Annotated in this window: 43 protein-coding genes and 2 tRNA genes; 33 read left to right on the forward strand and 12 right to left on the reverse strand. The window is 47.4% G+C overall.

Features of this window, described 5'->3' with window-relative positions; translation table 11 throughout:
* Positions 1 to 646: 646 nt before the first annotated feature.
* The 3 genes from RWY97_RS07030 to RWY97_RS07040 all read right to left on the reverse strand — a co-directional run bounded on the left by RWY97_RS07030 (position 647) and on the right by RWY97_RS07040 (position 5,358).
* On the reverse strand, positions 647 to 1,456 hold the full coding sequence (locus RWY97_RS07030) for a DUF3108 domain-containing protein (protein ID WP_315566322.1): 810 nt from the start codon (positions 1,454 to 1,456) through the stop codon (positions 647 to 649).
* A gap of 252 nt (positions 1,457 to 1,708) precedes the next feature.
* On the reverse strand, positions 1,709 to 3,619 hold the full coding sequence (locus RWY97_RS07035) for an Ig-like domain-containing protein (RefSeq protein ID WP_315566391.1): 1,911 nt from the start codon (positions 3,617 to 3,619) through the stop codon (positions 1,709 to 1,711).
* 185 nt (positions 3,620 to 3,804) lie between these two features.
* On the reverse strand, positions 3,805 to 5,358 hold the full coding sequence (locus tag RWY97_RS07040; protein WP_315566324.1) for a GH3 auxin-responsive promoter family protein: 1,554 nt from the start codon (positions 5,356 to 5,358) through the stop codon (positions 3,805 to 3,807).
* Between the two features lie 308 nt (positions 5,359 to 5,666).
* Between RWY97_RS07040 and RWY97_RS07045 the strand changes: the two genes are divergently transcribed.
* Positions 5,667 to 7,334, forward strand: coding sequence for a formate--tetrahydrofolate ligase (locus RWY97_RS07045; protein WP_021584128.1), 1,668 nt, complete (start codon positions 5,667 to 5,669; stop codon positions 7,332 to 7,334).
* 306 nt (positions 7,335 to 7,640) lie between these two features.
* Here RWY97_RS07045 and dusB read toward each other — a convergent pair whose 3' ends face one another.
* Positions 7,641 to 8,621 carry a tRNA dihydrouridine synthase DusB gene (dusB, locus tag RWY97_RS07050; protein ID WP_021584195.1) on the reverse strand — a complete coding sequence of 327 codons (981 nt, stop codon included), beginning with the start codon at positions 8,619 to 8,621 and terminating at the stop codon, positions 7,641 to 7,643.
* A 485-nt stretch (positions 8,622 to 9,106) separates the two neighbouring features.
* On the opposite strand from dusB, the gene RWY97_RS07055 reads away from it, so the two are divergent.
* The 19 genes from RWY97_RS07055 (at position 9,107) to RWY97_RS07145 (ending at position 26,051) form a co-directional block, all read left to right on the forward strand.
* Positions 9,107 to 9,601, forward strand: coding sequence for a sigma-70 family RNA polymerase sigma factor (locus tag RWY97_RS07055; RefSeq protein ID WP_315566327.1), 495 nt, complete (start codon positions 9,107 to 9,109; stop codon positions 9,599 to 9,601).
* A complete protein-coding gene (locus RWY97_RS07060; RefSeq protein WP_315566328.1) occupies positions 9,591 to 10,283 on the forward strand; it encodes a DUF4974 domain-containing protein in 693 nt (230 codons plus the stop codon). The genes RWY97_RS07055 and RWY97_RS07060 overlap by 11 nt, the downstream gene beginning before the upstream one ends.
* A gap of 15 nt (positions 10,284 to 10,298) precedes the next feature.
* Positions 10,299 to 12,860 (forward strand): TonB-dependent receptor domain-containing protein, encoded by a 2,562-nt coding sequence (locus tag RWY97_RS07065; protein WP_315566329.1) that lies wholly within the window; start codon positions 10,299 to 10,301, stop codon positions 12,858 to 12,860.
* 165 nt (positions 12,861 to 13,025) lie between these two features.
* Positions 13,026 to 13,877, forward strand: a complete 852-nt coding sequence (prmC, locus tag RWY97_RS07070) for a peptide chain release factor N(5)-glutamine methyltransferase (RefSeq protein ID WP_315566330.1) — start codon at positions 13,026 to 13,028, stop codon at positions 13,875 to 13,877.
* Positions 13,878 to 13,885: 8 nt separating this feature from the next.
* Positions 13,886 to 14,353: a regulatory protein RecX gene (locus RWY97_RS07075; protein WP_024991462.1), complete on the forward strand. Its 468-nt coding sequence runs from the start codon at positions 13,886 to 13,888 to the stop codon at positions 14,351 to 14,353.
* Positions 14,346 to 15,041, forward strand: a complete 696-nt coding sequence (locus RWY97_RS07080) for a ComF family protein (RefSeq protein ID WP_315566331.1) — start codon at positions 14,346 to 14,348, stop codon at positions 15,039 to 15,041. The genes RWY97_RS07075 and RWY97_RS07080 overlap by 8 nt, the downstream gene beginning before the upstream one ends.
* A gap of 85 nt (positions 15,042 to 15,126) precedes the next feature.
* Entirely contained in the window at positions 15,127 to 15,759 is a 633-nt protein-coding gene (pyrE, locus tag RWY97_RS07085; protein ID WP_273175864.1) for an orotate phosphoribosyltransferase, read from the forward strand.
* A gap of 109 nt (positions 15,760 to 15,868) precedes the next feature.
* Complete coding sequence (locus RWY97_RS07090) at positions 15,869 to 16,285, forward strand: hypothetical protein (protein WP_021584123.1); 417 nt, start codon at positions 15,869 to 15,871, stop codon at positions 16,283 to 16,285.
* Complete coding sequence (locus RWY97_RS07095) at positions 16,278 to 16,874, forward strand: hypothetical protein (protein ID WP_315566334.1); 597 nt, start codon at positions 16,278 to 16,280, stop codon at positions 16,872 to 16,874. Before RWY97_RS07090 ends, RWY97_RS07095 begins: the two co-directional genes overlap by 8 nt.
* Positions 16,875 to 16,943: 69 nt before the next feature.
* Positions 16,944 to 17,016, forward strand: a tRNA-Gly gene (locus RWY97_RS07100).
* 21 nt (positions 17,017 to 17,037) lie between these two features.
* Positions 17,038 to 17,123 (forward strand) — tRNA-Leu (locus tag RWY97_RS07105).
* A gap of 22 nt (positions 17,124 to 17,145) precedes the next feature.
* Entirely contained in the window at positions 17,146 to 18,828 is a 1,683-nt protein-coding gene (locus tag RWY97_RS07110) for a tetratricopeptide repeat protein (RefSeq protein WP_315566336.1), read from the forward strand.
* Positions 18,821 to 19,828, forward strand: a complete 1,008-nt coding sequence (locus RWY97_RS07115) for a DUF4369 domain-containing protein (RefSeq protein ID WP_315566337.1) — start codon at positions 18,821 to 18,823, stop codon at positions 19,826 to 19,828. Before RWY97_RS07110 ends, RWY97_RS07115 begins: the two co-directional genes overlap by 8 nt.
* A gap of 148 nt (positions 19,829 to 19,976) precedes the next feature.
* Positions 19,977 to 21,524: a YifB family Mg chelatase-like AAA ATPase gene (locus RWY97_RS07120; protein WP_024991468.1), complete on the forward strand. Its 1,548-nt coding sequence runs from the start codon at positions 19,977 to 19,979 to the stop codon at positions 21,522 to 21,524.
* 149 nt (positions 21,525 to 21,673) lie between these two features.
* Positions 21,674 to 22,507 (forward strand): LicD family protein, encoded by an 834-nt coding sequence (locus RWY97_RS07125; RefSeq protein ID WP_273175856.1) that lies wholly within the window; start codon positions 21,674 to 21,676, stop codon positions 22,505 to 22,507.
* A gap of 19 nt (positions 22,508 to 22,526) precedes the next feature.
* Complete coding sequence (locus tag RWY97_RS07130; RefSeq protein ID WP_039876578.1) at positions 22,527 to 23,246, forward strand: IspD/TarI family cytidylyltransferase; 720 nt, start codon at positions 22,527 to 22,529, stop codon at positions 23,244 to 23,246.
* A gap of 1 nt (position 23,247) precedes the next feature.
* Positions 23,248 to 24,315: an NAD-dependent epimerase/dehydratase family protein gene (locus RWY97_RS07135; RefSeq protein ID WP_315566340.1), complete on the forward strand. Its 1,068-nt coding sequence runs from the start codon at positions 23,248 to 23,250 to the stop codon at positions 24,313 to 24,315.
* Positions 24,287 to 25,183: a hypothetical protein gene (locus tag RWY97_RS07140; protein WP_024991472.1), complete on the forward strand. Its 897-nt coding sequence runs from the start codon at positions 24,287 to 24,289 to the stop codon at positions 25,181 to 25,183. The genes RWY97_RS07135 and RWY97_RS07140 overlap by 29 nt, the downstream gene beginning before the upstream one ends.
* Before the next feature lie 4 nt (positions 25,184 to 25,187).
* Entirely contained in the window at positions 25,188 to 26,051 is an 864-nt protein-coding gene (locus RWY97_RS07145) for an alpha-1,2-fucosyltransferase (RefSeq protein ID WP_315566343.1), read from the forward strand.
* 2 nt (positions 26,052 to 26,053) lie between these two features.
* Here RWY97_RS07145 and RWY97_RS07150 read toward each other — a convergent pair whose 3' ends face one another.
* Both RWY97_RS07150 and RWY97_RS07155 read right to left on the reverse strand, forming a co-directional pair.
* Positions 26,054 to 27,100 (reverse strand): ribonucleotide-diphosphate reductase subunit beta, encoded by a 1,047-nt coding sequence (locus RWY97_RS07150; RefSeq protein ID WP_024991474.1) that lies wholly within the window; start codon positions 27,098 to 27,100, stop codon positions 26,054 to 26,056.
* A 28-nt stretch (positions 27,101 to 27,128) separates the two neighbouring features.
* Positions 27,129 to 29,648, reverse strand: a complete 2,520-nt coding sequence (locus RWY97_RS07155) for a ribonucleoside-diphosphate reductase subunit alpha (protein WP_315566345.1) — start codon at positions 29,646 to 29,648, stop codon at positions 27,129 to 27,131.
* 534 nt (positions 29,649 to 30,182) lie between these two features.
* Between RWY97_RS07155 and RWY97_RS07160 the strand changes: the two genes are divergently transcribed.
* The 5 genes from RWY97_RS07160 (at position 30,183) to RWY97_RS07180 (ending at position 38,054) form a co-directional block, all read left to right on the forward strand.
* Positions 30,183 to 31,343, forward strand: a complete 1,161-nt coding sequence (locus RWY97_RS07160) for a PCMD domain-containing protein (protein ID WP_021584103.1) — start codon at positions 30,183 to 30,185, stop codon at positions 31,341 to 31,343.
* Positions 31,333 to 32,088: a porin family protein gene (locus RWY97_RS07165; RefSeq protein WP_315566347.1), complete on the forward strand. Its 756-nt coding sequence runs from the start codon at positions 31,333 to 31,335 to the stop codon at positions 32,086 to 32,088. The genes RWY97_RS07160 and RWY97_RS07165 overlap by 11 nt, the downstream gene beginning before the upstream one ends.
* A 115-nt stretch (positions 32,089 to 32,203) precedes the next feature.
* On the forward strand, positions 32,204 to 32,518 hold the full coding sequence (locus RWY97_RS07170; protein ID WP_390883277.1) for a GNAT family N-acetyltransferase: 315 nt from the start codon (positions 32,204 to 32,206) through the stop codon (positions 32,516 to 32,518).
* 585 nt (positions 32,519 to 33,103) lie between these two features.
* Positions 33,104 to 36,373, forward strand: a complete 3,270-nt coding sequence (locus RWY97_RS07175) for a SusC/RagA family TonB-linked outer membrane protein (protein ID WP_315566348.1) — start codon at positions 33,104 to 33,106, stop codon at positions 36,371 to 36,373.
* Between the two features lie 55 nt (positions 36,374 to 36,428).
* Positions 36,429 to 38,054, forward strand: coding sequence for a RagB/SusD family nutrient uptake outer membrane protein (locus tag RWY97_RS07180; RefSeq protein ID WP_315566350.1), 1,626 nt, complete (start codon positions 36,429 to 36,431; stop codon positions 38,052 to 38,054).
* An 851-nt stretch (positions 38,055 to 38,905) separates the two neighbouring features.
* On the opposite strand, the gene metG is transcribed toward RWY97_RS07180, so the two are convergent.
* Complete coding sequence (metG, locus tag RWY97_RS07185) at positions 38,906 to 40,951, reverse strand: methionine--tRNA ligase (RefSeq protein ID WP_315566351.1); 2,046 nt, start codon at positions 40,949 to 40,951, stop codon at positions 38,906 to 38,908.
* Between the two features lie 681 nt (positions 40,952 to 41,632).
* Between metG and RWY97_RS07190 the strand changes: the two genes are divergently transcribed.
* A complete protein-coding gene (locus RWY97_RS07190; protein WP_315566352.1) occupies positions 41,633 to 43,294 on the forward strand; it encodes a putative transporter in 1,662 nt (553 codons plus the stop codon).
* 8 nt (positions 43,295 to 43,302) lie between these two features.
* Complete coding sequence (locus RWY97_RS07195) at positions 43,303 to 43,797, forward strand: pyridoxamine 5'-phosphate oxidase family protein (RefSeq protein ID WP_021584155.1); 495 nt, start codon at positions 43,303 to 43,305, stop codon at positions 43,795 to 43,797.
* 88 nt (positions 43,798 to 43,885) lie between these two features.
* Here the strand turns inward: RWY97_RS07195 and RWY97_RS07200 are convergent, their stop codons facing one another.
* Together RWY97_RS07200 and RWY97_RS07205 are read right to left on the reverse strand one after the other, a co-directional pair.
* On the reverse strand, positions 43,886 to 45,496 hold the full coding sequence (locus tag RWY97_RS07200) for a pseudouridine synthase (RefSeq protein WP_315566354.1): 1,611 nt from the start codon (positions 45,494 to 45,496) through the stop codon (positions 43,886 to 43,888).
* Between the two features lie 90 nt (positions 45,497 to 45,586).
* Positions 45,587 to 45,991: a hypothetical protein gene (locus RWY97_RS07205; protein ID WP_315566356.1), complete on the reverse strand. Its 405-nt coding sequence runs from the start codon at positions 45,989 to 45,991 to the stop codon at positions 45,587 to 45,589.
* Positions 45,992 to 46,100: 109 nt separating this feature from the next.
* On the opposite strand from RWY97_RS07205, the gene RWY97_RS07210 reads away from it, so the two are divergent.
* Positions 46,101 to 46,913, forward strand: a complete 813-nt coding sequence (locus RWY97_RS07210; protein WP_315566358.1) for an ABC transporter ATP-binding protein — start codon at positions 46,101 to 46,103, stop codon at positions 46,911 to 46,913.
* Here the strand turns inward: RWY97_RS07210 and RWY97_RS07215 are convergent.
* Both RWY97_RS07215 and RWY97_RS07220 read right to left on the reverse strand, forming a co-directional pair.
* A complete protein-coding gene (locus tag RWY97_RS07215; protein ID WP_315566359.1) occupies positions 46,906 to 47,775 on the reverse strand; it encodes a PfkB family carbohydrate kinase in 870 nt (289 codons plus the stop codon). The two genes, RWY97_RS07210 and RWY97_RS07215, sit on opposite strands and share 8 nt — an antisense overlap.
* Before the next feature lie 68 nt (positions 47,776 to 47,843).
* Positions 47,844 to 49,031, reverse strand: a complete 1,188-nt coding sequence (locus RWY97_RS07220; protein WP_315566360.1) for an acyloxyacyl hydrolase — start codon at positions 49,029 to 49,031, stop codon at positions 47,844 to 47,846.
* 608 nt (positions 49,032 to 49,639) lie between these two features.
* Between RWY97_RS07220 and RWY97_RS07225 the strand changes: the two genes are divergently transcribed.
* The 5 genes from RWY97_RS07225 to RWY97_RS07245 all read left to right on the forward strand — a co-directional run bounded on the left by RWY97_RS07225 (position 49,640) and on the right by RWY97_RS07245 (position 57,000).
* The gene (locus RWY97_RS07225) at positions 49,640 to 50,242 is read left to right on the forward strand and encodes an HU family DNA-binding protein (RefSeq protein WP_315566362.1); all 603 of its coding nucleotides are present in this window, start codon (positions 49,640 to 49,642) and stop codon (positions 50,240 to 50,242) included.
* A 113-nt stretch (positions 50,243 to 50,355) separates the two neighbouring features.
* Positions 50,356 to 51,642, forward strand: a complete 1,287-nt coding sequence (locus RWY97_RS07230; protein ID WP_315566364.1) for a histidine-type phosphatase — start codon at positions 50,356 to 50,358, stop codon at positions 51,640 to 51,642.
* A gap of 2 nt (positions 51,643 to 51,644) precedes the next feature.
* Positions 51,645 to 54,260, forward strand: a complete 2,616-nt coding sequence (gene mutS, locus RWY97_RS07235) for a DNA mismatch repair protein MutS (protein ID WP_315566365.1) — start codon at positions 51,645 to 51,647, stop codon at positions 54,258 to 54,260.
* Between the two features lie 14 nt (positions 54,261 to 54,274).
* Complete coding sequence (locus RWY97_RS07240; RefSeq protein ID WP_315566367.1) at positions 54,275 to 55,210, forward strand: PCMD domain-containing protein; 936 nt, start codon at positions 54,275 to 54,277, stop codon at positions 55,208 to 55,210.
* Entirely contained in the window at positions 55,207 to 57,000 is a 1,794-nt protein-coding gene (locus RWY97_RS07245) for a phosphoethanolamine transferase family protein (protein WP_315566369.1), read from the forward strand. The genes RWY97_RS07240 and RWY97_RS07245 overlap by 4 nt, the downstream gene beginning before the upstream one ends.
* Before the next feature lie 20 nt (positions 57,001 to 57,020).
* Here RWY97_RS07245 and RWY97_RS07250 read toward each other — a convergent pair whose 3' ends face one another.
* Positions 57,021 to 57,671 (reverse strand): hypothetical protein, encoded by a 651-nt coding sequence (locus tag RWY97_RS07250; RefSeq protein ID WP_315566370.1) that lies wholly within the window; start codon positions 57,669 to 57,671, stop codon positions 57,021 to 57,023.

The raw sequence follows: 57,671 nt of genomic DNA on the forward strand, positions 1-57,671 counted from the left end.
GATAGTTCTGCCATCAGGCAATTGAACTGTTTTCGTAATTACGTTCATCTAAAAATCTAAAATCTTATTGTTTTGACTAACATCTAAAAATAATTCGGACAAAGGTAGTGAATTTCGGGTGAACGAAAGAAGGAAAACGGGATTATTTTATAAAATTAAATGTTTGATTGTAAAAATCAAATTGCGAGGGGAGAAGCCCTCAAAAAAGAGTCGTTTCTCTACTTTCGTCAACTTATCGAAATGAGTCCATATATCCACTCACGATTAGCCGCTTTGTGATTTGCCGTTAATCGGCGTGCAATTAACCGTTAATCATCGCGCGTTTAACCGTTAGTTACACAGCGATTAACCGTTAAATGGAAGCAAATCGATGTCTATTTATAATTAATTGATAATCAATTTGTTTGCAAATCAACAGCTACAATGATTTGATTGTATGATAAACCTTTTCGATGAAAGTCGGATAATCGTTCAGGATGACAGAAAAGCCGAAATCTCCTGACCGCTTTTGGGATAGGGAAATATCGAGATGCAATCTATAAAAAGAGTTAGATTGGCTTGCATTTTCAGTGTTCGTACATAAAAATACCATTATTTCAGAAAATCATTTCGTAAAAATGAAGATTCCGGGAGAGGTCAATGGGCCTCACTTTACGATGGAAGTAACTTTGTTGCGAATCCCTTTCATTCCGATGAGGAAGGCTTTGGCAGAGCCGAACTTCAAAAACATATCGAGCCGAATGGGGATGTGGTTGGTATCATCAGTAACGAAAAAGCGTACGATTTCTTTGTATTGGCCGTCGTTGAGCTCTAAATAAGAGAGTTGCAGACAGCGATACTTGATGCCATTGTCGGCTTTAACGGTGGTTTTTCCACGATATTTGAGTTGTGCAGGAGTACGGCCTTTACCGTCGGCAATAGGAAACGGCACTACGTGTCCGTTCTTCCAGCTTTCGGGATTGAATGAACGGGCACGCAAAAAAATGTTCATCATATCGAAGATGCAATCCGGATAGGTGTGCTCTTGCCATTGATGAGTGCCGTCATTGTGTTGGCGATGCTGTCGAACGTGGCAATTCCCGTTAGGATAGGTATAAAATATCTCGTCGACTGTGTATCGTCTGCCTTCGTGTGCGCCTTTGCGGTAATACAACGGAGCCATATCTAACGAGGAATAACATAGGAGTGTGTCGCGGAGTACGAAAAGATTGTCTACCTGCCTACTGCCGCGCGTGGTAAGACTGGCGCAGTATGCAGGCTTGCCTCCATAGCGACTTTGCACCGTGTACATTGTTGCCGAACCGGCTTTTACCCATACAAACTTCCAGTTATAATAGAGATTGTAAGACAAGAATTCGCCCGACTGAAAGGCATCATTACGGAATGTACATTGTGCCTGTACCGAACCGGAAGCCCACAAAAGTGCGAATAATATGTAAAGTTTTGCTAAGTGCATTGCTGTTATAAGTTTTTTGGGTGATATATTTATATGTTTCTGAATTCTGTTTCAAGTCTGTCGACAGACGCTTGAATGTTGTCGGGAAGCTCACGTTATCTTATTGAGAATGAGACTCTTGCTAATAGCATTTTGATTAGATGCTTTTCGCACTGCAATTAACGGTTAAATGCACGACGTTTAACGGCTTTTCGCACGGTAATTAACGGTTAGTCGCAATGCCCTTTCATTCTTCCGCTTTTTGCCTTTGCATCACTGTTTCAACATTTCGATACCCAACTGTCGGGCACGCTCAGCATTTCGGTGCCGGATTGTCTTCTGTTTGTCGGCCTTTTGCTTGATGAGTTTATCCGGTTTTTGGTGAGCTACACTGCGAGCTGTGGGATTCCACGTCTGCGTTACATCCCATTTGGCTTTACATTCGATGGCTTCGGGATAGTAATATACCGCTTCCGGCTGTCGATCTTGTGCGAAGTTGCCGGTGTCCCAGATGCCGTTATCATTGCCGTCGACGAACATTCGGAGGTAATAACTGCCCGGCTTGATATAGAAAAATTCGACAGTTCCCGTGCCGGTCGCTACCTCCTTGATTACTTTATCATCTCCGTTGAGGAGCTGGGCAATGATGTGCTGCCCTGTAAAATCCGGTATTTTGACGAGCAACGAACTGTAATCGTCGGTGGAATGTACTTTGAAACCTTTTTTGAACAGAGTCGAAGCACGACCGTAAATATCGATGAATGCGGCACTGTCTATCTCTAAACTGTATTCGATGTTGGGTCTCCACTCGCCTATGAGTTCGTATTTGAGCCGCTGAATGAGTGTCGTATCGGTCGTGACCGTACTGTCTTTGTCGCGCGATCGGGGCAAATGTAACAGGAAAGGAGAGCGATACCACAAGGTGTCGTGCTTGGAATAGAGGTGTATCTTACCGGTATCGACTACGGCAGAAGGTGCCGGTAGCGAAATGAAAATGTTTTTATCGGGATCCAATTCAGATGAAGCCTCAATCTTGACAGCCAGCGGTTTCACGGGCATTTGCGTCTCATAGGGTTCTCCTTTCTTCTTGGCTTTTTCCTGTTTTTTTGTCCATTCTTCTATGGCTTTCTGTTGCTGCTTGCGTCGCCATTCATAAGTTTGTTTGGAAAGAATGTCAAGTGTGTCGGTTTGCAGTTGTAAGACACCGTTGCTGTCAGTCTTTTCGTATTGCAATTGCACACGAAGCGTGTCTTGATTGATTAGCGACGAGTCGCGGAGCCAGTAGTTTACGGTGTCTCGCCGGGCATTGCTTTCGGTGATAAAAGCATTGTCTGCGTTGAAATTCAGCCCTCGGATACGGGGTAATTGCGGATTTCCGTAACTGAAAAAGAGCGTGAAATGATTGGCTTCGGTGCGCTCTGTTTTGAGTAGGTAGCGGTCGGTGATCAGTTCATTGAATGCTCGCAGCACGACATCATCGGGCAAGTAGTGCGTGTAATGCACCAAACTGATGGAGTCGATGCGCAGAGAGTCGCGCCAAATGGTGTCTTGCCGTGTGTCAGGTTTGACCGAAGGAATGATGATATCGCGATTGAACGCGATCTTTTCACTCTTTTGTTTGAAGGTATAATCACCATCGGCGTCTTGCAAGGCATAGATTCTGTAACGGCCGGGGGCCACTCCTTTGATGACGAAACGGCCGCGGCTGTCGGTTCGGGCCACGCGAAGCATTGGCTGTTTCGTGAATGCCGAGTCGGCAAGATTACTGTAAAGTCCCACTAAAATGCCTTTAACCGGCTCTAAGTCGGCTGCTTCGACTACGTTACCGGCCACTTCCATCGTGTCGATCTGTGGTCCGGTGGAGAAACTGTAAGTGTAATTTCCCAGCGGATTACCCTCGTTGTTATCGGTAATTGCATCCGAGAAATCTACCGTGTAGGTTGTATTCGCTTTCAGGGAGTCTCTCAATGTCACTTGAATATGCTTGCCCATTCCTTTGATTTCGGCTGCTTCGAGTTGCGGCGGAGATACAATGACGTTCTCGGTAGCATTGTCTATCTTGATGAACTCATTGAAATAGATGTTCACTCGCTTGCTTTTCACGTCTGTTCCCTTGTCTTTCGGGTGCGTGGCAATCACTCTTGGCGGTGTCTCATCATACCATCCGCCGTCGGGATGACCCATTCGGGCGCAGGAAACAACGAGAGTCGAAGCGAGAAAGAGCAGGATTCCCCCTCCGACTCCCCCTTGAAGGGGGAGAGTATAATGGCGATATTTTAGGGATACAGCCGTAAAGTGGCGCCTGATGATCCTGTATATGTAATCTAATGTCATATTGTTCATATAAACAGTCATATCTAAAAATGTCCTCATTCGGCCTTGAGCCCTTCCCCTTCGGGGGTGAATTGGAGGGGGGCCTTATTGAGTTCTATCAGCTCTTCGATGTTCTTTCGACTGTTGCTAAGTCTCGGCACCTTGTGTTGTCCGCCTAACTTGCCTTTTTGTTTGAGCCAATCGTCGAACAGACCGGCGCGTGCCGGCACCACTTCTAACGGTTGCAACGTAATGTCTTTATATCGTTTGGCCTCATAATCGCTGTTAATCTCTTGCAATCGGAGGTCTAACAGTTGGGCAAACGCAGTTAAATCGGCTGGTGTTTGTGCAAACTCGATGAGCCACTGATGCCTGCACTGCGCACGTTCGTCCATAAATACGGGGGCGGCTGTATATTCTTTGACCACGGCTCCGGTCTTTTCGCAAGCGTAAGCAAGTCCCTTTTCGGCGTTGTCCATAATGAGTTCTTCGCCAAAAGCATTGATAAAATACTTCGTTCTTCCCGTTATTACGAACTTATAAGGTGTCTTCGACGTGAACGAAACGGTGTCGCCGATGATGTAACGCCATAGTCCGCACGAGGTGGAAATCACCATAGCATAATTGCGTCCGACCTCAACACCGCTCAGCGGAACCACTTCCGGCGATTCGTTGCCATACTGATCCATTGGGATAAACTCGTAAAATACGCCGTAATCCACCATCAGCAGCATCGCCGGATCAGCCGGATCGCTTTGTATTCCGAAGAATCCCTCGCTGGCGTTATAGGTCTCCACGTAGTGCATCTCAGGCGAAGTGATGAGCTGTTGAAAGCGTTTGCGATATGGACCGAAAGCAATTCCGCCGTGAAAAAATACCTCTAAGTCGGGCCAAACTTCTTCGATGTGCGTCTTACCGCTCAATTCCAGCACGCGCACCAGCACCGAGAGCATCCACGAAGGTACACCCGAGAGGTTAGTAACGTGCTGTTTCAGCGTTTCGCGTGCAATGCGGTCGCGTTTCACCTCGAAGTCACTCAGCAGCGCCGTAGCCTTTTTCGGTACGCGAACAAGGTTTGCCAATGGGTTGATATTCTCAATAAGAATGGCGCTTAAGTCGCCGACGATGCTCCCAAGAATGTCGTAATTAGGCGAGTGCGAGCCTCCGAGAATCAAGCCTTTACCGTCGAACATCCGGCTCTTCGGGTTGTTTTGCAGGTAGAGAGCTACCACATCTTTGCCTCCCCGATAGTGGGTGTCTTGTAGTCCTTCGGTTGTGATGGGAATGAATTTACTCTTGTCGTTGGTTGTCCCTGACGATTTGGCAAACCATTTCACTGTTCCCGGCCAGAGGACATCGCTCTCACCGTGGCGCATTCGATCTATATCACTCTTCAACTCTTCGTAAGTGTTGAGCGGAACGTTCCTTGCGAAATCCTCATAACTACTTGTATGCTTGAGCAAATGGTTGCGACCGTATTCGGTGTGGGTTCCTTCGGCTATGAGATATTCCATCACCTGCTGCTGCAAAGCCTCTGCATTCTCGGCGTAATGCTCGATCTTGCGTTGCCGCGGGGTGAAAAATCGGTCTATGATTTTCGTTAAACTCATTTGCGTTTCTGTCTCGTTTTAAATTACAAAGATACCGCAAACTTCTCTGACAACAATATAATTCACGATTTTTAATAATCAATAGTCTGTTCTGACAGTTCGAAGCAATCAGAGGAAGTTATTATTCGATTCGTGAAAAGCAGCTGATCGCCTCGCAAATAGCTATTTTCTGATCTTGAAATAGCATTTTTTAAGACTTAATAGTTTGTTGATAACGGGTGAATTGGTATTTTTGCAAAATATAAGATACGTGTGTCTGCCTTGCAAGGAAGATACATCAGTCAAACAAACCTAATTCTTTCTATTAAATGAAAACAGACATTGAAATCGCTCACAGCACTTCGTTAGAGTCTATTTCACGAATTGCCGAGAAAGTAAACATCCCCGTTGATTCACTCGAACCATACGGGAAGTACATTGCCAAAGTACCTTACAGACTCATAGATGAGGAAAAGGTGAAGCAATCTAAGCTCATTTTGGTTACCGCCATATCGCCGGTGAAAGCCGGAATAGGCAAGACCACTGTCAGCATCGGCCTCGGATTGGGGCTGAATCACATCGGAAAAAAAGCCGTTGTGGCGTTGCGCGAACCCAGTATGGGCCCGTGTTTTGGAATGAAAGGCGGTGCCGCAGGGGGTGGTTATGCACAAGTGTTGCCGATGGAGAATATCAATCTCCATTTCACAGGCGACTTCCACGCCATCACTTCGGCCAATAATATGATTTCAGCATTGCTGGATAACTACGTTTATCAGCATCAAGACGAGGGCTTCGGATTGAAAGAGGTCTTTTGGAGACGTGTTCTCGACGTGAATGATCGCTCTCTTCGCGATGTCATTACAGGTGTCGGAGGCCGCACGAACGGTATCGTGGCCGAGAATGGATTTGATATCACACCCGCATCAGAGATTATGGCCATCTTCTGTTTGGCCAAAGACGAAGACGACTTGCGGCATCGCATTGAGAATATCCTGCTCGGAACCACCCTCGATGGTAAGCCATTCCGTGTGAAAGATATGGGAGTGGCGGGTGCTATTACCACGATTCTGCGCGACAGTATCAATCCGAATCTCGTCCAAACCACTGAAAACACGGCGGCATTCATCCACGGTGGACCTTTCGCTAACATCGCCCACGGGTGTAATAGTGTGATAGCTACGAAAGCGGCAATGACATTCGGCGATTACGCTATTACCGAGGCAGGCTTCGGTGCGGATTTAGGTGCAGAGAAATTCTTTGATATCAAGTGTCGCAGAGCAGGCTTACAACCCAAGCTATCCGTACTTGTGGCAACGGTACAAGCCCTGAAAATGCATGGTGGAATCGACCTTAAAGAACTCGCTAAGCCCAATGAAGAAGGCTTGATAAAAGGTTTCGGCAATCTGGATAAGCACATTGAGAATCTTCAAAGCTTTGGTCAGACGGTCATAGTCTGTCTCAATCGCTTCGGAACCGATACGCAGGCCGAGCTTGATTTGGTGCGTGTTCATTGCGAAAAGATGGGTATCGGCTTTGCCATCAATACTGCTTTCACCGACGGAGGAGTAGGAGCCGAGAAGTTGGCACAGCTTGTTGTGAAGACGATTGACGAAAATCCGTCGAAACCCTTGCGCTTTATCTACGACGAAAACGATAGTATTCAGGATAAGGTAACCAAGATTGCGACGAAGATTTACGGTGCCGATCGTGTTGTTATCAAGCCGGCGGCAATGCGAAAACTCAAAAATATTGAGGCTGGAGACTATCACAAGTTTCCTGTTTGTATTGCAAAGACACAGTATTCGTTATCCGAAGACCCGAAGTGGTACGGTGTTCCGAAAGGCTTCGAGATAACGATTCGTGACTTTGTAGTGAGTGCCGGCGCCGAAATGATTGTCGCTATAGCCGGCGAAATAATGCGTATGCCAGGGCTTCCGAAGAGTCCTCAGGCCGAGCGTATCGACATTGTGAACGGCGAAATCACAGGTTTGTCGTAACAAAAGGTTTCTTGTGGGTTGAGGATTATAAATAATCCGAATGCTGCAAATCTCTTAATTGTTGCGAATTTTTCACTTACAGACGAGTTCTCAGACCGTTAAGTTTTGGTCTCGTCTGCTGTAATGGAAAGACAAGCGTGCTGATATAATAAAGATCGGCACGCTTGTTGAGATTTATATTCTTTATATCCAGCGAACCGACAGACTTATTATTGATATATAGAGCGGTGTTTTTACGGTCGTCGCCGCCGACATTATTAATAATAAAAGGAATTGTTTCCCGGTGTATATCTACATTCGTGAGCCCTAAGCAAGTCGTTTCCGACAGGTTTCCAAGATATCGATGAGTTCAGAAGCAGCGGTCGTTCGCAGCATTGCAATACGTGTTTGACGAAAATCGGGAATACCTTTAAAAATCGGACTTGCAGCTAAGTGGCGACGTGTGTGGAGTATACCGCGATACTCGTCGATACGACTGATGTTGATGCGGAGTTGTTCTTCGAGGATATCTATTTTCCGATTAATATCCAAAGAGGTGTCAGCAGGGCGGCCGTCGAGCCGATCCCGAATCTCTTTGAATATCCACGGCCGGCCGAAAGTGCCCCTTCCTATCATTATAGCATCTACTCCGTAACGTTCAAAAACCGTCTGTGCCTGCTCGGTCGACGTAATATCGCCATTCCCGATAATGGGAATGCGGATGCGGGGATTGCTTTTCACTGCACCGATCAGCGTCCAGTCAGCTTCGCCTGTGTACATTTGGCTGCGCGTCCGACCGTGAATAGTGAGCGCCTGAATGCCGCAGTCTTGCAGCTTTTCAGCCAAATCGCCGATAATCAGATTGTTTTGATCCCATCCCAAACGTGTTTTCACCGTGACGGGAGTCTTAACCGCCCGAACAACTTCGCGTGTGATATCGAGCATCAGCGGCACATTGCGCAACATTCCGGCACCGGCGCCCTTCCCGGCAACCTTTTTCACAGGACAGCCGAAGTTGAGATCGATAAGGTCGGGATGTGCTTCCTCTACAATTTTGGCGGCTTCTACCATCGACACGACATCTCGCCCGTAGATCTGAATGCCCACAGGCCGCTCCTCATTGCTGATAGTCAGCTTGTTCACTGTTGATTTAATGGAACGCACTAAAGCCTCGGCGCTGACAAATTCGGTATATACCATCGAGGCTCCGAACCGCTTGCAGAGCAGTCGAAAGCCGATATCCGTTACGTCTTCCATCGGTGCCAGGAAGACGGGTTGCGGTCCGAACTCAATGTTTCCAATCTTCATTTCGGGTGCAAAGGTAATGATTTATTTTCAAAGCAAGAATATATCGCCGTTTCAAAATCCGACGGCGACTATTAGGCTCGTATCCTTTTGAGAATCAGGTATATATAAATCCAATTACAACTAACGGTTAAATGCCGTGCAACTAATCGTTAATCACACGCCGTTTAACGGCTTTTCGCGATGTGTTTAACGGCAAATGAAAATCCGTCTCATATTATCTCTTTTTCGAAGGAGAAAAGAGTATAATTTTCATTGATGTTCTCTGCTTCTGTCTTGATATATTTATTACTCTTTTTTCTGAGGTCAATTCTCTCTCTATTTACCGTTTTCAGCCCTCTGATTCCAAGTAATCAGGGTGCTGTACAAGTTTGTTTTTCAAAGGAAAACATTAAATTTGTATTTTGAAAAAGTAAAAAATCCGCGTCAAAGGGGGTTAGGAAATCCGTGCGGAAATCGTCATTTCGATAAAAGCCAAGCAAAAACAGATGCTCAAAAACGATGAAATCGAATACCTCTACGGGCTGTATCACGACAGAGTACGACGATTAGCTGTGTCTATTCTGCACGATACGGAGGAGGCAAAAGATGTTGCCGGCGATATCTTCGCACGCATAACGGATGGGCGGCTACGTCTTCCCGAAACGAAAGAGGAGGCTTATCTGCTGACGACAGTCAGAAACCTGTGTCTCGATAAGATTGCACACCTGCGTGTAAAAGAGCGAATGATGCGTCGACTGACACTCGAAACGGAGCCGACAACAATTTCCGAAGACGATCGCGAGCGCCGAATCGCACAGTTGTGGGCGTATGCCGACACGGCATTTACACCGCAAACGCGTCGGGTTTTTATGCTACGCTTCACGCAATACAAGTCTTATCGCGACATTGCCGAGACGTTGGGAATCAGTGAAACGGCCGTTTACAAGCATCTGGCACAGGCTTTGGTGAAACTAAAAACATTTGCCGACAATGATGAATGAGCAGAAAATGGAACGGCTCTTGCGAATGGCGGAACATCCGGAGCTGTACGATGACAGGGAGTTAGAAGAACTGATGTGCGACGAAGAGTGCAGAGAAGCGTATGAGTTGATGGTTGAACTGGGGGCCTCCCGAGGGCCTTCCAAAGAAAAAGAGATGCAGAGCTCCTCTCAATCTCTCCAAGGGAGAGGAACTCTTGGCAGTAAACGGCTTGACAAAAGCTCGTTTTTACAAGAGTGGGAGGATGTTAGGCCCGAAAGACTTGCAGGTAAACGGGCGATGAAAATAAGGTGGAAGATGGCAGCAATGTTCGTCGGTGTGGTGATGATGGCAGGTTTTGTATTTGCTGCCATACATCTCGCCACCCGTCATCGGCAGTCGGATGTGCGTCAAATGGTAGTTATTCAACAAGTGAAAAAGCGTAATCAGGCCTCCCATAGACAAGATTTTGTCAAGTCCTCTTCCCCGGAAAGGAGGCCGGGAGAGGTCGCTTTGCCCGATCTTTTGTCTGCTATCGCCGCTCACTATCACCTCACCGTGGCGTATAAAAACGAGCGGGTGCGACAGTTGCGACTGTTCTTCAAATGGGATAAAACGCGGAGTATTGAGGAGATTGTGGCCGATTTGAACCATTTTGAACATATTCACCTGACCTTGGAAGGGCAAAAACTGACGGTCGAATAATACTGCTTGAAGAATATGAAGAAACGAATCGCAATAGGAATCATTGTCTTGCTGTGCGGATTCTGCGGTGCTTTGTCGGCCCAGAAGATCAACCGCAGTTATCGGACGACATCGCTTTCCCGGGTGTTGGAAGACCTCGGGCAGGCCTCCGAACAGTATATCATCAGCTTTATCTACAATGATCTGGAAGACTTTACTGTCACAACCGATCTCCGAAACTGCTCGATTCCCGACGCGGTAAGGGCCGTTTGCGCGCTCTACCCGATGAAAATAACTTTCGACGGCAATCAAATCTATGTCGAATGCACGCAAAAGACCGCCCGAAAGGTTACGGGTAAGGTCGTGGACTGTCGTGGCCGCCCTGTCGAGTTTGCCAATATCGTCCTGCTGTCTGCTACGGATTCTCTTTTTATCAACGGTGGGGTGAGTAATGAAAATGGCGATTTCGTTATCCCCTGCGACGTCAGACAGCTGTTGATGAAGATTACTTGCGTGGGCTACTGCACGCTTTGGCGTACCGTTTCGACAGAAAATATCGGCACGGTGAGACTCACTGCCGAGTCGTATGCCGTCAAGGGGGTGGTTGTTAAAGGTGAAAGGCCACAGTATAAAATGGCGAACGGCGGAATAACTGTCGATGTGGAGCACTCGCTTCTGTCACAAATGGGGACGGCCAACGACGTACTCGCGCAGCTGCCTCGCGTAAAAGTGAGTGGCGAGGGGGAGGTGAGCGTCTTCGCCAAAGGAACTCCTCAAATCTATATCAATAATAAATTAATGCGTGATAAGAGCGAGTTACAGCAGCTCAAGTCTGCCGACATCAAGTCCGTAGACCTCATTACGAGTCCCGGTGCACGCTATGGTGCGACAGTGGAGTCGGTTATCCACATCAAAACCAAGCGTAAGCAAGGCGACGGTTTCAGCTTTCGCGCCGATGCAAATGCCAAATATAACAGCAAATGGGGCGGTTATCAGGAAAACTATTTCAAGTTCCGAAGCAAGGGCTTTGAGGTCTTTGCAGATGGATTTTGGAGTAATCGGTATAGTGGCGAAGATAATTACTTTGGACAGGAGTTACGTAACGGCAGCGATGTTACCCGTGTGAAAGAAGATCTTCAAGATGGAATGCGTACGGCAGGATTGGATGGTAAGATCGGCACCAACTATGATATTGATGACAATAATGCTGTCGGTGTGTCTTATTCGATTTATAAGTCGCTGTTTTCTAACCTTGAAGTCGATGGAGCTATCTATAATATATGGCGCAATGATCAGCCTGTCGGGCAGGTCATTGCAGACATGCGAAGAAAAGAGAATAATGGTCCGAACCACGAATTGAATCTATATTATATAGGTAAAGCCGGTAAATGGGGATTCGATTTCAACGGGACCTATTTATGGAAGAAAACTAATGTGAAAATGTCTGAGGACGAACGAGGCACCAATTTGGAAAATCGTGAGGTGCATACGGCGTCGAGCCAGCGCAATCGGATGCTTGCCGGCAAGTTGGTTTTGAGTTACCCTGTGGGAAAAGGACGATTATCGGTGGGCTCGGAGGTGACCCATACCAATGCTTATGGTGATTATCAAAATCAAGAGAACTATGTAACGGCCTCGCAGACGAATATTGAGGAAAGTAATCTGGCAGGTTTTGCTGAGATAGAAATGCCGTGGGGCAACTTCTCTTTTGATGTCGGGCTGCGCCTTGAGCACGTCAAAGCCGACTATTATTCATTCGGAGTTTGGCAGCAAGAGCCCAGTCGTCGTTACACCGACTGGTTCCCCAATCTCTCTGTTTCGTGGCAGAAAGGGCTCTGGGGTGTGCAATTCAGCTATGTCAATAAAACCTTTCGACCGGATTATCAGTCATTACGTAGCGACATTCAATATACTAATCGGTATATATATGAGGGTGGAAATCCTTATCTTAGACCTTCGGTGAAGCACAGTTTAGCATTTGTGGGCACCCGTTCGTGGCTTTCTGCCGAGGTTGGATATAATTACATCAAGAACGATATACTGTGGATGGCAACGCTATACGAGAACAAAGACATTGCATTTTTGCGTAATCGGAACGTCAACCACACGCAAAACGTTTATGTATCTGTGGTTGCTTCATCCCGGTTTGAGTGGTTTCAACCTACCATTGAATTAGATTATCGAAAGCAATTATTCGATGCCAGGGCATACGGAAGCAGTAGGAAGTTGAATAAACCGCAATGGAAAGTCGAGATGAAAAATAAGTTCGTCATTACATCCACTTGTTTTGCGATGCTTAATATGTGGTATTCGACAGGTAGTGCAATTGATTTGAGCCTATCAAAACAGGCCGGTTCGATAGACATTTCATTGATCAAATCATTCTTTCAGAAGTCTTTTACCGTGAATCTTTACGTTACCGATCTGTTGAAAACCAATAAAGAGCGATGGACAATGTATGGAAATAACGTGGATTTATGGAAAGATTGCTACAACTATGAGCGTCGCGTAGGCATCACTTTGACCTATAACTTCAATGCATCACATAGCAAATACAAGGGAACGGGTGCCGGAAACGACGAGAAGAGGCGGCTGTAAGCAGTGCCTCTTTATCCTTTTTGCCCATCCGCTCCTCATTTTCAAAAGAATTGTTTACCTTTGCATTCGTTGCAATGGCGATGAAGATGGAATTGGGCAGCAGTTTGTTGTCTAATTGAAAACATTATAAAGCGATGGAATGAAAACTTAAAGAACATCCTAAGAATGATAAAACAAATACAGATAGGCTCATTTTATCACCGATTGTGTCGCCGTCTCGAGCCAATTTACGGCAAGAGAGAGGCTAAGGACATTGTGTTGCTGGTGCTCGAAATGCATTTTGGAATTACGATGACGGATGTGGTGTGCGGTAAATTGGATGAGATGACAAAGGCGGAGCAGGCCGAGATGGAGCGGATGATGCTGCGATTGGAACGTAATGAGCCTGTACAGTATGTGTTAGGAAAGGCTTATTTCGGCAGCGACATATATGAGGTGACGCCCGATGTACTCATTCCACGACCCGAAACAGAGGCACTCTGTCGGTGGATTGTTGAAGAAACGCGAGATGAAAAGCGGTTGCTCGATTGCTGCACGGGCAGCGGTTGTATTGCCATTACATTGAAGAAACGATGCCCGCAGTTATCTGTCGACGCTTACGACTTGTCGAATGCAGCTTTGGATGTGGCCCGGCGCAATGCTGAACGGTTGCAACAAGATATCCATTTATTTCGGATGGATGCGCTGAATCCCGTTCTTGCTAAGGGGAAATATGATATCATTGTGGCCAATCCGCCCTATATCTGTGAACAAGAGAAGCGAGATATGCGACCCAACGTGCTCTGGTTCGAGCCTCACGAAGCACTGTTCGTTCCCGACAACGACCCTCTTCGTTTCTATATGGCTATTACTCGTTATGCAGTTGACGCTTTGAACACTGGTGGCCGACTCTATTTCGAGATTAATCCACTGTTTGTTGAAGCGTTGGACGTGATGATGCGTCGTTTCGGATTCCGTGAAATAGAAGTCAATAATACTTTCGGCTATGACCGACGAATGATGAAAGCTAAGCTATGAACAAAGATATGACAGAACAACAAGTGCTTGCCCGTCTTACTGCCGAGTGTGCCAGAGCCGAGCATTGCACAGGAGAGATGCTCGAAAAGATGCGTAGATGGGGTGTTGACGATGATGTACAGGATCGTGTGATGGCGTATCTGATCAAGGGAAAATATGTAGATGACGAGCGATTTTGCCGTTTGTTTGTCCGCGATAAGATTCGATTCAATGGTTGGGGAAGGCGCAAAGTGGAGCAGGCTCTTTACCAGAAGCGCGTCGATAAAGCCGTGTCGGGGCCGGTTTTAGATGAAATCGAGGATGTGGAATACATTGAGGCGTTGCGCCCACTTATTCATTCGAAACGTAAGTCGACAAAAGCTACGAACGAATATGAGCTCAATCAGAAGCTGATGAAGTTTGCTTTGAGTCGCGGTTTTGAATGGAACATCATCCGTCAGTGTATCGACGGAGCCGAAAGAGAGGACTATGATTAGCTTTTGGGACCGTTTGCTAAATCTCATTTCGCCCCAACCTTGTGCGATGTGCGGGCGTAGACTCAGCATCAGTGAGGAGCTTATATGCTGTGAATGTAATCTGGACTTGCCGCGAACAAACTATGATACCGACCCGTATAGCAACGAATTGGCCCACTGTTTTTGGGGATTGATACCCGTAGAACGCTGTTACGCATTCACGTTTTATCGTAGCAAGAGTCTCACCAGCCATATTATCTATGGTTTGAAATATGGAGGAAGAAGAGAGTGGGGGGTGATTGCAGGTCGAATGATTGCACGCGAAATTATCGGGAGCGGTTTTTTCGAAGGTATAGATCTGTTGTTGCCGGTGCCTTTGACACGCAAACGACGCAGAAGTCGTGGTTATAACCAAAGTGAAGAACTGGCTCGCGGTATCAGCGAAGTAACCGAAATTCCGGTCGAAACTCGTTCGGTGTGTCGCAAAATATTTGCAGGGAGCCAGACAAGCAGGAATCGTTGGCAACGAGTAGAGAATGTTGCAGATGCTTTTGAGTTGGTAGACGCCGGGCCGGTGCACGCTCGTCACGTTTTGATTGTCGATGATGTGGTAACCACAGGAGCTACAATCAGGGCTTGTGCACAGCAGCTGGTCAAGGCAGGAGTAGCTAAAATCAGTGTGCTTGCATTCGGATTTGCCAAGTCTTAACATATAAAAGTACGTATTCTGTTGCCGAATTGGATAAATAATACTATCTTTGCACAATTGTATCTTTTAAATATCGATAAATAATATGGACACATTGAAGAGTGCTTTTGCATCAAGGCTACTGAAAATCAACGCTATCAAATTGCAGCCTAACAATCCTTTCACGTGGGCTTCGGGATGGAAGTCGCCGTTCTATTGTGATAACCGGAAGACGCTCTCGTATCCGGAGTTGCGCAATTATGTCAAGATTGAGCTCGTGCACACTATCTTGAATCATTTCCCCGAGGTTGAAGCCATTGCAGGAGTAGCTACTGGAGCCATTCCGCAAGGTGCGCTTGTAGCCGATGCTTTGAATCTGCCTTTTGTCTATGTACGTAATAAACCAAAAGACCACGGCCTCGAAAATCTCATCGAGGGAGAGCTGAAAGCGGGAATGAAAGTGGTAGTTGTAGAGGATTTAATATCCACCGGAGGCAGTTCTTTGAAAGCAGTTGAAGCGATTCGGAATAATGCTTGCGAAGTGATCGGTATGGTGGCGTCTTATACTTATGGGTTCCCTGTGGCCAAGAAAGCGTTTAAAGATGCACAGATCAAGTTGGTTACGCTGACTGATTATGAGCACGTTGTAGATGAAGCATTGAAGACTGGTTACATCGATGATAGTGATGTAGAGGTCCTTCACGAGTGGCGCAAAGATCCGGCACATTGGGATGAATAAATGAATAAGTGCATTTGTGTGTGAGTTTTTTAGTTTTAGCTTGTTTCATTCTTGTCTCGGAAGAGGACTCATAAACTAAAAACTCATCACTTTACAAACTCAAAATACGATGACAAGCAAATTTGAGAGTAGTATCAGAGTAATTCCCTACACGCAACAGACAGTATATGACAGCCTGAGTAATTTGGAAAATCTGGGCAAAGTGAAAGATCGTATCCCCGAAGATAAGGCCAAAGATTTGGTTTTCGACAAGGATTCGATATCTATCAACGTTGCACCTGTCGGACAAATCAAGCTCCGTGTAATGGAGCGCGAGGCTCCGACGTGTATTAAATTCGAAACGGAACAGTCGCCGATGCCCTTTAATTTCTGGATTCAATTGCTGCCCGTGACCGATGTTTCGTGTAAAATGAAGTTGACAATCAAAGCAGATCTCAATCCGTTTATCAAAGGAATGGTCAAGAAACCATTGCAAGAGGGTATCGAAAAGATTGCTGATGTCCTGCAAAATATTAAATATGGGTAAGTGGCGAAAGCATAAACGAATGTACCGTATATTCGGACTCACAATTGTTTCTACTGCTTTGATGTTGATATCCTGCGGCGAAGTACAGAACGAATACACCGCAGATGTGAGCTATTTTGTGTTCGATAATTCCGTACATCAGGATCAGACGTTGGCCGGTGCGATGAATCCGAATGCACCGGGAGTCTTTTGCTTTATTTCGCAATCTATGAAATCAGGAGTTGTCCGATTGTTATTCCAAAATAATCAGAGGCTTGAAAGTAGCGTTATAGCCAATGCCAAGGATTTGAAACGCCCTCTCCGATTGGGGTATAATAATGGAATTATCGTCGGATACGGTAATTTAGACTATCCTGCTATATTCTATGCATATGATAAAGAATGTCCCAATTGTTTCGATCCTGATGCCGTTCCTGTGCAGAGTAAACCACTCACGATGATGAGTAATGGTATTGCACGATGCAATGTATGCCGACGCGAATATAATTTGAATGCCGACGGTTCCATCACTAAGGGCGATGCGGGTAAAAAAATGATACGTTATCGAGCACAGACGACGGGTGCTTTGGGACAGATTGTGGTCAACTAATATATTAAAATGTCCTAAATACTTTTGCCATTTAGATAATTCGCCTTACCTTTGCATTACAGAATGTTTGCGGAAATAGCTCAGTTGGTAGAGCACGACCTTGCCAAGGTCGGGGTCGCGGGTTCGAGTCCCGTTTTCCGCTCGATATAAATTAATTCCCGATGCCGCAATGGTGGAATTGGTAGACACGAGGGACTTAAAATCCCTTGGCCAGTAATGGCTGTGCGGGTTCGAGTCCCGCTCGCGGCACTTTATAAACTATCTAAACTCTATGCAAAAGAAATCACTATTTTTTTTATCGGCAATCTCGATCTGGGCATTGACTTCTTGCTCGAAATTAGGCGCTTTGTCTGCTGACAACTTCACCGTAACTCCCAATCCGCTTGAGGCTCAAGGCGGTCAGGTTTCTGCCACAATTAACGGCAGTTTCCCTGAGAAATATATGAAAAAGAAAGCTACTGTGACTGTCGTTCCTGAACTTCGTTATGGTAAGGGACAGTCAAAGAAAGGTACAACAGCTACATTCCAAGGCGAGAGTGTCTATGGAAATAATCAGACAATATCGTATAGAATGGGCGGACATTACACGATGAAAACCGTATTTCCTTTCATTTCGGATATGCAAAGAAGCGATATGTACCTTACTTTCAATGCATATATCGGTAAGAAAAAGGTCAACATTCCCGCCATTAAGGTGGCAACTGGCGTGATTACAACCGCAGAACTCTACCGAAGAACATTGATGAATGCCGGCGCTTGTTTAGCACTTGACTCTTTTCAGCGTGTGAAAGCACGCCGACAAGAAGCCAATGTGCGGTTCCTCATTAATCAGGCAAATCTGCGTAAAAGCGAGTTGAAAAACAACTCGGTACAGGAATTTGTACGGATGTTGAAGAAAATCAATGCAGATCGTGAAAGATTGAATCTCAAAAATGTAGAAGTACAAGCCTATGCATCGCCTGACGGTGGTTTCAAACTCAATGATAAGTTGGCCAATAAGCGTCAGGACGTGTCCGAAGGCTATGTAAAACAACAGCTGAAGCAGACAAAAGTCAGCACGCCTATCGATGCTCATTATACCGCTCAGGATTGGGACGGCTTCCAAAAGTTAGTTCAGGCTTCGAATATTCAAGATAAAGACGTTATTCTTCGCGTGCTTTCAATGTATAAAGATCCGCAGGAGCGTGAGCAGCAAATACGTAATATGAGTGAGGGATTCCGTGAGTTGGCCGATGGTATACTGCCAGAGTTGCGCCGTTCACGCCTTATCATCAATTATGAAATTGTAGGTCGCAGTGACGAACAGATCAAAGCACAGTACGCGTCAGAACCGGCCAAGCTGAGTGTAGAGGAAATGCTCTATGCAGCAAGCCTCGAAGACAGTCCCGCCAAGAAGCAGGAAATTTATAAAAAAACTGCTGCTTACTATGATAAAGACTATCGTGCTTATAACAACTTAGCTGTTATCGCTTTCAATGAAGGTGATGAAGCTACGGCTAAACGATACATTGAGCAGGCTTTGAGAATGAATCCGCAGGCCGCAGAACCTAATGCTAATCTTGCGCTTCTTGCTTTGAAGCATGGCGAAGTGCAGCAAGCGGAGAATTATCTTGCTAATGCCGTAGAGGCCAACGGCTTCGGAGAGGTTCTCGGTAATCTGAATATCGCCAAAGGAAACTTTGCTCAGGCGCAGGAGAATTTCGGCACTTCCAACAGCAACAGTGCTGCTTTGGCGCAGCTTCTCAACAAGGATTATGCCACGGCCAAGGCCACTTTGGGCAACGTCAAGCATCCCGACGCAATGACAAGTTATCTGCACGCCATCGTCAGTGCGCGTCAAGGTAATAACTATGCAGCTCAGTCATATCTCAAAGAGGCGCTCCAAAAAGACCCGTCACTGACCGATTACGCGGCAAACGATCTCGAATTTTCTGCCGTAAAGAATAATGAGTAGACTCATCTCATTTTTATTGCTCACCTTGGTAGTGGTTTCCTGCGGGATCGACAGCGATCATTTCAAGATCGAAGGTCGTCTGCTGAATCTCAATCAAGGTGAGTTTTATGTTTATAGTACCAATGGTGGTCTTGACGGAATAGATACCATTAAGGTAACCGGAGGTCGGTTCGCTTATGAGATACCGTGCGAAAAGGCCGCAACCTTGATTCTTGTTTTCCCGAATTTCTCCGAACAACCGGTCTTTGCACGACCGGGTAAGTCGGTGGAAATTAAAGCTGACGCTTCGCATTTAAAGGAATTAACCGTTGAAGGCACCAAAGATAATGAGCTGATGAACAGGTTTCGTCAACAGATTGTCAGTGCATCTCCTCCCGAAATCGTCAAACGGGCAGCCCAATTTATTGAAGATCATCCCGCATCCGTTGTCAGCGTTTACCTTGTTCGCAAATATTTCATCACCTCGCCGACACCCGATTATAAGCAAGCTTTAACCTTGATCGAACTGATGATGAAGCAACAGACAGACAACGGAGAACTTAATCGTATGTACTTGAATGTGAAACCGTTAGCTCAGATGTCATCAAATGGCTTGCGATTAACGGCTTTTGGCTATGCAATTAACGGTCAATTGATCGATAAAAAGCCGTTAATCGCAGCGCAAGTAACCGTTATCAGCGTGTGGGCCTCGTGGAACTACGAAAGTTTGGACATTCAGCGGGTTTTGAAAAGATTGCAAAACCGATCGCGTGGGCGGCTCAAAATTGTGAGTATCTGTGTGGATGCGAGTCGGAAAGATTGCCGAGATATCCTGCATCAAGACTCTATTTCGTGGCCTACAATCTGTGACGGACAGATGTTGCAGACTCCAGTCTTGAAACAATTAGGCCTTTCTTCCGTTCCCGACAACATTGTTTTCCAACGCGGACGCATCGTTGCACGCAGCTTGGATGCCAAAAAACTTGAAGAGAGAGTCGGTAAGATGATAAATGAGAATTGAGAATTGGCAATTGAATTTACCGATGAAAGGATGAACGAAGAGTCGTGTTCAATTCTCAACTCTCAACTAAGTACGGGCAGGCGGGCTATTGTTTCCTTAATTTAGCGAAGTTTTATCAATTGTTAATAACCAATTCCCAATTATCTAAATGCTTGTAAAAACGTTTTGTGCAGCCGTCAATGGGCTTGAAGTAACTACTGTTACCATTGAAGTTAGTCTCGTAAAAGGGGTGCTTTATCACTTTACTGGATTAGGAGACGAGGCTGTTCGCGAAGGTCGCGATCGTATTGCAGCTGCTATGCAGAACAATGGCTACCGCTTTCCGGTAGCAGATATCACTGTGAATATGGCTCCGGCAGATCTCCGGAAAGAAGGAAGTAGCTTTGATTTGCCGCTTGCTGTAGCCATCCTTGCGGCCAATGCGAGTTTTGAATCTGCACATCTCGGTGAGTATATGATGGTGGGTGAGTTGGGACTCGACGGTAAGTTGCAACCCGTCAAAGGTGCTTTGCCTATTGCTATACGGGCTCGCGCCGAACATTTCAAGGGCTTGATCGTGCCCAAAGAGAATGTGCGCGAGGCGGCAGTGGTCAACAATCTTGATGTATATGGTATGGAGTCGATGACCGATGTTATTGATTTTCTGACCGATCGGCGGTCGTTCAATCCCGTAAAAATCGATACCCGCAAAGAGTTTTACGAACATCAGTATGCGTTCGACCTCGATTTCGCCGATGTCCGAGGCCAAGACAATGTGAAACGAGCCCTTGAAGTGGCTGCTGCGGGCGGTCATAACCTGATTATGATTGGTCCTCCGGGTTCCGGAAAGTCGATGATGGCTAAGCGACTTCCTTCTATTCTTCCGCCGCTTACACTTGCCGAGAGTCTCGAAACGACCCAGATTCACAGCGTTGCAGGTAAATTGGGTAAGGGAATGTCCCTTATTTCTCAACGTCCTTTTCGTTCTCCGCACCACACAATATCCGAAGTGGCCCTTGTGGGAGGCGGTGCTACACCGCAGCCCGGCGAGATTTCGTTGGCTCATAACGGCGTACTCTTTGCTGATGAACTACCCGAATTCAACAAGAGTACGCTCGAAGTATTGCGCCAACCGCTTGAAGATCGGAAGATAACGATATCCCGTGCCAAATACACAGCGGAATATCCGTGCTCCTTTATGTTTGTAGCGAGTATGAATCCGTGCCCTTGCGGCTATTACGGCGACCCCACTCACCATTGTGTTTGCACGCCGGGACAGATCCAACGGTATATGAACAAGATCAGCGGTCCATTGCTCGACCGCATTGATATACAAGTAGAGATCACGCCGGTGCCTTTTAATGACATCTCACAGGCAGCTCCGGGAGAATCCGGTGCGGCCATTCGCGAACGTGTAATCAAGGCTCGCGAGGTACAGGCTGTACGTTTTAAGCCATTCAATGGCATCCACTGCAATGCCCAAATGACTGAAAGGATGATTCATCAGTTTGCCGAACCCGATGCCGATGGTGTTCAATTGCTGCGTACGGCAATGGAAAAGCTCAGCCTTTCTGCCCGTGCTTACAACCGCATTTTAAAGGTAGCGCGTACTATTGCGGACCTTGCTGGTAGCGAAAAAGTTACTCCCGAGCATTTCGCCGAGGCTATCAGCTATCGCAATCTCGACCGAGGCGACTGGGCGGAAAGGCAAGGATAAACGGAGAAAGATTGCTCGCGGATGTATGAAAAACGGCATATAAGGGTAGATAATTTGATAAATTACACTATATTTGCATATTGCAAATCGTATCTGAGGGCTATTTTCATCTTGTGAAATGTAGTCAATAGATGTGAGAACGACAGGTAATGACGGAACGATTCAACACAGGAGAGACGCAGGAAAGTCTCCGTCGGGACTACAATCCTGATGGATCGGTGCTCCGCAGAGCGCAAATGCGGCTGCTCGATATGCTGATTTATTTGCAGGACGTGAGCAAACAAATTGGCGTGGCGTGCCGAATCGACGGTGGAAATGTACTTGGTGCCTTGCGCCACGGCGGTTTTATACCGTGGGATGACGATATAGACGTCGTCGTAAGTTATACTGATTATAAGAAGCTCTGCCGCTACCTGATTGCCCATCCGCACCCGCAGTATGTGTTGCAAACCAATAAGACCGACCCTGGATTTTATAAAGAGTGGGCTTGTCTGCGCGACTTGAAGAGCGAAAACCGCAGTCACGACAATGCTGACAGCCGCGACCGGCGCACCCACGAGGCGCAAAAATATCGCGGACTGCATATCGACATCTTCCCCTATGAGGGCTATATGATTCCGTGGTTGCAGCATTTGGCAGCCAAACTTTCAGTCAATCTCAACCTGCGTTGTGCCGGTGTGCATCCCCATCTGGCGCAGATAGGGTATAATCTGTTGCATTATCTCGTGTTTCCTGCATTCAGACGGGTAGGTCGTTTGTTTGGAAATCCGGAGCTATATATGCACTCTTATGGTGCGTGGTTTTATGAACAGAATCCCAAACGGATGATGATTCCGCATCGGGACATCGTTTTCGAGGGGCACGTTTTTGAAGGGCCGGCCGATCCCGAAGGGCTTTGCCGCATTGCATACGGCAATTTTTGGGAGCTGCCTCCGCGTGACCGGCGCGATCGACACAAAATAGATATCGTCTTCTTAGATTGAAATGGAAAAGAAAAAGACTATGAACATCGCCGTGATTTTTGCCGGAGGATCGGGTTTAAGGATGCATACGAAGTCGCGTCCGAAACAGTTTCTCGACCTGAATGGTAAACCAATCATCATTTATACACTTGAAATCTTCGACAATCATCCCGCTATCGATGCCATCGTTGTGGCCTGTATCGAGAGCTGGATACCGTTTTTGGAGAAAATGTTACGCAAGTTCGAGATTACGAAAGTGGTCAAAATCGTACCCGGAGGACCGTCGGGGCAAGACTCGATCTATAACGGTCTGTGTGCTGCTGAGGCTTATGCGCAAGGCCGGGAGGCTACGGTGCTGATCCACGACGGCGTTCGTCCGCTAATCAATGAAGCCACGATCACCGACAATATTAATAAGGTAGCGGCGTGTGGAACGTGTATCACGTGCGTACCTGCTACCGAATCGCTTATTGTGAAACAGTCGGACGGTTTGTTGGAGATTCCTTCGCGTGCTGATTCTTTCATTGCCCGAGCCCCGCAAAGCTTTCGTCTTGCAGACATTCTAACAGCTCATCGCCGTGCGATTGCCGATCAGCGACACGACTTTATAGACTCTTGTACGATGATGAGTCATTATGGTTACAAGCTCGAAACCATCATCGGACCGATGGAAAACATCAAGATTACCACGCCGACAGACTTCTTTGTGTTGCGCGCTATGGTGAAAGTGCACGAGGATCAACAGATATTTGGACTCTGATATGAATAGAATCTTACAGGAAGACATTGCTCATTTCGCCACAGATTTTTCCCTTTGGGAATACCTGCGAGGCCGACGCATCATCATCACAGGGGCTACCGGTCTGTTGGGTTCGTGCCTGGTGCGATGCCTTTTGGCGCTGAACGAGCAATATTCGTTGGCTTTGCAGGTGGTGAGTGTGGTCCGGAGTCGGACCAAAGCATATCGGATGTTCGGTGAAGAAACGGCTGCTCATCGCGTAATCGTGCACGACTTCGCGTCGGGTGAGCCTTTCCTGCCCGGCAAAGAGGCCGATTTCCTGATTCATCTGGCTGCTCCCACGGCTTCAAAAGACTTTATAGAACACCCCGCAGAGACGCTCACGACGGTGGTAGACAGCACGAAATCGGTGCTCGAATACGCCCGACAGCATCGCTTGCAATCATTGGTTTATGTCTCGACATTGGAAGTTTACGGCACGATCGACGACGATTCACGCGCAATTGATGAACAAATGCAGGGCTATCTCAATCCGATGGATACCCGAAGCAGCTATCCGATGGGCAAAAGAGCTGCCGAATGCTTGTGCTATGCCTATTTTTCGGAATACGAAACACCCGTGAAAACGACTCGATTGGCACAAACTTTCGGCGCGGGTGTGCATCAAACAGATGGTCGGGTATTTGCACATTTCGCTCGAAGCATCATCAACAACGAAGACATTGTGCTGCATACGCGTGGCGAGTTGTGCAGAAGCTATTGTTATACGATGGATGCTGTGAGCGGGATACTGTATGTTTTGCTGTGTGGAAAAGACGGCGAAGCGTATAATATAGCCAACGAACGCACCTATATCTCTATCCGTGTAATGGCCGAAGAGGTGCTTCGCGTATTCCGTCCGATGCGGAAAGTGGTGCTAAATTTGCAAGAAGGACTGGGTTATTCGCCCACAACCAAACTGCGACTCGACACAACCAAGATCCGATCCATCGGTTGGCAACCACGCTACGAACTACGAGAGATGTTCTCGCGATTAATAGAATCTTTACGAGAAGACGGTTATGGGCAAGATATTCAGGCGCATTCGTGATTCCGTTTTCCGTGTTTTCGAGCGGCGAGATCTCACCCCTTGGGAGCAGATTCCACGTGAGCATCCGCCCATTTACGGCGTTTATCATATTTTGATGGGCGCAGGTTGGCAAGCGTTGGCAGCCCGCCAGTTCGACAATCTGCGGCAAAGCGGACTCTTAGCTGCCACCGACAGGCTCTTTATCAGTTGTATTACGCAGCACGAAGAAGATGTAGTGGCATTGCGCGAGATGGTCGGCTGCGAGCGAGTAGAAGTGATTTCGTATACAAACGACCCTTGCCGGTACGAGTATCCGGCATTGGCGTTCATTCAATCGCTATGCAAACGCGAGACGTGTTTAGTCTATTATTTTCACTCCAAGGGTATAACCTATCAGTCGGTAACGGCCGACGACCGTGCGTTTCAGTCGTTTGTGCACAAAATCTGGTCGTGGCGCGAGATGCTGGAACACTTTATTTTCTTCAAGTGGAACGTAGCAGTGAATGCTCTTTGCAATGGTTTCGACACGTATGGTTGCTATCGTTGGCCCCCGAAAGATTATCGAATGTACTCCGGGAGCTTCTGGTGGGCACGCTCTTCGTATGTTCGTCAGCTGCCCGAATTCAATCCATCGGTTATCCGACAGAATCGTTTCTACTCCGAAGTGTGGCTCTTTGAGCGTGTGCACAACGCGTTTTCGGCTTTCGATACGGTTGCGGATCTCTACTTTGTAGATATTCCCCGCTCAATTTATGATGACGGAAAGCCACGCCGATGGGATGTAATCCGATTCGTGGTAGCGTATAATTGGCGTAAGATTCAGAAGCATTTGCTGCACTATAATTATAAGGTGAGGTGTCAAAAGCGGTTTCAACAACTCAAAAAATAAGGCTATGGACATCGTACTAATCTTCAACGGACTGGGCAATCAGATGTCGCAATATGCCTTTTATTTGGCTAAACGGCAGCGCAATAACCACACTGTTTATTGTGTTTTGGGGCCGCGGACACAATATTCATTAGACAAACTCTTCGACATTCCATATCGTCACAATGCCGTCTTGGTTCTACTTTATCGGGCATTAGATAAAGCACATTTCTCCAATCATCGTTGGTTGCGACGCCTTTTGCGGCCTACGCTCCGATTGTTAGGCGTGAAAATGATTGTCGAACCGCTCTCGCGCGACTTCGACATGCGGCATTTCACCCATCAAAAAGGTATCGTTTTCTATCGCGGGGGATGGCATTCAGAACTGAATTTTACAGCTGTTGCCGATGCGGTGAAACGTCGATTTCGGTTTCCGGAGATACAAGACGCTGCGGTGTTGGCGGTGATCGACCGAATTAAAAGCTGTCAGAGTGTGTCACTCCATCTTCGTCGTGGCGACTATCTGGGGCTCAGTGAGTTTCAGGGCGTATGCACAGAGGCTTATTATGAGCACGCCATCGCCTATTTTGAAAGCCAAATCGAGAGCCCCGAATACTTCGTCTTCTCAGACGATCCGACGTATGCCCGTGAGCAATTCGGCGCTGATCCCAATTTTCATATTATCGATTTGAACCACGGTGAAGATGCTTGGTGTGACTTGTTGATGATGACGCAATGCAGATATAATATCATTGCCAATAGCACTTTCAGCTGGTGGGGAGCGTGGTTGAACGACAATCCCTCAAAGATTGTTGTCCACCCACGCTATCATCTCAATGGAGTTGAGACGCGGGATTTCTATCCTCGTAATTGGATCTGCATCGAATAGTTTTATAAATCATCCTCCAATGCCGTGCTTTTGGCATACGCCGTGCTTTTGGCTTCAAAAAAATCGGTCTTCACCATATTTGCATTTGAGTATTGAGAGACCCATTTCATATGCTCGGGTTCTTTGATATTATCTTCAAAAAGATAGCCGAATCCGAGGCTGTGCCAGCGCAGATTGCCTAAATATCGAATATAATCGTTCACCATCCGGCTGTTGAGTCCCTGCACATCATCACCGATTACGTATTGGCCCCACGCTATTTCCTGTGCCACTCCTTCGCGCATCATCTCTTCATAAACCCTCACTTTCTCGGGCGTAAACATTTCCGGCTCTTCCTTTTTCAGCTCTTGAATGATGTTACGGAATAGCCATAGATGCGTGTTTTCATCCCGATTGATGTACCGGATCTCTTGAGCCGAGCCCGACATCTTGCCGTTTCGGCTCAGATTATAGAAGAACATAAAACCGCTGTAAAAGTAAATCCCTTCAAGAATGAAGTTTGCAATGCAAGTCTTCATCAGCGAATACTTGTCTCGATGCTCCTGAAACTCATTGTAACAGTTGCCGATAAAGGTGTTACGACGCAGCAAATGCTCATCTGTTTTCCACTGATAGAGGATGTCGTTGCGCTCTTCCGGGCTGCAAATCGAGTCTAACATATAGCTGTAACTTTGGCTGTGTACACACTCTTGAAAGGCTTGAATATGCAGACAAAGGTTCACTTCGTTAGCCGTTATGTATTCACTCAGGGTCGGGAGATTGTTGGATTGTAGCGAATCGAGGAACACCAAGAAGCTCAGAATCTTGTCGTAAGCAGTTCGTTCGGCCTTATCGAGTCGTGGATAATCCTTTGTGTCCTGCGTGAGATTAATCTCTTCGGGAATCCAAAAGTTGTTCATCGCCTGCCGATACCAGTCGCTTGCCCACTGGTAACGCATATTATTGAAATCGTTCAGATTGGTTGTGTTGCCTCCGATCATTCTGCGCAGCCGCAGATCCGTATCGCCCTCAGGATTGAAAAGGGCATTTCTTTTCAGTTGATTATTCATTTTCAATTCTCATTTTTACATTACCGATTTATGAAGCACAGCTTTCGCATTCCTCCACTTCCAATGACTTACTGCGTACATAATACACGGTCTTCACACCGCTGTGCCACGCTGACAGGTAGAGATCAAGTACTTGACGCATCGTGTAGTCGTTGGTGATATAAAGGTTGACACTCTGTGCCTGGTCGATATGCCGTTGGCGGACTCCCGCGGCACGCATACTCCATCGCTGATCGATGAGATAAGCGCCCTTATAAGCCCAGTATGTGTGGTCGGAAAGTCCCGGAGCAACGCGTGGAAGCATTGCTCCTTTCTTCTCTTCAAGGAAGAATCGCTTCATAACGGGGTCTATTCCGGCTGTGGTTCCGGCTATAATACTCGTGCTGCTCGTAGGAGCCACGGCCAGAAGGTAGGCATTTCGCATTCCCTGTTGACTGACTTTGGCGGCCAGTCGCTGCCAGTCGTCCGACGTGTAGCCGCGTTTTACAAAATAACGGCCTGTTTGCCAGTCGCTGCCGACGAAATATTGATAGGCGCCTTTCTCTTTGGCGAGATCCGAACTGGCCTCGATGGCGGCGCGATTGATACGTTCGAACACATCGTCTACGAATGATATGTGTTGCTCGCTCTCCCATTTGATACCCCGAAGAGCCAAAGCGTGGTGATAACCGCTTACCCCGAGACCGATGCTTCGATAGCGCTGGTTGGTAATCTGAGCATAAGGAACGGGATAAAAGTTGAGGTCAATGACATTATCGAGTGCCCGGACGACAGTCGAAACGGAGTCTTTTAATTTCTCGTCATCTTCTAACGGAAGATGACCCAACGACAGACTGGCTAAGTTGCAGACCACAAAATCGCCCGGACGAACGGTTTTTACGACTACCGTTTCGCCCTCTTCCGTATGTATCTCATTGGAAATCTCCTCGATAGGCGCCATATTCTGTGCAATCTCCGTACACAGATTAGAGCAGTAGATGATGCCCCGATGCGCATTGGGATTGGCCCGGTTCACGATGTCTCGATTGAAAGTGAACGGCGTTCCGGTCTCGACGGCCGACCGAAGAACCAATCGTACGATGTCTTTCACGGTCATTACGCGCCGTGAAAGACGCCTATCGGCCACACATTCCAAGTACTTTTGCTCCCATTCTTCGCCGTAAAAGTCTTCTAAACAATAACCTTTCACCGACATAATTTCATTGGGGCAGAACATCGACCAAGGCTGATCGAGATTCTCTTCGGCCATCTTCCAAAACAGGTCGGGATAGCAGACGGCGGGAAAAATATCGTGTGCTTTCATCCGATCGTCACCGTTATTGGTGCGCAATTGCAGAAATTCGGGCAGATCTTTGTGCCAAACATCGAGATAAACGGCCACGGCTCCCTGTCGCATACCAAGCTGATCGACGGCCACGGCAGTGTCATTGACCAACTTCATCCATCTGATTACGCCTCCTGCCGCACCTTTAAAACCGCGGATTTTACCGCCGGCGGCACGCACTTTACCGAAATACAGCCCCATTCCGCCGCCGAATTTGCTCACTTGCGAGAAGTTATCGATACTCCGATAGATGCCTTCGAGACTGTCAGGAACAGTATCTATGAAGCAACTCGACAGCTGATGAAAAGGTTTGCGGGCATTGGCCAGCGTGGGAGTAGCCATCGTTACCTCGAGTTTGCTCAGCATATCGTAGAACTTCTGTACCCATTTCATCCGGTTGTTCGACTCGTTCATTGCCAGGTGCAGGGCGATTCCGAGATACATTTCTTGTACGGTTTCGATGGGTTTGTGCGTATATGAGCGTATCAGATACCGTTTGACGAGCAGGTCTAAACCCGAATAGTTGAGCAAGTGATTGCGTTGGGGAACGAGAAATGCGGCTGCTTCGTCGATTTCTTCCTGCGAGTAAGCATCGAGAATGTAACTCCCGTAGAGCCGTTCGTTTGTCAGATAGCGCAGCTTCTCATATAAACCGTAAATCCCTTCGGCTTTTTCAAATGCGTGCACTTCCCTTTCGTGTCCAAACGAAAGCAATCGGGCGGCAATAAACTCCCAATGAGGCGCCTCTTGTGTCGTCATTTCCACGGCTGCTTTAATCAGTGCCGCGAGTTTGTCTCCGTGGCTCATCCCGGCTTTGTTGAAGCCGATAAACTTCTCGTGTAACGCTAAAATACTGTATTCGTTACCTTGAAAGTCGGTGGCAATAGCCTTCAATACGGGTACGATCTGCTCGTCTCCGATCTCGGCAGCAATGCCGTTGAGTGCCCGTCGCTGCTCCGTTCGGCGTGCGCGGAACAAGATGTAGCTTTTGGCTTCGTTATAAAAGCCGTTCTCCATCAGGCATTGTTCCACTTCGTCCTGAATGCTCTCTACATTCCGTTTATCCTGATCGGCATTGATGATAGCCTCGACTGTGGTCACCATTTCGTAGATTTTGGTGTCGTCGACGGCTTTACCCGTACCGGCAAAGCTCTTTCTGATGGCCACGGCAATTTTCTCTTTGTCGTACGATTCGACCGCGCCCGTCCGCTTGGTTATTTCCATTGAGATGTATATATATAATAATGTGTAATGTGTTTCCGTGCGAAGCTCACAACGAACTTCCGCAAATGAATTTCTCTGCAAAGGTAGTTATTTTAACGGGAAGGGCGTAATAATTTTGTAACTTTTACAAATTCGGCGGATAAAAAACATTCTGTCATTCGAGCGATTGCGGTGTAGCGATCTTTCAAACGGCACCATTGGTTCCAGAGAAATCATTCATCTGTTTTACGGATTTTTGCAGTTTGTCTCTATCTTTCTATCTTGTTGATATTCAATAAGATATAATTATCCCTACGATAAGTGGTTAAATGCCGTGCAACTAATGGTTAAACACACGCCGATTAACCGTTTATCAAACGCCGATTAACGGTAAATCGCGCGGCGCTTAACGGCTTTTCAGGAACAGGCTTATAAAAAGTTGTGAAACAAAGAGTTACGAAGTATCGTTAAAAACAATAGATTTTGGGATAATACTTTTGCCTTTTCATAGTTTTTTTATAAATTTGCAGTCGAATCAAAAATTACTGGAGAATAATGAAACTGTATAGGATAATCTCATTGACAGCCTTTTGCTGTCTGCTTACTTCCTGCTTTAAAGATGAGCCGTTGAATGCAGAGTGCGACATTGAAGAGGTTTCCGTCCACGCGGCTAAGCCGTCTGAGACATTCTTTTATTTGTCAGACACACTGCGATCGGTACTGTCTACCGAGAAGAATATCATCTTTAACGTGCGCCGAAAGGCTGAAATCGGTTCTTATGCATTGACTTTCAAACTTACACCGGGGGCTGTCATCACGCCCGCTAACGGTTCGGTGCAAGACTTCTCGCACGGAAATGTTACCTATACCGTGACTTCCGAAAACGGCGAATGGCATCGAACATATACCATTGGGTTCCGTCCCACGGTGCGAACGGTCAACGATACCGTTCAATATAACTTCGAGAACTATTATCTCCAGCCCAAATACAAGAAGTTTTATATGTGGCATAACGAGATAGCTCCCGGTTCTTGGGGCGATGACTGGGCAACGGGCAATCCGGGATTTATGCTGGCTGCTTATTCGGATCCGCCTGAAAACTATCCTACTGTGCCTGAAAAGAACGGCTATGATGGGGCTGCCGTGCGCCTGACCACACGCAGTACGGGTACATTAGGAGCTGCATTCGGAAAGCCAATTGCCGCTGGAAACTTTTATTTAGGCTATTTCAACGCTTCCGAATCGTTGACGGCTCCGTTGAAAACAACCCGCTTCGGTATTCCGTTTGACAAGCAACCGATGAAGATTACGGGCTATTACAAATACAAACCGGGTCAGAACTTTACCGGAAAAGATAATAAAACCATTGAGGGAAGGACCGATAAAGCTTCTATTTACGGCGTTTTCTATCGCAATCACAATGATAAAGGCGAAGTTATTTACCTCTATGGCAACGACGTTAAGACCCATTCTGCCATTATCGGATTGGCTGATCTGAAAGACATTAAGCCCGTAACGGAGTGGACTCCGTTTGAAATCGAGTTTAAATATACGTCCGAAGTGGACTATGATTTACTCAAAAATGCCGGCTATAACTTTACACTCGTCTTCTCGTCGAGTAAAGATGGAGATAAGTTCGAGGGTGCTGTGGGTAGCGAATTGATAATAGACAAAGTAAGAGTAATCTGTAAACAGGAGAACAAAAATGACCGTTAAGAAGATATTTGCAGCATTGCTGATCGGTGTATCGGCACTCACGACACAAGCTAACGGGCTTATTGATGATGCGGTATTCAACGTCCGATTGGGTTATTCGCTTGGAGGAATGGCTCCGGTGGGCCTTCCTAACACCATCCGAAGCCTCGACAGCTATCATTTGCGGCCCAATTTCGTGCTTGGATTAGATATGAACAATGCTATCGACAGTCATTGGGGATGGGCTACCGGTATACGAATCGAGCGCAAAGGAATGTATATCGATGCCACGGTTAAGAACTATCATATGGCTATCGAACGCGGAGGTCAGGCCTTGGAAGGTTATTATACGGGGCACGAAGTGACCGAAGCGAAGCAGATGTTGATTACAGTGCCCGTGCAGGCAACCTATAATCTCTGTCAGAATTTGAGCTTACGATTAGGGCCGTACATATCGTTCGTGATGTCGAAGCAGTTTGACGGTTATGTCTATGACGGTTATCTGCGGGTTAATGAACCTACGGGCGACAAAGTGGTAATGGGAAATACCATTGCCGATCGCGGCAGTTATGACTTCTCCGATCGTATGCGCAGTCTGCAATACGGCATTGATTTCGGCATAGATTGGTGCTTTTACCATCAGGTCGGAGCTTTTGCCGAACTCTCGTGGGGGCTTAACAGTATTCACCACAGCGACTTCAAGACCATCGAACAGAAGCTCTATCCCATCTACGGAACTATCGGTTTGACTTACAGAATCAAGTAATTGTCGGCCGACCTGCATCGAGCCATTATACGTAAAAGCATCTGATGGTTTCCCGATCAGATGCTTTTGCTTTTTCAATAACGGTCATTTATGGGTCTTCCGATGCCTTTTCGGCATACTTCAAGATGTCGTCGGGGTGGCAAAATTTATTCAACAAAGAGATATGGAGATAATAATCAAACACGACAAAGTTCTTAAACGGATGTCGGCAGATATTGAAGGGCATACCGCTTATGTAGAATATGACTTGCACGACGGGGTACTCGATATTCTGCATACATACGTTCCGAAACCTTTGGAAGGTCGAGGAATAGCCTCAAAGCTCGTTCGTGCAGCTTACGATTACGCCCGAAAGCAAGGTCTCGAACCTACGGGCACGTGCTCGTATGCTGTAGCTTGGTTAGAGAAACATCCTGAATACGGAGGGTAGTCGTATACAAATAAAGAGCAAGAAAGCTCCTTTATTTTTAGATATTGCATTCTATCGGAATCTCTTTATTATTTCTCTTCTTTCCGAAAAGCATCTGAGTGCTTTGCAACTAACCGTTAATCACCTTGCGATTAACGGTTAAACGGCGTGCGTTTAATAGTTAATTACAAGGCAATTAACTATTAAACGGAACTGTCTTTATATCTTGTTGATATACTGATAAATACCGAGTCCGAATTGGTCGGTTGCGACCTGTTATTTGGGTTATCATCGCGCGGTTTTCATCCGATGGTCTCTTTCATTTCAATCGTAGCATTACACCTTATTATATTATATGGAATCGGATAGCTATCGATAGCAAACGACAGAATAAACGTTAAAAAAGAAAGGAATAAGCAGTCATTTAATAAAATATTTTATATAAACACTTGGTTTATATCTAATTTTTATCTAATTTTGCATTCGATAGATTAAGATTACTATTTGGCCTATTACTTAACAGCTGATGACCTTCAAGGCCAATCTAAAAACTAAAAAACTTAGAAACTAAAAACTTAAAGATTAACTAAACTAAACATCAACTATATGAAAAGATTCTGTTTATTCTTTATCGGTTTGCTCGTAACGACCGCGTTGATGGCCCAAAATGGGGTGGTAAGCGGCGTTGTGTCGGATGCAGATTCGGGCGAACCCTTGGTAGGAGCCACCGTCATTGAGGTGGGAACCAATAATGGAACGGTTACCGATGTGGATGGGAAATATATCCTGAAGCTGACCAAACAGACCGCTCAGTTGCGTTTCTCATATCTCGGTTACGCTGATCTCACCGCGCACGCAAAGGTCGGTGCGACACTGAATTTAATCTTGAAGCCTCTGGCTCACGAGCTGAGCGAGACTGTGGTGATCGGTTATAGCGGAACGATTATCCGCTCGAAGCTCACCAACTCCATCTCCAAAGTGAAGAACGAAGCGCTTACCACGGGTATGTTTTCAAATCCCGCGCAGGCACTGAGTGGTACGGTTGCCGGCTTACGAGTGGTTCAAAACTCGGGCGATCCTAATGCTTCGCCCACCATTGTGCTGCGAGGTGGTACCGATTACAATGGTTCGGGCACGCCGTTGATTGTGGTCGACGGTATGATTCGCGGCAGTATGAACGACATCAATCCCAATGACATCGAGTCGATGGAAGTGATGAAAGATGCTGGAGCTACTGCTATCTATGGCTCGCGAGCCAATAATGGCGTGATACTCATCACGACCAAAAAAGGAAAGAACGGCGAAGGGAAGATCAATTTCAGCTCAAAGCTGTCGTGGAACTACTTTAACAATCCTTACAAATTCTGTGATGCGCGCGACTATCTCTATTATATGAGGCGCTCGATTCAATATGCTAATCAGCGGGGTACAACCACTTTGAAGAGTCTGAGCGGTAATTCTCCTTATGGAACAGGCAATGATTATAATGCTGACGGTAACAAGAGTTCGGCCGGATTGTGGGGAGTCTACCTCAAAGAAAACCTCAGTCAGGATCTTTATAACAAGCTCTTGAATGAGGGTTGGCAAACGATGACCGACCCGGTAACGGGTAAAGAACTCGTGTTTACCAACAATCGTATGGAGGATTTCAATATCAATACGCCGAGTTTTTCACAAGATTACAACCTGAGTTACAGCGGCGGAAACGACCGTGGACACTATTACGCAGGTTTGGGATACAATAACAGCGAGGGAAATGCTATCAACAACTATAACCGAAGACTATCGGCCATCCTCAATGTAGATTACAAAATCAAGCCGTGGATGACTTCGTTATCCAACTTCAACTTCTCAACGGCCAAGTATCGCGGTATCTCTCCCTTTACGGAAGTGGCCAACTACTTCTCTCGTAACTTCTCTTATCCACCCACATTCCGTGCTTATAATAATGCGGGTGAGCTGCTTTTGGGTAAGAACTCGAGCGATGGCAACCAGAAATTCTTGGCTAATGCGTGGGACAATGACTACAATCGGCAGAAGTTTACGTTCTCACAAGATTTCCGATTTACACTGATCAAGGATCTGACTGTTGATTTCAAGGGCGACTGGTTTTATGAGTACTCTACCAAAGAATCGTTCTTTCACACGTATCTTAAAGGTCCGGGACAATACAATACAGAGCATAAATCGTCGGCACAACACGGTAGACAGCTTACGCAAACATACAACATCCTGTTGAATTACAGTAAAACGCTGGGCAAACACAGTCTTTCGGCCTTAGCAGGATGGGAATATTTCCATCAGAAATATCTCTCAATGAGTGCCAGCGGATATAATCCGAACAACAATTACTTTAAAGATCTCCAATACACTATTACTGATGAAGGAGCCCGGAATATTGATTCGGAACACTTGAAGTTCATTACCGAGTCTTATTTCGCACGTTTCAACTATGACTATGAGGATAAATACCTGGCCAGTTTCACTATCCGTCGCGACGGTATCTCAAAGCTCAGCAAGGACAATCGATGGGGAACCTTCCCGGGATTGTCGCTCGGTTGGGTCTTCACGAAGGAAGACTTTATGAAGAATTTGCCGTGGCTGAGCTTCGGAAAAGTACGTGCTTCGTTCGGACGTAATGGTAATGTGAACAAGGATTGGGTAGGAAACTACACCATTCAAGGTTCTTACGGGCAGAGCATTTACAACGGAAAACAAGCATTTACGCTCAATTCGATTCCCAATTTCTATCTAACGTGGGAGACATCACGTACCTTTGAGCTTGGACTTGACTTCGGATTCCTCAAAAACAAGATACAGGCTAACTTCACTTGGTATGATCGTCGCACGTCGAATAAGTACGCCAACATCACTATCCCGGCGTCTTCGGGCTGGACAAGTTACACATCCAACAACGGAACTTTACAAAACCGAGGCGTCGAATTAGAGCTGAACTATCATGTGTTGAGTACCCCTGACTGGAAGGTTAACCTCGGTTTCAACATCGCCAGCAATGTAAACAAGATTTTGAAGTTGCCTGCCAATGGTCGTGAAAAGAATCGACAGGGCGGTTTCGAGGTATATACCGGCAACGGAAAAGAGAAGAAATGGGTCGGCGGTTTAGCCGAAGGAGAGCGTCCCGGAGACCTTTGGCTTTTCCAAGCAAAGGGTATTTACAGGTCGAAAGACGAGATTCCGGACAACTTAGTGGATAAAAGCTCTGCCAATAATTCCAGCTCTTACAAGACACTTTACGGTCCGAAAGCCTACGAAAGAGAAGGAAAAGCCAAGGGAGGATTGGCTATACAGCCCGGTGATGTTAAATGGAAAGACGTCAATGGAGACGGAGTCATCGACAATTACGACCTTGTGAAAGTGGGAAATACCACTCCCAAGTGGACGGGCGGCTTCAATCTATCGGCCTCTTGGAAAGGAATCACCCTCTCGGCACGCCTTGATTTCGCCCTCGATTTCAAGACTTACGACTACCGAACACCGTGGCTTATGGGCAATATGCAGGGTACTTACAACACGCTTACCAACGTAAAGGACACTTGGTCGCCTGAAAACCCCAATGCAAAGTATCCTACTTATATTTGGGCTGACCAAAACAATGCGCGCAATTACGACCGTTACAGCACGATGTTCTGCTACAATGGCGACTATCTTTCATTCAGAGAGATTACTCTTTCGTATGATTTGCCCAGATCATTGCTTGTTCCTTTGCATATCGAAGCTGTGCGTTTGTCCGTCACCGGACAGAATCTGGGCTATCTGTGCGAGGCTCCTTACGTCTACTCTCCAGAGGTTTCAAAGACCAACGGAGGCTATCCGCTGCCCCGAATGCTGGTTCTTGGTCTGAACGTTACATTCTGATCGCACCCGCAGAAATCATTCAATGAAATGAATCATCAATCAAATGAGATATACAATGAAACGAATTAACATATTCATCAGCCTTTTGGCACTGAGCTTTTCGGTCGTTTTCAACGGCTGTGAGTCGCTCGATCAATATCCCGAAGACTATTTCTCGGGGAACTCTTTTTGGAAAGATGCCACGCAAGTGGACGGTTATATGACCGGACTTCACACAATGTTGCGTGGCAGTTATCCGACACTCTTCTCAATGGGAGAGCTCCGCGGCGGGCTGCTTGGTGACGGAGACGACGGCAAAGAGTCGTCGGTTTTCGGCGAATCGTTGAGTTCTCAGACTATCATCAAGCAGGATTTGCGTGCTGACAATGCCTATTTTGGCCCGTGGAACGGACTTTATGCCAACATCGTCCGCGTCAATCTCGCCATCAACGAGATTCCTAATCTCTCCTTCCTGAGCGATGATTACAAGCAGTTATACTTAGGACAGGCTTACGGAATACGTGCTTTCTACTATTATCTGCTATACGCAACGTGGGGTGGAGTGCCTTTGGTAACCGACGTACAGATTCTGAAAGGGCGGATTTCTGCTGCCGTTCTTTCACGGCCTCGCGCCAAAGCGTCAGAGATTATGACGCTGATCAAGTCGGACATCGATGCTTCCGAGAAAGCATTTACGACTTATGGTAAAGAGACTTTCCGTGATCACTACAAGTGGAACAAGTATGCTACGCTGATGTTAAAGGCCAATGTCTATACGTTTGCAGCCAATGTAACCATTGGCGATCAGCAAGCCACAGGCTCGGCAGACCTTCAAACGGCTAAGACTGCACTGCAAGAGATCATCAATAGCAGCAAGTTCGAGCTCAATTCAGAGTTCCATCAGGCTTTCCGCAGCGATTACAAGCGTAATAATAAGGAGCTGATCTTCTCCGTTCCGTTCAACAAAACCGATAAAGTTTATATGCCGTTTATCAGTTCTTGTCTTGCGCAGAGCAACTTTTTTACGGCTGCTTATGGTCTCGATAATAAGAAACTGAAGCTCGACAATAGCGAAAAATACGGTACAAATACGCTCATCAACGGTATTGTTCGTTATCAATACAAGGAGACTTTCTGGCGTTCGTTCGATGAAAAGGATACTCGTCGCGACCAGACTTTCTTCCCGGTGAAGACTGATCCCAAGTCAGAGGCAACGGGAAGTAACTTCGGTGTGCTGTTGAAAAAGTTCGCCGGGACTTACTATACAGATGAAGGCGTACATCGTTTTGATGCCGATGGTCCTGTGTTCAGGTATGCAGAGGCTTTACTTTTGATGGCGGAAGTGGAGAATGATTTAGGCAATGACCCGTCGATTTACATCAACCAAATCCGCGAACGGGCATATGGAAAGGGCTATCCGGTATATGCCAACCGTTCGAAATATGAAAATACGCAGGCCATTTTGAGTGAGTTGGACAAGGAGTTTGTGTTCGAGGGCAAGCGATGGTTCGCCCTTCTGAGGATGAAGAGCGCCAATGGGAAGTCGCTTGTATTCGATGCAGCTGTAAATTATCCCTTTATTCGGGGTGTTGCTCGTACGCCGATACTGCCTGAAAGTGAAGCGTACAAGATGCAATGGCCTGTTTCCGTCGGTACGATGACCAATGATCCGGCAATCAAACAAACCCCTGGTTACGAATAACGGACAGCCAATAAAACGATAGTCAGATATCTGTGCGCCCGAACTTCTTCCTCATTGGCGGAACGTTCGGGCGCATTTCTTTTTCCGCTTTTCCCGATCTTGCAAAATGAGTGATGTTCAATCGCTTTACGAAAAGCCGTTAAACGCGGTGCAAACAACGGTCAATCACCGTGCGTTTAACAGTTAATCGCACGGTGATTAACCGTTAGTTAGAATGCAACTTGTATGTATCTGATTAACAGTCAGATGCAAGTTGTATGGCTACTCAATCTTAAGCTTATTTGGCCTTACTTCTACACTCTCTCCAAAAGGAGAGGGAAAGGGGACTCATTCGTTCTTGATTGAAATGAAAAAACACTGAGGTAGCGCATTGATACCCCACGAATCGGATGTCACGTACACCCTTCTGTTCAGCCCCTTGCAATGTCCTGATGGCTATTTGGTCGTTTCGTTTGAAGACAAACTCAATGTGTCGATGCTCCGTTAACACGCTGTCAGCAGCAAGAGAAGTAACAGATAAAGTAGATATTGCCGGTGGTTAGTCTGCACTCAGATTCTTTTTAGTCGTATATGCAATAGGTTTCGCCCAATGGATGGGTATTTCTCAGAATTGTCAAAAGATAAAACTACTCACCGAAAAGGTACAATAAAAGAAGCGGATTTTATCTTTTGAGAGCGGGAAAAAATGATTTCTCTCACCCCAAAAATATGGAGATGAGACGTGCTTCGTGTTTTCTGATTCAAGATAGAAGGGGAAAACGGAAATCGAGTTGTATGGTACAAGAATGGGATATAATAAAGAAAGTGCGCTATAACGCACTTTCTTATCACTATATTGTAATGTAATTAGCTCAGCAAATCTGACTACCGGGCTTTACTTCACGGTCTATTCGCGTTACGGAAAGGGTGCCGTCGAAGTCTTCGGCAGACAGAATCATTCCCTGACTCTCGATTCCCATCAACTTGCGTGGAGCCAGATTGGCAATGAAACAGACGTCTTTGCCGATGAGATTTGCGGGTTCGTAGTACTTAGCAATACCCGAAACGATAATTCGATCAGTGCCGCTGCCGTCGTCGATAGTGAACTTCAACAGTTTGTTAGCTTTCTTTACGCGCTCGCAATGCTTGATATGGCCCACGCGAATATCCAATTTCTCGAAGTCGGAGAAGTCTATTGTCTGTTTGATCGGCTTCGACTTGTAAGCTGTTTCAGCGTTAGCTCGTTTGGTGTCTTCCAACTTTTGCAGCTGTTTTTCAATCACTTCGTCTTCGATCTTTTCAAAAAGTAGCTCGGGGTCGGCCAACCGATGTCCGGCTTTCAGTATGTCAGTGGTTCCCAACTGATTCCAATCGAAGTGCTCGATGTTGAGCATTTGGCGTAGCTTCTCACTGCTGAATGGCAGGAACGGTTCAAAAGCGATGGCCAGATTGGCTGTGAGTTGCAGGCTGATATAGAGTATTGTCTTCACCCGTTCGGGGTCGGTCTTCCACACTTTCCACGGTTCGCACTCGGTGATATAGCGGTTGCCGATGCGTGCGAGATTCATAGCCTCTTTCTGAGCATCGCGGAATTTAAATGCATCGAGCAGTGATTCCACGTCTTGTTTCACGTTTTTGAATTCCTCGATAGTCTGCCGATCGATGTCCGTTAGCAGTCCGCAGGCTGGCACAATACCGTCAAAATATTTCTTGGTAAGCTGTAATGCGCGGTTGACGAAGTTTCCGTAGACCGCCACTAACTCGTTGTTGTTGCGCTCTTGAAAGTCTTTCCACGTGAAGTTGTTGTCTTTTGTTTCGGGGGCGTTAGCTGTCAGGACATAGCGTAACACGTCTTGCTTGCCCGGAAGATCAATAAGATACTCGTGAAGCCATACTGCCCAGTTGCGTGATGTGCTGATTTTGTCGTTCTCCAAATTAAGAAACTCGTTGGCAGGAACATTGTCCGGCAGGATGTAATCGCCGTGAGCTTTGAGCATTACGGGAAAAACGATGCAGTGAAACACGATGTTATCCTTGCCGATAAAGTGTACAAGGCGTGTCTCGGGGTCCTTCCACCACTTCTCCCAAGTGTCGGGAAGCAACTCTTTTGTATTCGAGATGTAACCGATCGGGGCATCGAACCATACGTAAAGCACTTTTCCTTCGGCTCCTGCAACGGGTACAGGAATACCCCAATTGAGGTCGCGCGTCATTGCACGAGGCTGTAAATCCATATCAAGCCAGCTCTTGCACTGTCCGTATACATTGGAACGCCACTCTTTGTGGCCGTCGAGAATCCATCGTTTCAGCCATTCCTGATATTCGTTCAGTGGCAGATACCAGTTGCGAGTTTCTTTCATCACAGGCTCCGAACCGCTGATTGTCGATTTGGGATTGATGAGTTCGGTTGGGTCCAGCTCGCTTCCGCAGTGCTCGCATTGGTCTCCGTAAGCCCCTTCGTGGTGACAACGCGGGCATTCTCCGATGATATAGCGGTCGGCTAAGAATGTTTTCGCCTCTTCGTCGTAATACTGCATCGAACTCTTTTCAATGAGTTTACCGTCGGTATAGAGCTTGCGAAAGAAGTCGGAAGCCAGTTGCTGATGTGTTTCTGATGTGGTTCGGCTATATATGTCGAATGAAATACCGAAGTCTTCAAAGCTTTTTTTGATCATCGTATGGTATCGGTCGACGATGTCTTGTGGCGTAACACCTTCCTTCCGAGCCCGAATGGTGATGGGAACACCGTGTTCGTCGCTTCCGCCGATGAAGATCACGTCTCGCTTTTTCAGCCTTAAATAACGCACGTAGATGTCTGCCGGCACGTAAACGCCCGCCAGATGTCCGATGTGGACGCCTCCGTTGGCATACGGCAGAGCTGCCGTCACGGTAGTACGCTTATAATTCTTCTGTTCCATCTTTGCTTAGATATTTATAAATGCTGTGCAAAGTTAATCATTTTTTCGCGTTTGTTGCGAGCTGCCGATGGATTTCTTCTTGTCGATGAATGAAGAAAACAGCATAGGAAAAAGCAGAACTCAAAAGACTGATAACTGCAATCGAGTATGTTGTATGATGCGGAATAATATGAAAAACGTTGACAAAAGACCATCGGATAAATGTTCTGTTCCGGCGCGTGAAAATGCTTTCGTAAGCGTCTGAATCACCTCTTGTTATCTGATTTATTTCATAAGAGAGGGTGACTAATGCTTTCTTGGATACTCAAAAGCGGTTGATTGCGTCGTCGGAAACAGCTTTTCTATTGCCGATTAACGTCTTTTCGTACCCTATTTCAATACTATATAAATCGTCAATAAGTATAAACCTATTGATAATCAGCCAATTATCAAATCGCTGAAAATCGTGTATTTGCGAACGGATAATGGGTAGCAGGAAAATATCGAAGTATTAATGATGTTATAAGGTAAATTATTTTGACACATAAAGATAGGCGGAGGGGGCGACAAACGTCGTTCCGGAGCCCATCAAACAATGGCACGACAAGTTGTGATTCTGTTGAAAAAAAGGGATGTTTACTTTGTTTTCTCTCCGAATTGCGCTACCTTTGCAGCAATCAATCAACAAAAGACGGCAGACAAATGGACTGGCTGGGCAGCTTATTTACCGTGCATTCATCGATACAAACCGTTGTGGTGATTTCGCTGATCTGCGCACTCGGACTCGCTTTGGGCAAGTTGCGCTTCTTTGGAATATCGCTGGGCAGCGCCTTTGTGTTCTTTATTGGCATCATCGCCGGCCATTTCGGACTGCGTGTCGATGCACAAACGCTCGATTATATAGAGACGTTCGGCCTCTCGCTTTTCGTTTATATGCTGGGCCTTTCAGTAGGTCCCAACTTCTTCGGTTCGCTTCGTCACGAGGGAATCAGGCTTAATCTCTGGAGCTTAGCAGTCATCTTGTCGGGCACTTTGATGGCCGGAGCGCTCTGTGAGATTATGAAAATTCCGATGACTGATATGATCGGACTGCTCTGCGGAGCCACAACCAATACGCCGGCATTAGGTGCTGCTCAGCAGGCTTTGCTGCAAATGAGTCTCCCCACGGGTGGTGCTGCATTGGGATGTGCTGTTACTTATCCACTCGGTGTGGTCGGCGTGATTCTTGCAATGGTGCTTCTGCGTAAGCTTTTTGTGCGTCCTGACGACCTGAAAGCGCGTTCCGACGCCGAGGAAGACCATACTTATGTGGGGCAGTTTGTGGTGATCAATCCGGCACTTGATGGTAAAACGCTGGCGCAAGTGTCGGCTATGACCCACTTCAAGTTCATTATTTCGCGCATTTGGCGCGGTAAACAGGTCATCGTTCCGCTGTCGACTACCCAGCTTCATACGGGCGATAACGTGATGATGGTTATCACAGACGATGAAGTTGAGGCAATAACGCTGCTCTTCGGAAAGCAAGTTGAGACGGATTGGAATGCTGAAAAGGTAGATTGGAACAGGATAGACAAGGTCGTAGAATCGAAAGTTATCGTTGTTTCTCGTACTGAATTGAACGGTAAACAACTTGGAAGGCTGCAGCTGCGCAGTACCTACGGCGTGAATGTAAGCCGTGTGATGCGAGGCGATATTACGCTGTTGGCCACCAATGACTTGCGTTTACAGTATGGCGATCGCGTCACTGTGGTGGGCGAACACGATGATGTGGAGCACGTAGAGAGATTTTTCGGCAATGCCGTTCAGTTGCTCAACGAACCTAATTTGGGTTCGATCTTTTTCGGAGTATTGATTGGTCTCATCGTGGGAGCTATCCCGTTGAATATCCCCGGGATGTCGGTTCCTGTGCGATTGGGCATTGCCGGCGGCCCGATCGTGGTCGGAATCTTGGTCGGATCGCTTGGACCGCGTACGCATTTTATTTCTTATACTACGCGTTCTGCATCGTTGATGCTGCGCAAGTTGGGGCTTTCGGTCTATTTGGCATGCCTTGGTTTGGATGCCGGCAGCCAGTTTTTCGAGACCATTGTGCGGCCCGAAGGACTGTTATGGGTAGGTGTCGGATTCCTGATTACGCTCATTCCGGTATTGCTTGTAGGGTTAGTTGCCTTGCGAATGGGTCGACTCGATTTCGGATCTATCTGTGGAATCCTGTGTGGTTCGATGGCTAACCCGATGGCACTGACTTATGCCAACGATACGATTAAGGGTGAAATGCCTGCTGTGAGTTATGCGTCGGTCTATCCGTTGGGGATGTTCGTCCGCGTGATTATCGCCCAAATGCTGATTATGTTTTTTACTTAGAGGCTGCTATGAAATATGTAAACGATACCGTTCGGCGGCGAGACCGACTGATGGATGAGGTTCGTGCCCGCGAGCTTTTGCGTGACTCGGAATACGGCGTGCTGTCGATGATCGACGAAAACGGTATCCCTTACGGTATTCCCGTCAATCACGTGTGGAATGGCGAAGATTCTATCTACATTCATTGTGCCCCCGAAGGCTTTAAACTTCGCGCCATTGCAAAGCACGCAGAGGTGTCGTTCGTCATCGTGGGGCGTGTTCATCTGCTGCCCAATAAGTTCACGACAGAATATGAGAGTGTGTTGTTCAGAGGTCGGGCATATGTCGGTCTGAGCGATGAAGAGAAGATGAGGGCCCTCCATTTGCTGATAGATAAGTTGTCGCCTGATGACAAAGAGCTTGGTGATAAGTATGCGCACAAATCCTTTCATCGTGTGGAGATCATCCGAGTAGACTTTACTGAATTTTCGGGTAAGCGTAAATGTGTGCCTATGGCAGACTGAATCAGCTTCCCTTCTATAAAGAAAGTGTCTTCCCTTTAATGGTTATTACGAGCCTGCAATCAATTGTTTGAATGGGAAGTGAGTGTTTTCAGAAATCCGGTTCACGTGTAAATGTCAGTTGTTTGTCCGTGATGGGGTGGGTGAACGTGAGTTCTGCGGCGTGCAGAAAGAGCCGATCGGCCTGCGAGCCGTATAAAACGTCGCCCACAATCGGCACATTCAGTCCGTCGATATGGGCACAATGCACGCGTAACTGATGTGTGCGGCCCGTATGGGGATATAGCGTTATGCGGGTGAAAGGGCCCGAAGTATCTTCGATTCGATAGTCGGTAATGGCGGTTTTGCCGTGCTCCTTGTCTACGATTTGGCGTGGCCGATCAAGCGGGTCGGGGCATAATGGAAGCGTAATCGTACCCTGCGAACTTACTTTCGGCCTTGAAACCAGGAGCGCCACATAGCGTTTGACGATTTCGCGACGCGCAAACTGCATCTGCAACAGACGATAAACGGCCTGTGTCTTGGCCACAACGAGTAGCCCGCTGGTTGCCATATCGAGCCGATGAACCATCAACGGACCGTCGGCGTCAGGCCAATGAGCACGCATCAAACTGTAAACCGACTCGCGACAACTTTTTCCCGGCACGCTCAACATCCCCTCGGGCTTGTTCACGACGGCCAAAAACGCGTCTTCATAAACAATCTCCAATGTCTTTTTTTCAAGTGAATCCAATGGATTCTTGGCTACATCCATTCCTCGAAGCATAAACTCTAAGATGGGTTTACATTTGCCCCGACACGCCGAGTAATAGTGAAGATGCCGGCGAAGCTCTGTTTTCGGCGATGCCCCCCACCAAAATTCGGCCATTGCCAACGGGCGAAGTTTGTTCAGAAAGGCATACTGCAAGAGCTTCGGTGCACAACATTCGCCGGCTCCTGAGGGCGGAATGCGTTGCACGGCAGCGGCAAAGATGCTTATCAAATCGCGTTCTTCGCCTTGCGCGTTGCGCATTCGGAAATGCTGAAAAAGCCAATTCTGTAAGTCGTCCGATCGCTGTTTACGCTCTGTTTTCAGTTTTTCTATCTCGGTATCAAAGGTCTGTACTGCTGCTGCCATTGCTGAAATGCGTGCTGCTGAACGCTTTTTCAACCGTCGCAGTTCGGCTTTCATAAACTGACTTTCACGTATCCGGGCTTCCTCTCCGCCGTTTCCCGTGCCCTGTTCTCTACTTAAATCACGCTTGCGTTTAGCCTCTGCCATCTGCTGCCGATATTGTTCGATGGTCTGTTTGGCTTCTTCGCGTATCGTCGCTAACTGTTCGATTGCTTTTTGTCGTTGCGGAGACGCTGCCAGACAAGTAATCTCCTGATTGATACGCGAGATGTTTTCTTCTTCCGTTTTGAAATAACCTGTCGGCTGTAAGTAATCGAATACAGCCGGAACGAAGCCTTCCCAGTCGGCTCGTTCGCCGATTTGTCCTGAATAGGCAGCAAGATATCCTATTTCGCCTGATGGTTTTTCCACCACCAACACACCGAACATCTTACCTCGTGCAATTTCTTCTTGCCACGCCGTTTGGGTTTCAATACACTGCCGAAGATGATCGACGGCAAGACGACAAAGCGGGTGCGGTTCGTAGTAAAACGGATTATTGAACAGCCGCGGGCGATGAATCTCTGAATGTAAAGGATGAAATATCATAATAGGCTGCTGATCATAACGATGCACTTCACGGCTTTTCGCGTTATAATTAGTTGTTAATCGTTGTACTATTAACGGTTAATCATTTAGTCATTTAGTGGCTTTTGTATTCAGAATCTGCCGGATTTGTGTCATCTTCTGTTGTCGGCCGAGGTTGAAAGTTTTATCGTGTGTACTGAGATAGTCGAACAACTGGAAAGCCTTTTCGAGCAGAATGTTGCGCAGTGGAGCCTGTTTGCCACAACCTTCGGCATAATAAAGTTCGGCCAACATCTCCAAACGCTCCTGCTGTTGATCGTCTTCCCATTGCTCGCGGGCATAAAGCAGAGCTTCATCTATGGAGAGATTACGTATGGTTTCGTAATCGCCCACATACTGTTTATATAAGTCTCGCAGAGCCAAGTCTTTGTCTTCGCCCTCTTCTTTTTCTAAGAATTTCTGAACAGCAGCCATAAATTCCTGAATCAGTCGCATAATGTAATCGCGTTGCAGCATATTTTCGAGAATTAGATCTTTTCTTTCTTTATTATAGAGTGGATACAAAGTTACAAAATAAAACGGAGAGATGCTGTCGTCAGTAACATCTTTTCGCTATCTTTGCCGTATGGAAACGATTAGATTGAAAGGTGTAACGGTGGGGTATTCGGTACGAGGCGGTGAGACGAAAGCTGTGGCGACGGGGCTCGACGGGGCGATTATGAGCGGCCGACTCACGGGTTTGCTCGGTGCGAATGGTGTGGGGAAGTCTACATTGCTGCGCACGTTGTCCGGGTTTCAAACCACTTTATCGGGCGAAATCCGGATAGCCCGACAGGGGAAGGAAGCTGATGGAACCGTCCAATTCGATGAGATTCGGCGGCTGACGAAAAAGGAGTTGGCTCGCCGAATCAGTGTCGTGCTGACGGGAAAGCCCGATGTGCAGAACATCACTGCGGCCGAGTTGGTGGGTTTAGGGCGGTCGCCTTATACGGGATTCTGGGGTAATCTTACTGCGGAAGACCGTCGGATTGTCAACGAGGCAATGCAACTCGTAGGAATCTCGATGCTCGCCGACAGGATGATTCAGACGCTCAGCGACGGCGAACGGCAGAAAGTAATGATTGCAAAGGCACTGGCTCAGCAGACACCTATAATCTTGCTTGATGAGCCGACGGCCTTTCTCGACTTCCCGAGTAAGGTAGATGTGATGCAGTTGCTACGTAAATTAGCTCGTGAAAGAGACAAGACTATTCTGCTTTCGACACACGATTTAGAGTTGGCCTTACAGACTGCCGATACGCTTTGGGTGCTCGACCGCGAACGAGGGCTGGCCGTCGGTACACCTGCCGAATTGGTCTCGCAGGGCGTTATCAGCCGTTACATTGCCCGAACAGACATCGTGCTTGATACCAACGATCTATCGCTGCATATCATATAATCGTTCTCCGAATCTCCTCTATCGTTCGATCGAATGGCCCGTTGTGTTCGAGTTTGAGCGTGCACATTGCAGCGGCGAACTTACCCGATACTTCGTACCCAATGCCTTGCGACCGACAGTAAAGATATCCTGCGCTGTACGTATCACCGCAGCCTGTCGTGTCGATAATCGCCGTGGGCTTATAAGCAGGTATCTCATAAAACCGCCCCTCGGCATAGATCAGCGAACCGTAACTGCCCAGTGTGATAACGACCTCGCGTACATCGTATTCGGCCAATTGACGAGCCACCGTGCGTGGGTCGTGCAAGCCCGAAATATCGGTCATTTCGTGCTCATTGAGCTTGAGAATATCGGTCAGCCCGAGCACTTCTTCTTTATTTCTCCAATCTGTGGGATATACTTCCATTCGGCGAACTTCGCGTAGAAAGCCCTGGACATCTATCGAGATACGTCCGCGTGAAGCCAAATGGCGCACCGTTTCGGGTGAAAAATCGTCGTTGAGAAGCGATCCTAAATGAAAGATCCGAGCCTCTGCGTCTTGCAGTTCTTCGATGGTGAACGGGTCAGCCTTGGCCAACACGCGCTGGGTGCGACGGTTAGCATCGGTGCCGTATTTGTTTTCAAAATAGACGGTGTGCTCACTGGGATAACACGTGACGTCGACGCCCGCCGTGCGTAGTCTTTCCACCTCGGGCAAGGCATCGCTGCCCACCTTCGTGATCAAGCGGAACGAGACAGCAGGCGGCAGCTGGCGAATGGCGTGAGCAAAATAGAACGACGTACCTCCTGCCATCTCCACCTTCGTCTTGGGTGTGATGATCGTGTCGTGAGTGATGTGTCCGATGCAGCAAATGTCTGTCATTTCAGTTATGTTATTATTCAAAGAACAATACGGTGGCTCCTTTATCCTTTTATTCTTGTGTCTAAATTTCACAGGTGTACACCCGCGCCGAGCATCAGGTGATTAGGGTATTTAAAGTCGTGCAGACTGTAGCCGATGTTTGCAAAGATACGCCTTGATAAGCCTACTTTTAAGGCCAGCATCTGATACCATCCTTTCAGACCGCCACGTGCATTGACAATATTGTGTCCATAGCCGAGATTGATTGTAAAATAAGGCATCACGAACTCTGCGCGGGCCGACAGTCCCAAGGCCATCTGCTTGATAGCCGCCGGCCGCCGCACGTGTTCCCACTTGGCGTCTTGTTCCCCCTCGCCTACGATATAATCGCCGTCGAAATAGAGATTCGCGCTTCGGTCGTATACGCCGTCGACCGAAACGCCTGCATTGAACCAATGGTTGAGATGATAAAGCGGATTGAGCGTAAAGCCGAACACGCCGTAGCTGCCCGGCAGCGCCACCGGCCCTTGATCGAAATAAAACCCTTGTTTGCGCCACGCGCCGTAAAGCACGAGGTCGCAGTCTACGTGCCTGCGCAGCGGCGAAACGACTTGCGTATGTAGCTGCCGATTCAGACGCCGATTGACATAGTACGCCACGCTCACTCGCCCGCCCAAAACGTTGAGTCCTGCATTGGGAATCGTCGTGTTGCCATTCGAGAAATGAGTGATCGACCCGCCTAAGTTCACATCTAAGCAGTCGGCCAGCTGCCAGCGCAGATACAGGTCAACGTCGATATAAGCCGTCACCTTCGAGCCGATTACCTTGTTCTCCGGGTTATCCTGCGGGTCGAAAGGATGCCAGCCGAACGTCAGACCCAAATTCCATTCATAATTCAACGACAGCCGCGGTGCGATGCTTTTGATCTGTGCCCCTTGAAAGATAAAAGCCGAGAGGGGATTCCCCAACTGCGGATTGAAGTCGTGATAAGCCACGCCCACTCCCTGGTATACCCCCTTGTAAACGGCTGTCCGCTCGTTATCTTGCGGCCGTTGGAATGCGTATTTCAGTCGGGCCGTAAACGCGTGGTTCATCGTCCGCCCCTCAGGATTATTGCCGCGCAGATACTGGTTAGTATGCAGAATGATCGAGGGCAGCACATCTGCCTCGACCCGATGAATCATCGGCCCTCCCACTTGCAGCGAGTCGGCTTCCTGTGCAGCAGTATCAACCGCTACCGACACCAGCAGTGCCATCATCAAAATATGTTTGTTCATCCTTAGGTTTCTTTCGTCATGCAAAGATAACGAAATCTCTCCGAGCGTGCAAATGAGGGCGAACAAATCACCTCGCCGGTTTAAGCAGAAGCCGTACGGGCGAATCTGCCGGCGATAGACCGGAACCGGCGATGGCGGAGTGCAATGCGATCAGGATGCACTGGCAAGCCAGGAGTAGATAACCCCCTTCCAAGGCATAAATATTTTGCGATTATGCGTTTTTCTTGATCGTTATCTTTGCTTATTCCGTAGATAGTATTATCTTTGTACCGAATCGATATCAGTTTCATCGTGATGGTACGAAATTTTCATCACGATGAGACGTTCGTACCATCACGATGAAAATTATTTCTCATCACGATGAAACATTTATCAATTAAGGGGAATGACAAAAGGAGTTCCTTAATATCGTTCATAAACGATACCTAATAGGGGAAGAGAACGATATGTTGTTGAAAGAGAAAACAGTGCGCTGTTGAAATAAAAAACGATGTGTTATTGATAAGGAAAACGGTGCGCTGTTGACAGGGAAAAGGATACCTCGTTGAGACAAAAAACGGTATCTGCCGGAACAAGAAAACTGTGTTTAACCAAAAGAAAAGAGAACTATGGCTGTACGTTACAAATTGTTGAAGACGACGGGAGGACTCCCGAAAAATGCCGACTTTAAGGTGGTTCCGATGGAATATGGAACTGTGGGACTGAAACAGATGCAGGGGCACATCGAACGGGCTACGTCGCTGACACTGGCCGATTTGGTCGGGGTGCTCGAGGCTTTGAAAACGGAGATGCTCGACCAGCTGGCGCTGGGCAACCGCGTTTATCTGGACGGTATCGGGTATTTCTCGCTGTCTGTCGGAGGTGAGGTGTATGAAGACCCGCGGTCGCATCGCTTCCGGCTGCGCAATCCTGCGGTGCGCACCGTGAACTTCCGTCCGGAAAAGTCGTTTCTGAAAGCGATGTCGGGGGCCGACTTCGAGAATGCTACCTATCAGTCTGCACTGCACTCGGTTCCCACGCCGGAAGAGGTGGAGGCGGCGCTTGCAACGCTTTTTGCCGAGCAGTCGTTCATTACGACGGGCGACTTGCGGGGGCAGCTGCATCTTTCGCGCTCGGGGACTTACCGCCTTGTCGCAGAGCTGGAGCGGTCGGGCAAGTTGCAAAACGTGGGCACGACTTACCGCAAGATTTATGTCAGAGGCGAGGGGTGAGTGTGCTGCAAAGAGCTTATGTAAAATCACGAAAAATGTTATATTTTGATAGGGGATGAGGCGGTAAGTGGATTTTTTTCCGTAAGTTTGCATTCACTAAAAAACATTGATTTATGAAAAGAAATATCATCGTTTTAGCATCATTGCTTTTTACGCTCTGCGTTTGTGCACAGCAGGCACGTAAGGATTTCGAGAAAGACAAGAATCTGTCGGCGGGTAACTATGTGGCTTATCCTGGTCCGCAAAAGGTGCTCACGCCGGCGCCCAAAGGGTATCGGCCGTTTTATATCAGCCACTACGGGCGGCACGGGTCGCGCTATCTGATCGGTACGCGGGCTTATGACTGGCCTTATTCGGTGTTGATGCGTGCCGACAGTCTGGGTAAGCTGACGTCTGCGGGTAAGGATGTGTTGCGCAAGGTGGGGCTGATTCGCGCTGAGGCTTATCGTCGCGACGGCGAGCTGACACAGCGGGGTGCCGAGCAACATAAGGCGATTGCGAAGCGGATGTATGAACGATTCCCCGAAGTTTTTGCAGGAAAAACGAATGTAGATGCCAAGAGCACGATAGTTATTCGTTGTATTCTGTCGATGGAAAATGCGTTGCAGCAGTTGCTCGTTGCTAATCCGCAGTTGCAGATTACACACGATGCGAGTCACCACGATATGTATTATATGAATCTGAACGATACGGCTCTGAGAGCCAAACGCTCTGCTCCGGCGGTTAACGAGGCGTTGGAGGCGTTCTCGAAGAAGCACGACAATTATGAGCGGGTGATGCAGACGATTTTCAATGACGAAGCCTACTGGCATGACAGCATCGATGCCTCGCAGTTGAATCGTATGCTTTATAAGTTGGCAAGCAATGTTCAGAGTACCGAGCTGCGGCATAAGCTGTCGCTCTACGACCTCTTTACGCAGGGCGAGCTTTATGACAATTGGCTCAAAGACAACGCTTATTGGTATGTTGCTTACGGTCCGTCACCGCTCAGCGGTAATGTTCAGCCTTTCTCCCAGCGTAATTTGTTGCGTAAAATCATCGTCGAGGCCGACAGTTGTATTGCTCTTCCACATCCCGGTGCTACGCTCCGCTATGGACACGACACGATGGTGCTGCCGCTTACCTGCCTGTTGGATCTCAATGGCTGCGGTCGGCAGATCAGCGATTTGGAGCAATTGGACGATGCGAACTGGTGTGATTACAAAATCATTCCGATGGCTTCTAATCTGCAATTCGTGTTTTATCGCCAGTCGCCGGCCGATAAAGACGTCATCTTCAAGGTGCTGCTCTGTGAAGACGAGGCAACGCTCCCCATCAAAACCGATATCGCCCCGTATTATCATTGGCGCGATTTCAAGGACTATTATTTAAAGAAACTCGACGCTTATTCGGGTAAATAATAATGGCAAATAGAGACGTGGGGCAAACCCCGATGATGAAGCAGTTCTTTTCGTTTAAGAACCAATATCCTGACGCAGTGTTGTTGTTTCGCTGTGGCGACTTCTATGAAACGTATTGCGAAGACGCCGTAGTGGCAGCCAAGATTCTCGGAATCACGCTTACGAAACGCAGTAAAGAGGGAATCGAAATGGCCGGATTCCCTCATCATGCACTTGATACTTACCTCCCGAAGTTAGTTCGTGCGGGCCGACGAGTGGCAATCTGCGACCAGCTTGAAGATCCGAAACTCACCAAGAAGTTGGTCAAGCGCGGTATTACGGAGTTGGTTACGCCCGGAATAGCGATGAACGACACTGTGCTGAACTATAAAGAAAACAACTTCTTGGCTGCCGTACACTTCGGGAAGGCGGCTTGCGGTGTGGCATTTCTGGATATTTCTACGGGCGAGTTTCTGACCGATGAGGGGTCGTTTGATTACATTGAGAAGCTCTTAGGCAATTTCTCGCCCAAGGAAGTGCTGTATGACAGGGCGTATAAAGCCGAGTTTGAACGGCAATTCGGTACTAAATTCTGTGTGTTTGAGCTTGACGATTGGGTTTTTACGGAACAGTCGGCACGGCAGAAACTATTAAAACATTTCGGCACAAAGACTTTAAAGGGCTTCGGTGTGGAGCATTTAAAAAGCGGAGTCATTGCTTCGGGTGCTATTCTTCAATACCTCGAACTGACCCAACATACGCACATCGCACACATCACGTCGCTCAGTCGTATTGAGGAAGAACGCTATGTACGCCTTGATAAATTCACAATCCGCTCGCTGGAATTGCTCCAACCGATGCAGGAAGACGGTGCATCGTTGCTCGATGTCATTGATCAGACGGTGACACCGATGGGCGGTCGGATGCTGAAACGATGGGTGGTGTTTCCTTTAAAAGATGAGAAGCGCATCGAACAAAGACTTGACGGTGTGGAATATTTCTTCCGCGAGCCCGACTTCCGACAGTGTATCGATGAACAACTCCACCGCATTGGCGATTTGGAACGCATCATTTCAAAAGTCGCCGTGGGCCGAGTCTCACCGCGAGAAGTTGTTCAGTTAAAGTACGCTTTGCAGGCTATCGCCCCTATCAAAACAGCTTGCACTCACGCAAAGAATGAAAGCTTGACGCAGATCGGTGAACAATTGAATCTGTGTGAGAGCATTCGAGATCGCATCGAGCGTGAAATCCAACCCGATCCGCCGCAATTACTCGTTAAAGGTAATGTCATTGCAGATGGATTCAACGCCGAACTCGATGAGCTTCGACGCATCTCTAATAACAGTCGCGAATACCTTTTGCAGATTCAACAGTGTGAAATCGAGCAGACGGGTATTGCAAGTCTCAAAGTGGGTTATAATAACGTGTTCGGCTATTACCTTGAAGTGCGCAACACTTACAAAGATAAGGTTCCGCAAGAGTGGGTTCGTAAGCAGACGTTAGCACAAGCCGAGCGTTATATAACACAAGAGTTGAAAGAGTATGAAGAGAAGATTCTCGGAGCTGATGAGAAAATTCGGTCGCTTGAAGAACGACTCTTCACCGAACTGGTAACGGCTATGCAGGAGTTTATCCCGCAGATTCAGATCGATGCTAATGTCATTGCACAACTCGATTGCTTGCTTTCGTTTGCCAAAGCGGCCGAAGATCATCACTACATCCGGCCTCAAATTTGTACCGAAGATACGCTCGATATCAAACAGGGAAGACATCCTGTGATCGAGACTCAACTGCCGGCGGGCGAGCAATATGTGCCGAACGACATCCTGCTCGATAACGACAAGCAGCAAATCATTATCATTACGGGTCCGAATATGGCCGGAAAGTCGGCTCTCTTGCGGCAAACGGCATTGATTGTATTGCTTGCTCAGATGGGTAGTTTTGTCCCGGCCGAGAGTGCCAAGGTGGGTTTGGTAGACAAAGTCTTTACTCGTGTGGGGGCCAGCGATAATATATCGTTAGGCGAATCTACGTTTATGGTTGAGATGACCGAGGCTGCCAACATTCTCAACAACGTGTCGCCGCACTCGCTTGTGCTGTTTGACGAGTTGGGACGAGGCACAAGTACATATGACGGAATCAGCATTGCGTGGGCCATTGTGGAGTATTTGCACGAGCATTCAAAGGCCCGTTCGCGTACGCTTTTTGCCACTCACTATCACGAACTCAATGAGATGGAGAAAAATTTTGCGCGTATTCGTAACTATAACGTCAGTGTTAAGGAGGTGAATAATAAGGTAATCTTTCTCCGAAGACTCGAACGCGGAGGCTCGGAACATTCTTTTGGTATCCACGTAGCTGAAATTGCGGGTATGCCTAAGAGCATCGTGAAACGTGCCAATGTCATTCTGAAACAATTGGAAGCCGACAACAGTAATGTGGGAACGGCCGGAAAGGCAGGCGTAAAGCATCTCGACGAGAGTCGGGAAGGCTTGCAACTCAGTTTTTTCCAGCTTGACGATCCTGTGCTTTGCCAAATCCGAGACGAGATTCTGGGACTCGACGTCAATCATCTTACGCCTGTCGAGGCGCTCAATAAGCTTAACGATATCAAGAAGATTGTAGGAGGGAAATCGTGATCAGATGTTTGTTAATGGCGGCTTTGTGTTGTTTTTCATCCGGTAAAGCTGCTGCCGAAGAACGTATTGACCCCATTCTATACGGCAATATGGACCATTGGGTGGTGCGAAATATCAAAGAGTCGTCCATCATTGGCGGTAATTCGAAGACGCTTTATGAGATAGGCCCCGACCGAACGATTGACGGAAACATCCCGTATAAGAATCTCGGGCATTCTCCTTGGGCTACTTCTAACGTGTTGGCCAAAGTGATGGGCATTGTCAAAACCAATCAGTCGGTTTATCGCGAACCGCGAGGTACAGGCTATTGTGCCAAGTTAAGCACCCACATCGAGCACGTCAAAGTACTCGGTTTGGTCGACATCAGTGTCTTGGCAGCAGGTTCTGTCTTCCTCGGAGATATGCACGAGCCTATCACGGGCACAAAAGACGGCGAGAAAAGTCTTAATTGGGGCATCCCGTATAACAAGCGGCCAGCGGCTCTCCGATACGATTATCGGGTGGTATTGGCTGCAAGTCCCAATCGCATTAAGCAGACCGGATTCAGCAAAGTATCCGCAGTGCCGGGCAAAGACTGTGCTATCACCGTACTGCTTTTGCAGAAACGGAGCGAAGACGCCAAAGGAAACATCACAGCAAAACGCGTCGGAACGATGGTTGTTGAGTACAATCGCAATACCAACGGATGGGTTAACAATTCCACATATCGTATTCTTTACGGCGACATCCGCAGTCAATTGGGTTATAATGAGCGCCTGATGGGCTTGCGATCTACCGACTATGCCCGTAACAGTAAGGGTAAAAGTGTGCCCATTAAGGAAATAGGGTGGGCTGGGAAAGATGAAATGCCGACACATCTTGTGCTTCAATTCTCGTCGAGTAACGGCGGAGCTTTCATCGGTTCACCTGGAAACACATTCTGGATAGATAATGTCAAGCTGGTTCAATGAGGCTTTTTAAACATATCGTCAACCGTTACTCCGCTCCGCAGGTCATCTTCTTTCAGGCACTCTTTGTACTGAGTCTGCCCAACATCTGCCTGTCTTTTACAGAGCCTTTGCCGCTTGTGGGCCGCCTGATCAACATTATTCTGCCCGTCTCCTTATATATATGGGCCCTCTCGCTGTCGCCGAAAATAGGCCGAACGGTGTGGTTTCTCTTTCCGTTTCTCTTTCTTTCAGCCTTTCAGATGGTGCTACTCTATCTGTACGGTCACTCCGTGATAGCCGTTGATATGCTCTTAAATCTCATCACAACGAATACCGGCGAGGCGCTGGAATTACTCGACAATCTCCTTCCAAGCATTGTTTTCGTGGTCTTGATCTACGTTCCGCTCTTGTTGCTTGCCGGTTTTTCGATGGTTCGAAGGCAACAGCTCACCCAACCATTCTGTCGTATCGGTCGGCGAGCAGGTGCTGTCGGGGCTGCCGCAGGATTGTTACTCCTCTTTCTTCTAATCGTCTCCAACCATACAACGACAGATCATCGAGACCGTTCTCCATCATCAATCGCCAATTCTCAATTACCCAAAAGCTATACAGTTACAGATGACCTATATCCCGTCAACGTGCTGCACAACATCTGGTTGGCTGTCAGTCGTACTTACGCCACGACCCATTATGCCGAGACTTCGCGCCGCTTCACCTTTCGGGCAACATCTACACACAATCCCGACGAGCGTGAAATATATGTCCTTGTGATAGGGGAGACGGCCCGCGCCATCAACTTTCAGCTCTGCGGATATCGTCGAGCCACCGACCCGCAATTGCTTTTCGTACCGCATCTTGCCGTTTTCAAGCGTGCACTTACACAGTCTAACACCACGCATAAGAGTGTTCCGATGCTTCTTTCAGCCGTTTCGGCCGTCGATTTTGACAGTGTTTACCACCAAAAAGGCATCATTACGGCTTTTAAAGAGGCCGGATTCCACACGGTATTCTTATCTAATCAATTACCCAATCACTCCTTTATCGACTTCTTCGGACAAGCAGCCGACGAGTGGAAATTTATTCGCGCACATTCATCTAAGGCCGCTCCCGACGGTTATGACGACCGACTTCTGCCGCTCTTAGACGCTGTTCTCAAGCAGAACAGGCGCAAAGAGTTTATTGTTTTACATACCTATGGGTCGCATTTTGAATATCAAAAGCGTTATCCCCGTAGTCTGTCGTATTTCAAACCCGATGAAGCCAGCGAGGCAGAAACTTCCAATCGGCGCTCGCTCGTTAATGCTTACGATAACACTATTCGTTACACCGACCGTCTGTTGGCCGAAGTGATGCACCGAATCGAGGCTACCGGCGCTATGGGTGCATTGGTTTACGCTTCCGATCACGGTGAAAACATCTTCGATGACAGCCGTCATCTCTTCCTCCACGCATCTCCTCGGCCCTCTTATTACGAGTTGCACGTACCGTTGATGGTATGGCTTTCGACTCGTTATTGTGGTTTACGCCCCGGCGTTTTGCCTGTGCTCGCCGCCAACTGTAATCGACTGGTTGCTACAAACCTGTCTGTTTTCCACACGATGATAGACCTTGCAGGCCTCCGCACACCGTATTTCGACCGCCGCCGCTCTGTTGCCGCCTCGGCTTATCGCCCTCTTCCGCCCGTTTATCTCAACGATCACAACGAGCCGATTCCCCTCAATCGGATGGTCACTGATGCCGAAGACATCGCCCGTTTCAAGCAAGCGGGAATACCGTTGCAGGACTATCCTGCACGAAATAACAAAAAATGAAATTCCAATCAGCTCCTCTCTCACAGCGCAATGCGGAGACCGGTATTGAAAACGCTTTGATAACCGTAACCCAATTCAGCAAAGCCGCGGAATGCACGTTTACCGAATTCCAATCCGACAGGCGTAACTTGATAAGTCATTCGCCATTTGCGAACGGTTAACGGCACCGCATTGTCAAGCGAAACAGGACGAAACTCCATCTTCTGGCGTATCACACCCACGGATAAAGACGAATAGAGACGGAGCCAGTGACTGCGAAGTTCATACCAAGTCCATCGCACTGATGGGGCAATATAGAGTGTATGACTATGCATATGAATCTTTCTTTTCCTCCCCGCAGGGAACGGAATGAGAGGATGAAGCAGTTTAAGTTCGCCGTAATGATGCAAAGCGTGCCCCCAACCGACAGTCGCTCCCACCGAGAAACTATGTGAAATGCGATAGTGATATTGCAGACTGATGGTCTGATGTTTACGTCCTTCGAGGATGTGCGTGTATCGTTTGTCAGGATTCAGACCGTATTTCCGGCACATTTCAAGTGTGAAATCGTCAAATCTTTTGTCCAAAATATTGTCGAAATAGCCGAAACTTACACTCCATTCGTGGTGTCTCATCTCCTGTGCCTGTATTTTTACAGTAGTCAAAAGCAATGCGATGATCCAATATTTCAT

The sequence above is a fragment of the Hoylesella pleuritidis genome (assembly GCF_963541955.1).
Lineage (GTDB): Bacteria > Bacteroidota > Bacteroidia > Bacteroidales > Bacteroidaceae > Prevotella > Prevotella pleuritidis.

What these genes read in the sequence shown, in the direction of transcription:
- RWY97_RS07245 (WP_315566369.1), top strand. Translation starts at nt 55,207, where the DNA reads ATGAGGCTTTTTAAACATATCGTCAACCGTTACTCCGCTCCGCAGGTC.
- RWY97_RS07110 (WP_315566336.1), top strand. Translation starts at nt 17,146, where the DNA reads ATGCAAAAGAAATCACTATTTTTTTTATCGGCAATCTCGATCTGGGCA.
- RWY97_RS07195 (WP_021584155.1), top strand. Translation starts at nt 43,303, where the DNA reads ATGAAATATGTAAACGATACCGTTCGGCGGCGAGACCGACTGATGGAT.
- RWY97_RS07130 (WP_039876578.1), top strand. Translation starts at nt 22,527, where the DNA reads ATGAACATCGCCGTGATTTTTGCCGGAGGATCGGGTTTAAGGATGCAT.
- RWY97_RS07060 (WP_315566328.1), top strand. Translation starts at nt 9,591, where the DNA reads ATGATGAATGAGCAGAAAATGGAACGGCTCTTGCGAATGGCGGAACAT.
- RWY97_RS07095 (WP_315566334.1), top strand. Translation starts at nt 16,278, where the DNA reads ATGGGTAAGTGGCGAAAGCATAAACGAATGTACCGTATATTCGGACTC.
- dusB (WP_021584195.1), bottom strand. Translation starts at nt 8,621, where the DNA reads ATGAAGATTGGAAACATTGAGTTCGGACCGCAACCCGTCTTCCTGGCA.
- RWY97_RS07230 (WP_315566364.1), top strand. Translation starts at nt 50,356, where the DNA reads ATGAAAAGAAATATCATCGTTTTAGCATCATTGCTTTTTACGCTCTGC.
- RWY97_RS07180 (WP_315566350.1), top strand. Translation starts at nt 36,429, where the DNA reads ATGAAACGAATTAACATATTCATCAGCCTTTTGGCACTGAGCTTTTCG.
- RWY97_RS07035 (WP_315566391.1), bottom strand. Translation starts at nt 3,619, where the DNA reads ATGGGTCATCCCGACGGCGGATGGTATGATGAGACACCGCCAAGAGTG.
- RWY97_RS07090 (WP_021584123.1), top strand. Translation starts at nt 15,869, where the DNA reads ATGACAAGCAAATTTGAGAGTAGTATCAGAGTAATTCCCTACACGCAA.
- RWY97_RS07135 (WP_315566340.1), top strand. Translation starts at nt 23,248, where the DNA reads ATGAATAGAATCTTACAGGAAGACATTGCTCATTTCGCCACAGATTTT.
- RWY97_RS07200 (WP_315566354.1), bottom strand. Translation starts at nt 45,496, where the DNA reads ATGATATTTCATCCTTTACATTCAGAGATTCATCGCCCGCGGCTGTTC.
- RWY97_RS07075 (WP_024991462.1), top strand. Translation starts at nt 13,886, where the DNA reads ATGACAGAACAACAAGTGCTTGCCCGTCTTACTGCCGAGTGTGCCAGA.
- RWY97_RS07215 (WP_315566359.1), bottom strand. Translation starts at nt 47,775, where the DNA reads ATGACAGACATTTGCTGCATCGGACACATCACTCACGACACGATCATC.
- RWY97_RS07065 (WP_315566329.1), top strand. Translation starts at nt 10,299, where the DNA reads ATGAAGAAACGAATCGCAATAGGAATCATTGTCTTGCTGTGCGGATTC.
- RWY97_RS07045 (WP_021584128.1), top strand. Translation starts at nt 5,667, where the DNA reads ATGAAAACAGACATTGAAATCGCTCACAGCACTTCGTTAGAGTCTATT.
- RWY97_RS07190 (WP_315566352.1), top strand. Translation starts at nt 41,633, where the DNA reads ATGGACTGGCTGGGCAGCTTATTTACCGTGCATTCATCGATACAAACC.
- RWY97_RS07150 (WP_024991474.1), bottom strand. Translation starts at nt 27,100, where the DNA reads ATGAATAATCAACTGAAAAGAAATGCCCTTTTCAATCCTGAGGGCGAT.
- RWY97_RS07115 (WP_315566337.1), top strand. Translation starts at nt 18,821, where the DNA reads ATGAGTAGACTCATCTCATTTTTATTGCTCACCTTGGTAGTGGTTTCC.
- RWY97_RS07040 (WP_315566324.1), bottom strand. Translation starts at nt 5,358, where the DNA reads ATGAGTTTAACGAAAATCATAGACCGATTTTTCACCCCGCGGCAACGC.
- RWY97_RS07210 (WP_315566358.1), top strand. Translation starts at nt 46,101, where the DNA reads ATGGAAACGATTAGATTGAAAGGTGTAACGGTGGGGTATTCGGTACGA.
- metG (WP_315566351.1), bottom strand. Translation starts at nt 40,951, where the DNA reads ATGGAACAGAAGAATTATAAGCGTACTACCGTGACGGCAGCTCTGCCG.
- RWY97_RS07080 (WP_315566331.1), top strand. Translation starts at nt 14,346, where the DNA reads ATGATTAGCTTTTGGGACCGTTTGCTAAATCTCATTTCGCCCCAACCT.
- RWY97_RS07145 (WP_315566343.1), top strand. Translation starts at nt 25,188, where the DNA reads ATGGACATCGTACTAATCTTCAACGGACTGGGCAATCAGATGTCGCAA.
- RWY97_RS07155 (WP_315566345.1), bottom strand. Translation starts at nt 29,648, where the DNA reads ATGGAAATAACCAAGCGGACGGGCGCGGTCGAATCGTACGACAAAGAG.
- RWY97_RS07225 (WP_315566362.1), top strand. Translation starts at nt 49,640, where the DNA reads ATGGCTGTACGTTACAAATTGTTGAAGACGACGGGAGGACTCCCGAAA.
- RWY97_RS07120 (WP_024991468.1), top strand. Translation starts at nt 19,977, where the DNA reads ATGCTTGTAAAAACGTTTTGTGCAGCCGTCAATGGGCTTGAAGTAACT.
- RWY97_RS07140 (WP_024991472.1), top strand. Translation starts at nt 24,287, where the DNA reads ATGGGCAAGATATTCAGGCGCATTCGTGATTCCGTTTTCCGTGTTTTC.
- pyrE (WP_273175864.1), top strand. Translation starts at nt 15,127, where the DNA reads ATGGACACATTGAAGAGTGCTTTTGCATCAAGGCTACTGAAAATCAAC.
- RWY97_RS07205 (WP_315566356.1), bottom strand. Translation starts at nt 45,991, where the DNA reads ATGCTGCAACGCGATTACATTATGCGACTGATTCAGGAATTTATGGCT.
- RWY97_RS07220 (WP_315566360.1), bottom strand. Translation starts at nt 49,031, where the DNA reads ATGAACAAACATATTTTGATGATGGCACTGCTGGTGTCGGTAGCGGTT.
- mutS (WP_315566365.1), top strand. Translation starts at nt 51,645, where the DNA reads ATGGCAAATAGAGACGTGGGGCAAACCCCGATGATGAAGCAGTTCTTT.
- RWY97_RS07250 (WP_315566370.1), bottom strand. Translation starts at nt 57,671, where the DNA reads ATGAAATATTGGATCATCGCATTGCTTTTGACTACTGTAAAAATACAG.
- RWY97_RS07125 (WP_273175856.1), top strand. Translation starts at nt 21,674, where the DNA reads ATGACGGAACGATTCAACACAGGAGAGACGCAGGAAAGTCTCCGTCGG.
- RWY97_RS07055 (WP_315566327.1), top strand. Translation starts at nt 9,107, where the DNA reads ATGCTCAAAAACGATGAAATCGAATACCTCTACGGGCTGTATCACGAC.
- prmC (WP_315566330.1), top strand. Translation starts at nt 13,026, where the DNA reads ATGATAAAACAAATACAGATAGGCTCATTTTATCACCGATTGTGTCGC.
- RWY97_RS07165 (WP_315566347.1), top strand. Translation starts at nt 31,333, where the DNA reads ATGACCGTTAAGAAGATATTTGCAGCATTGCTGATCGGTGTATCGGCA.
- RWY97_RS07030 (WP_315566322.1), bottom strand. Translation starts at nt 1,456, where the DNA reads ATGCACTTAGCAAAACTTTACATATTATTCGCACTTTTGTGGGCTTCC.
- RWY97_RS07175 (WP_315566348.1), top strand. Translation starts at nt 33,104, where the DNA reads ATGAAAAGATTCTGTTTATTCTTTATCGGTTTGCTCGTAACGACCGCG.
- RWY97_RS07240 (WP_315566367.1), top strand. Translation starts at nt 54,275, where the DNA reads ATGGCGGCTTTGTGTTGTTTTTCATCCGGTAAAGCTGCTGCCGAAGAA.
- RWY97_RS07160 (WP_021584103.1), top strand. Translation starts at nt 30,183, where the DNA reads ATGAAACTGTATAGGATAATCTCATTGACAGCCTTTTGCTGTCTGCTT.